Consider the following 57,671-nt stretch of genomic DNA (forward strand, 5'->3'; position numbering starts at 1 on the left):
AACCATTTAATACATGACCAAAGCTGAGGCATGAAAGATGAAGGGTATATATGATTAAAGGCATCTAAAGAGGATGATAAGTTATGGCAATTCTAGATATACTCACAATCCCAGATGAAAGACTGAGAAAAAAATGTGTTGATGTCACTGATTTTGATAAAGTCCAAACGCTGATTGATGACATGTTGGAGACAATGTATAACACCGATAATGGAATTGGTTTAGCGGCACCACAGGTTGGTCGTCAAGAAGCGGTTTTGATCATTGATCTTTCACCAAACCGTGATCAGCCAATGGTTTTGGTCAATCCTGAGATTGTTGAAAAAGAGCGTCGTGTAGTGAATCAGGAAGGTTGCCTGTCGATACCGGGATATTGTGCGGATGTAGAAAGGTTTGAAAAAGTGAAGGTAGAAGCACTGGATCGTCACGGTAAGCCGATTACGATAGAAAGCGACGATTTTCTGTCGATTGTGATGCAGCATGAAATCGATCACTTACATGGCATTATTTTTATCGATTACCTGTCACCCTTGAAAAGGCAAATGGCACTGAAAAAAGTGAAGAAATATCTAAGCAGTAGGAAAAATTAATAGAGAGAGAATAAAGAAATGTAATTATTTCTTAATGATATTATACCATTGCTCAATATTGAGATTTTATATATTGCTATGATTTAAATTATTAATGATAAACATGCATAAAAAAGCTTAAAATTCATTTACTGGATAAAATAATTAGCCAGTTGTGATCAATGTTTATACCCAATAGATTTCGAGTTACAGCTAACAAAGATGTAGTTTGAAAAATAGAAGGTGTATCTGATGGAATTTAAATGATTTGATGGTAATGATATAAGTAGGGGAACTATTGTGATCGAAAGAAGTAATATTGCGCACTATCAACAACCTAATTTTTCCATTGATCTGAACCTGATAGATACAACTGATGCCAAGACGGGGACTTATTTGATGATATTGGAGGCAGAGGGAATTAGAGATGCTCAGGTTCCCTCAGTCAAAGTTGGTAGTAAAATGGAATATGTTCATATTCTATCAACTGCCTGTAGTAATGAGTTCGCATGTGCCATTTATATCAGAAATAGGGGCAATAGCAGCTATCCACTCGTTGGTACTATCTATCTTAGCTATCATCCGTCATCCGGGCTTGTTGACATTACTACAGTGAAGATCTCTCCAGAATCTCAGTTAGACCTGGATATAGATAGGATGGATAACACTACGTTTGACTTTAAACTGAAAGCAAAATAAAGCACTCCGGGTTTTTGTATCAAAATTAGCAGGGTGGCCATTTGGTAGGCCACCGAATAATTGCATGACTTATCTGTTACTTATTGTGGGATAAAATGGTTTGGCTGTCTGCTGCAAAACTTCACTATCACGCGGCGCCACCAATTCTACATTGCCACGAATCAATTCAATATTTGCCTTTTGCGGGTTCATCGTCACTTTAGGAAAATGAGACTTACGGAATATTTATTGGTGCAAGAAGAAATGGCGGGCCAATATTGGTGCCGTAAAATTTTTCTTCAAATAAAAACCTCTGGGCAGTGTCATGATTGGCTGACCATATTCTCCTATCGCTTCTGTCAGTGCCCGGCTATTGGCGGCTTTGGGACGCAATTGCAGCACTTCACCATGACGGGCAGTGATGCTCTCGACTTTGCCTAATACAATGAGATCCATGAGTTCTTCCCAATCGCGTTGTAGAAATTCTTCCTCAATCGCATTTGGGCTCCAAAGCAGTGGAGAACCCACACGGCGTTCGGAAAGAGGAATGTTCCTTTCTCCTTCAACAGGTATCCACAGGACACGGGATAATTTCCGCCTGACGTGACAATTTTCCCATGTAACGCCACTGTTACCCGTTAAAGGGGCTACGCAGACAAAAGTTGTTTCCAATGGCGAACCGTTTCTATCTACAGGGATCGTTTTCAGTTCGATACCGATATGTTCAAAATCTTGTTCGGGCTTACTGCCTGCGTCTGCGCCTAAATAATACTCAAGCAACATGCCTACCCAGCCTTTGTCACGCTTTAAATTGGGAGGAATGGAAAGTTTAGCTCGTGCAGCGAGTTCACCCATAGATAAACCTGCCAGAGAGTGGGCGCGTTCGAATAATTGTTGCTCATTTTCGGGTGGTGCTGGCGGTGTAAAGTACATGTTATAGAATATATTTTTTTCTGGTTAAAAAGTGTTCACGTGGATTCTTGGAAGTCATTATTAAATTATCATTACCCTGCTTGTTTTTATAATAGCATGATATAAAAGATTTTTTAATTTATGTTCTCTGCATTAAAAATAAACTTGTTATGATTGTTCACCTATTCCCAGTGATAATAAACAGGATCTTACACCATGTTATCCACAGATTTATGGGATAAGTGATAGAAAGTGAGATCACTGGTTTGATTTACAGCTCTAATGAGCGATGTTTTCTACAAAAATAGGCGATTTTTGTTTAACTAAAAGGCATATCCTGTGGATAAATTCATCATTGATTGATCTTTGCTCAGTGTGAGTAAAGATGAAAATTTTGATGAGTAATATGCGTTGTAAAACGGGGTATAAAATGTATTAAGATAATGAAAAATAATGGGTATTTATTTGCTCTTATGGAGAGTGATAAAATACATAAGAAAAGTATACCCGTTTTACCCCTCACTTTTTCACATACATATCCACAGAAAAAGTGAATAAAATGGTTCTTGCCAGACAACGAATGTTTATAACTTTAGCTTTTTCTGTGAATTATCCTTCTGGAGGAGTAAACCACGCTGATTTAAAATCAAACCATCCAAAGGTATTCATTTTTACCCCTCTCATACTGCGTTGACCCTGTAATTCGAGCCAATGATGAAATAATGGGTGTAGCCAGTGTTGATCAATGATGTTTTTGCACCAATCTTCAACGGATAGATTGTTTTTTCTCCATAGAGATGCTTCCTTTGTTAAGTCACTGCCCAGACACTTTTTCAACAATGGCATTTCATAAAGAGTGGCAAACAGCGAAAATTCCAAGGGTTTGTAAAAGTTGGCCGTAGCCAGCCAGATATCGCTTTCGGTATCGCCATTGAACCACGTATCGTAATCGACAATTTTGATCTCCAATTCCACCCCATATTTAGCCAGAATGACTTGCAGAATTTGGCTTATCGTATGGTATTCGTGGTGCTGGTGATACAGCGTTACGGTAATTGTTGAGATATCTTCCGGTTTCGGACGTGGTGGCACCAGTTTGCTATGATGCCAGCGCAATAATAGCCCATAAGCGGGTGACCAGTGGCGCTGATAGAAAGGAGAACATGATGGGAGTGAGTAAACTACAGAGCCAGTCACGGACGTCTTCCCGTGCACACTTGGCGGAGCGGTGATCGTTAAGTAGGAAATAGCAGCCTTCTTCCATTCTACTATCTAGCGAATTATTACTGCTGCCATCGCTTTCCAGATGCAGGGTGGTACAAACTAACTTTTCTGTCAATTCTGGATGTATCCAGATGTTGACTTCATCAAGCAGAGCCCTGAAGCCAAAATAGTGATCAAATGCCTTGATTTTGAGTTTTTGCGCATCATTGGCAACAACTTGATAAGGCCCAGTACCTATGGGATGGCGGGCGAAATTTGGTAGGGTTTGCCATTCCTGCGGTAAGATCATGGCATGGGGGCTTCCCATCAGGAAATCAAACCGAGAATCGGCTTCGTGAAGAAAAATATCTACAACATGTGGAGTATTGGAAGTCACTTCGTTGATGTGGGAGAAAAGGGGAAACGTTTTTAGATGTTCCAATGAGCTGATGATATCGCTCATTTGCAGCTCCCGGCCATGATGAAAATAGATGGCGGGACGGAGGTAAAATCGCCAATGGTTATCGGCCATTTTTTGCCAGTGATGAGCGAGATCACCTTCGACTTCCTCTTTTTCCTCATTTATACGAAGCAGCCCATTGAATATTTGGCGGATAAGGTGGACTTCTGAGCGCCGAAGCGGCGTGTTAGGCAGCAAGTTGGGAAATGGGCGGTAATAAATAATACGTAAGGTGTTTTTTCCTTGGCTGAAATTGCGTTCAAGTTGTGACAGCACCATTTGGCGAATCGCATTTTTATCCCCCATCATATGAACGAGTTGCTCAATATTTTCCTGTTCGAATAATTTTTCTGCGCGTTGTTGCTGAAGTTCCAATCCACTGCGAATGAAGTGAAGCTGAGAGCGTTTTCCCCGTCCGGCTTCTGCATGCCATTGCAACCAGCCGGCTTGCTGCATGTTATTCAACAAAGAACGGATGTGACGACGTGAGCAATGCAGAATATCTGCCAGTGATTGCAAGGTGGTTTCAGTCTTTTTGCCTTGATAGTGTTGCCATAATCGAATGAATTGTTGTTGTAAGCGAGGGTTCGGCATAAAAGGGGAACTCCACTGATTTTTTCATCAATTTTTGTTTCCTTATATTAAGCCGATAATGAGTAGGAATTAAAGTAGTTCAGAAGAGAGAACTTTTCTCACTGACTCCCGATTTTTTTGAGTAATGGTATTTTTGCCAGCCAGTAAGTGATCTTACTGGCTTTTTTTGTTGGATAGATAAGAAGGAATTTGCCAACGTTAGCGAAGAAAAACGGGTTGACTCTCTAAACTGCTTCGGCGATATAACGTGCGATGATCTCGCCCATTTCATCGGTACTGGCCGCTTTGCCATTATCGGCTAAGTCTGCGGTGCGATAACCCTGTTCCAAAGCATGGTTGATAGCTTGTTCAATGGCGTCTGCGGCATCATTGCGTCCAAGACTATAACGCAGCAACAGAGCTGTAGACAAAATTTGGGCAATTGGATTGGCGATGTTTTTGCCAGCAATATCCGGGGCTGAACCGCCTGCGGGCTCATATAAGCCAAAACCTTTTTCATTCAGGCTGGCAGAAGGCAGCAATCCCATTGATCCTGTGATCATGGCGCATTCATCAGATAAGATATCGCCAAAAATATTGGAGCACAACAGGACATCAAACTGGGCCGGATCTTTGATCAATTGCATGGTGGCGTTATCGATATACATGTGATTGATTTCAACGTCAGGATAATCTTTGGCGATTTCGCCGACGACTTCACGCCATAATACGGAGCTTTGCAAAACATTCGCTTTATCAATCGAAGTTACTTTATGGCGGCGCTTGCGCGCGGATTCAAACGCAATGCGTGCGATCCTTTCTATCTCGAAACGGTGATAGATCTCCGTATCGAAAGCGCGTTCATACTTTCCTTCGCCTTCACGCCCTTTCGGCTGGCCAAAATAGATGCCGCCAGTCAGTTCACGGACGCATAAAATATCAAAGCCTTTTGCGGCAATATCATGGCGAAGTGGGCAAAAAGACGCTAAACCGGCGTATAAATGTGCCGGGCGTAAGTTACTGAACAGTTTGAAATGCTTGCGTAGTGGCAATAATGCACCGCGTTCTGGCTGTTCTGCGGGAGGTAAATGCTCCCATTTCGGGCCCCCTACGGAACCAAAAAGGATTGCATCGGCTTTTTCGCAACCGGCAATAGTCTCCTGAGGTAAAGGACAGCCATGACGATCAATGGCGATCCCTCCTGCATCGTATTCGCTAGTTGTGATGCGGATATTGAAGCGATGACGGATAGCCGCTAACACTTTGTAGGCTTGCTTCACAACCTCAGGGCCAATACCGTCACCGGGCAAAATAGCAATGTGATAGTGACCAGTTTCTTGCTTGCTTGAAAGAGCATGGTTTGAAATAGGTTGGCTTGAAGACATGATTATGCAGTTTCCTTTGTGTCGTTTTGGGGATTGATCTGGTTATGATCCTGAGTATTGCTCTGGGATATACGCTGCTTCTCTTTTTCTACTTGTTCTGCCTGCCAAATGTTATTCAGGACATGGATCATGGCTCTGGCGGAGGATTCAATAATGTCTGTTTCTAATCCCATTCCGTGGAAACGGCGACCAAAACACTCCACGATAATATCAACCTGACCGAGGGCATCTTTCCCATGTCCTTTACCGGATAATTGATAGGAGATTAACTCAAGTGGATAACCTGTAATTCGGCTGATGGCCTGATAGATAGCATCAACAGTACCGTTGCCCGTAGAGGCTTCAGATTTGATTTCATCCCCGCAGGCCAGACGCACGGTTGCAGTAGGGACTATGTTGGTGCCGGACTGGATGCTGAAATAATCCAGACGGTAATATTCATGTTCTTGCTGTTGCTGATTAATGAATACTAATGCTTCCAAGTCGTAATCAAACACTTGCCCTTTTTTGTCTGCTAATTTTAAAAACGCTTGATACAAAGCATCCAGATCGTAGTCATTCTCCTGATAACCCATTTCTGCCATGCGGTGTTTCACTGCGGCACGTCCTGAGCGTGAAGTCAGGTTGAGCTGAGTATCTTTCAGACCGATGGATTCGGGGGTCATGATTTCGTAAGTTTCGCGATTTTTCAGGATACCATCCTGATGAATACCGGATGAATGGGCAAACGCGTTACTGCCAACAATGGCTTTATGAGCTGGAATTGGCGTATTACAAATTTGGCTCACCAACTGACTGGTACGGTAAATTTCCGCATGGTTGATGTTGGTATGGACTCCCAACATTTGTTGGCGTGTTTTGATCGTCATGATCACTTCTTCCAGAGAACAGTTACCAGCGCGTTCTCCCAATCCGTTGATAGTACCTTCTATCTGCCGGGCTCCTGCCTGAACTGCCGTAATTGAGTTAGCTACAGACATCCCCAAATCATCATGGCAATGAACAGAAATAATCGCTTTATCAATGTTGGGTACACGATCAAATAAGGTACGGATAATGCCACCAAATTGATAAGGCGTCGTGTAACCAACGGTGTCGGGAATGTTGACTGTGGTTGCGCCCGCCTTGATTGCCTGTTCGACAATTCTGCACAAATTATCGATATCTGTACGGCCAGCATCTTCACAGGAAAACTCGATGTCATCGGTGTAGTTACGTGCTCGTTTGATGGAGCGAACGGCCATCTCGACAACATCATCAAAAGTTCTTTTTAATTTATGTTCGACATGCAAATTGGAGGTAGCCAATACCATGTGCAGACGGAAGGCTTCAGCGAATTTCAGGGCTTCGGCGGCGACATCAATGTCATTATCAACGCAGCGGGATAAGGCACAGATACGGCTGTTTTTGATTTCTCGGGCGATGGTTTGAACCGATTCAAAATCCCCCGGAGAAGAAACCGGAAAACCAGCCTCAATGATATCGACTCCCAGCCTTTCCAGTGCATAAGCAATTTGCAGTTTTTCTTTCACACTCAGGCTGGCTTGTAATGCCTGTTCTCCATCACGCAGTGTGGTATCGAAGATAATAACTTGCTGGCTCATATTTTGCTCCTGTCAAATAGGCGATGATATTTTATTTTTGAGCGCCGGCCGGTAAAAAAAAACCCGCGCCGTGCGCGGGTTTTCTTGTTTCTGTGGAGGTTAACTTAACTCTGTTATTCACCCACCAACATACCGACACCGCGCACATTAAAGGCGATGAGTAGTAGGCTTAGTAGGCGAATAGAGTGAATCATGTGAGCTAACCTTTATAAATTTGTTAATCAAGTTTTAATTGTCGGCGTATTTATAGATACGTTATCTGAAAAACAATGTCAAGAAGTAAAAGTGTAAATTTAAGGTGAATCATGCTCATTGTTGATTGTTAATTGAACTCACTTTAGACTTGGTGACTATTTTTTACATTTTTAGTGATGTTTTTATCTATTTTTCATATCTATATATGGAGTAAAATCCGGCTCTGATGGATGATAAATTTGGTATCTGTTGTTTTATACAGTCATTTTATGTGATTTTTTATGCGACTGTTTTAATTCGAACGTTTAACTACGACTGTTTTAATGCGGATATGCACTGATAGGTTCTAAGGGACAAGGATAAGATGGGTATTAACCACAGTGTTTCTAGGTTTTCTAGGTTAAGAAATCATAACTATATAGAATATTAATAAATTGTGTCTCGATATATTGGAAGAACTAATTTCTGATTAATGTTTTGGATCATTTTCCTGATAGATAATATTAATAGAGAGTTCTGTAATTAGTTGGAATACAGTAATTTTATTGTGAATTTTTTCTGCTCTTCATGTTGACATTATTGATTGCCCGATCGTTTGGGACGTAAATCGTTAGTGTCAGTCGAGTTACTTTTATTCATATATAAATAATTAATATTCATGCTTATAAAAATATTACGGCTACGTAGATAAGAATGCATTGGTTATGTGTGTTTGTTTTTTGTACAAGGATGAATCTCAATTTACTTTCCAAGAAATTGGGATAATTGATCTTATTAATTGGTAAGGCTGTTTACGGTGTCAAAATGTTGCATTTGGAAACCGCCAATACTCTATTATTTAATGAGATCACTGCTATAAGTTTAGTGGAGTGAAATAATGACTGAATACAACTCAGTAACTACAGGAAAAAAAGAATCATGCGATGTTCAATTGCGCAGTGTAGATCTCAATTTGCTTACTGTTTTTGATGCCGTAATGCAAATGCAGAATATTACACGTGCAGCTCAGGCATTGGGAATGTCGCAACCGGCTGTCAGTAATGCGGTAGCACGTTTGAAGACGATGTTTGATGATGAATTATTTGTTCGCTATGGCCGTGGTATTCAGCCAACGGCAAGAGCAAAGCAGCTCTTCGGGCCACTCAGACAGGCACTTCAAATTGTTCATAATGAATTGCCCGGGGTGGGATTTGATCCCGATAATAGCACTAGGGTATTTAACCTATCTATTTGTAGTCCACTTGATATTCGTTTAGCTGCTCAAATTGTTGGGCAAATAAAAAAACATTCTTCTAATATCGAAGTTGTCATTAAAACACAAATTAGTGATGATATTGAGAAGCAATTAAAATATCAGGAAATAGAATTTGTTATCAGTTATACCCAATTAGATAACTCTGATTTCCATAATTATCCTCTGTTTAATGATGAATTGGTTCTCGCGGTTTCTAAACATCATCCTAGAATTGGTAAGAAAATTACCCAGCAGCAGTTGCTGGAAGAAAGGCATGCCATTGTTGCATTGGATAATGCAGATTCATTCAGTAAGCCTTACTATGAAAGTAATGAATTATTGCGTTCTATTTCTTATCAGGGAACGGATTTAAATAGTGTTCTTAATATTGTATCTCAAACCTATTTAGTTGCTATTGTGCCAAAATGGATGGTTGAGCATTATTCTGAACAGTTAAACATTTGTTCAGTATCTCTGCCCAATGGTCGAGTTTCTCGCCCTTGCTATTTGATATGGCATGGTTCAACCGATCGGGATAAAGGTCATCAGTGGATGAAATCGCTACTGAGTCATCTTGGTGAACGAGAATAAAACAAAACGTACGAAATCTAGGGCCTATCCCGATAGTGATGACTGGGATAAGGCTCTTAGTCAGAATCTGTTTTATTAGACCTCATGTTGTCTGGCATCACTGTTATAGGAGCGACTTCTTGATGGTGATGATAGTCAATAGTAGATAATATCATCTTATGAAACAGATTTTTTATTGAACAAATTGTAGGCGTGTCTGTGAATTTTCACTGCATTAGCTCTTGCCACGATATTTATCTCTGTTTATCCATATTTATTCGATAAATCCTGCAAATATTCTCCTTTTCAGAGGGAGAAGATATTAAAAATACACTTTCCCCTTTTACGAGGAATAGGTAGACTGCGCGAAAATAGCTAACATCTGTAAGCTGAACAGTGGGCAGTACGCTTGCTGAATACGCTGAACTAAAATATTTATACAGGAATATATTGTGATAACAGACTCCCTGCATTCCTATCACTTGGTTAACCGATTACAGCAGCAAGCCAATGAATATCCGGAAAAAATTGCATTTCGGCAATGGTCGCCATCAAAACAGCTCGAAATGAGTTGGCGAGAGGTCGAATGCACAACTAAATCCGTGGCAAAAGCATTACTGTCATTGGGGGTAGAAGTGCAGGGAAAAGTTGGCATTTTTGCGCAGAATTGCATGGCGTGGTCATTGGCTGATCTAGCTATTCTTCAGCTACGGGCTGTGACAGTGCCGCTGTACGCGACCAGTACCTGTGATCAGGCAGCATTCATGCTCAATGATGCGGGGGCACGCGTGTTGTTCGTTGGTGAGCAGGAGCAATATGATATTGCAATAACACTGATTGAACAGTGCCCCGAACTTGTTCATCTTATTGTGCTGGATGAATCTGTAGACTTGAAAGGTTGTCCACAGGCATTGTATTTATCTACTTTTATTGCCAATGACCATGCACAATATCAATCAGAACTTGAAAGGCGCATTTCCGATCAGGATTTGAATGATCTCTTCACCTTAATTTATACCTCCGGTACAACGGGAGAACCAAAGGGAGTGATGTTGGATTATCGCAATATCGCTTCACAGCTTTACCTGCATGACCAAAGATTGACATTGACCAAACAGGATGTATCGCTCAGTTTTCTGCCGTTATCTCACATCTTCGAGCGTGCGTGGAGCTATTATGTCATGCACACTGGCGCCCTGAATGTCTATTTGACCGACACAAATCTTGTGCGTGAGGCGATGACTGATGTGTGCCCAACGGTCATGTGTTCTGTTCCCCGTTTTTATGAAAAAGTGCATAGCGCGATCTTAGAGAAAGTTTCTCAGGCTCCTGTTTGGCGCAGAATGATTTTTAATTGGGCATTAAAGCGGGGAGAAAACCGCTGGATGCGCCAGCAGCAGAATAAAAAAGGTTGCCCATTCACGCGTTGTAGCTACCAACTGGCCGACAAACTGGTGTTGAACAAGCTCCGTAATTTATTGGGTGGAAGAGTGCGTTTCCTGCCAGTGGCGGGAGCACGTCTTGACGATGCGATTACTCGTTTCTTCCTGTCCATCGGTCTGAATATCAAATATGGCTACGGTATGACAGAAACTTGCGCCACCGTATCCTGCTGGGAAGAGAAAAATTATCTTTTGGGCTCAATTGGTACGCCATTGCCCGGTGTTGAGGTTCGCATCAGTACCGAGAGTGAGATCCAAGTGCGTGGTTCTATCGTCATGAAAGGTTATTTCAACCGCCCAGAGGAAACTGTCCATGCATTTACTGAAGATGGCTGGCTGCGGACGGGCGATGCCGGAGGGTTGGATGATGACGGTAACCTGTTCATCACCGAGCGCCTGAAAGATTTGATGAAAACCTCAACAGGCAAATATATTGCTCCGCAAATGATTGAAGGGATGTTAGGTCAAGATCGTTTTATTGAATATATTGCGGTTATTGCTGATGCCCGCCAATTTGTTTCTGCGCTGATTGTTCCCAGTTATGAAGCCATTGAGGAATATGCGAAATCTATTAATCTTCATTATCAGGATAGAATTGAATTACTGAGCAGTCATCAAGTTATTGAACTGTTTGAGCAGCGTTTAAAGGACATGCAGAAAAATATTGTCAAATTCCATCAGGTCAAACGGTTTATTCTTTTGCCTGAAGCGTTTTCCATGGAAAAGGGAGAATTGACGCCGACATTGAAATTGCGCCGTAAGGTTATTTCACAGCGTTATCAGAGCGAAATTGAATCCATGTATCGGGATTGAAGGCAGATAAAAGATAGTCTCTCCATTAAAAAAATGTTTCCAGGATGTGAATTGATATTTGCTAAGGTTTGTATCTAACGTTATGTTAGTTAACTTAGCGTTATCAAATGATTCACTCTATATAAATAAGAAATGGAATAAATAAGGTTATTTTTGATAGTAGCCTTATGAAATTCCGACGATTAACTTGCAAACAAACAGAGCCTGGAGGCAAACTCGATGGAGATGTTGTCAGGAGCCGAAATGGTCGTCAGATCGTTAATCGATCAGGGCGTTGAACATGTGTTTGGTTATCCGGGCGGGGCTGTATTGGATATCTATGATGCCCTGCATACGGTTGGAGGAATCGAGCATATTCTGGTTCGCCATGAACAGGGTGCTGTTCATATGGCGGATGGATATGCCCGTTCCACGGGAAAAGTTGGGGTTGTTTTGGTGACATCCGGACCAGGGGCAACAAATGCCATCACGGGAATTGCAACGGCATACATGGATTCAATTCCCATGGTGGTTCTGTCTGGTCAGGTTGCCAGCTCCCTGATAGGCAATGATGCTTTTCAGGAATGTGATATGGTGGGGATCTCTCGCCCCATCGTGAAACACAGTTTTCTGGTGAAAAAAGCAGAAGATATCCCAAATACGATTAAAAAAGCTTTTTATTTGGCCGCGAGTGGCCGACCTGGGCCTGTCGTTATCGACTTTCCTAAAGATACCGTCAATCCTGCATTGAAATTTCCGTATGTGTACCCTGAAAAAATTAATATGCGTTCGTACAACCCTACCGTTCAGGGGCACAAAGGGCAGATTAAGCGTGTATTGAAAACCCTGCTGAATGCGAAAAAACCTGTGCTTTATGTCGGTGGCGGTGCCATCAATTCGGCATGTTCTGCAGAGTTGTTGACGCTGGTTGAACGTTTTCGTATTCCGGTCGTCAGCTCGCTGATGGGGTTGGGGGCATTTCCTGCGACTCATCAGCAAAGTTTGGGCATGCTGGGGATGCACGGCACTTTCGAAGCCAATAAAGCGATGCACAATTCCGATGTGATTTTTGCAGTGGGAGTGCGCTTTGACGATCGTACGACCAATAATCTGGAAAAATATTGTCCAGAAGCGACGATACTGCATATTGATATCGACCCTACTTCGATTTCGAAAACGGTGGCGGCGGATATCCCTATCGTTGGGGATGCCAAACAGGTACTTGGTCAGATGCTGGAATTGTTGGATTCTACAGAAGATACCCAAGATCCAGATGCCCTGAAAGATTGGTGGCTTTCCATCGAACAGTGGCGTAGCCGCAAATGTCTTGATTACGATCGCACTACAGCGAAGATTAAGCCACAGGCTGTGATTGAAACCCTTTACCATCTAACCGAGGGTAAGGCGTATCTTGCGTCAGATGTTGGTCAACATCAGATGTTTGCCGCTTTGCATTATCCATTTGATAAGCCAAGGCAGTGGATTAATTCCGGTGGCTTGGGAACCATGGGATTTGGCCTGCCCGCGGCGCTCGGTGTGAAGTTGGCAAAACCTGATGCCACGGTTGTATGCGTGACAGGGGATGGTAGCATCCAGATGAATATCCAAGAATTGTCCACTGCCTTGCAATATGGTTTGCCTGTTCTGGTACTGAACCTGAATAACCGTTTCTTGGGGATGGTAAAACAATGGCAGGACATGATATACGCGGGTCGTCATTCTCAATCCTATATGGAATCCCTACCTGATTTCGTCAAATTGGCTGAGGCTTATGGTCACATTGGTATTTCCATCCAAACTTACGAGGAGTTGGAGACGAAATTGGCCCATGCCCTGCATGAAGTCACTGAAAATCAACGTCTGGTTTTCGTGGATGTTACCGTTGATGAAACAGAACACGTTTATCCAATGCAGATCCGTGGAGGGGCAATGGATGAAATGTGGTTAAGCAAAACAGAGAGGACCTGATCATGCGCCGGATTTTGTCTGTATTACTTGAAAACGAATCGGGAGCATTATCCCGCGTGATTGGCTTGTTTTCTCAGCGGGGTTACAACATTGAAAGCCTGACGGTCGCTCCGACTGAAGATCCAACATTGTCACGCATGACCATTCAGACCAAAGGCGATGCCAAGGTGCTGGAGCAAATCGAGAAGCAATTGCATAAATTGGTAGATGTGCTGCGGGTCAATGAATTAACTGCGGGGCCTCATGTTGAGCGTGAAATTATGTTGGTGAAATTACAGGCCAGCGGATACGGTCGGGAAGAAATCAAGCGTAGCACGGATATTTTTCGCGGACAGATCGTTGATGTAACGTCAACGCTGTATACCGTCCAATTAGTCGGAACGAGCGAAAAGCTGGACGCTTTCCTTGATTCAGTAAGAGAGGTGGCTGAGATTGTGGAAGTTGCGCGCTCAGGCATTGTTGGTGTTTCTCGCGGAGATAAAATTATGCGATGAAAAATCGTAATCTGCGGGTTAAAATACAGATATTCATTGAGCCCTATTGTAAAGTAGGGCTTTTTCATCATCTTACTGAGGGGTTAATGTGAAACTGGATGAGATCGCCCGCTTAGCAGGTGTTTCACGTACTACGGCCAGTTATGTCATCAATGGTAAAGCCAAGCAATATCGTGTCAGTGATAAAACAGTAGAAAAAGTGATGGCCGTGGTCAGAGAACACAATTACCATCCTAATGCTGTTGCTGCCGGTCTTCGGGCGGGGCGCACCCGTTCAATTGGTTTAGTCATACCCGATTTGGAAAATACGAGTTACACTCGCATAGCCAATTATCTTGAACGTCAGGCGCGGCAGCGTGGATACCAGCTATTGATCGCATGTTCTGAAGATCAGCCTGATAATGAGATGCGTTGTGTTGAGCATCTTCTGCAACGTCAGGTTGATGCTATCATTGTTTCCACCGCCTTGCCTCCTGAACATCCTTTCTATCAGCGTTGGGCAAATCGTTCACTGCCCATCATTGCGCTTGACCGTGCGCTGGACAGTGAGCATTTTATCAGTGTTGTCGGGGATGACCTTGAAGATGCGAAAATGTTGGCACAGGAATTGGCGCAATTCCCCGCAGAATCTGTCCTTTATTTGGGGGCATTGCCTGAATTATCGGTTAGCTTCTTGCGTGAACAAGGCTTCCGTGAAGCGTGGGAGCATGATCCTCGGGAAGTGAATTATCTGTATGCGAATAGCTATGAGCGTGAAGCAGCGGCTGAAGTATTTACGTCATGGTTGGAATCAAACCCTGTTCCTCAAGCACTCTATACCACTTCGTTTGCGTTGCTTCAGGGAGTCATGGATACCATTCTCAAGCGTAGTGGCCGCTTACCGGGCCAATTGGTTATTGCCACATTTGGCGATCATGAGTTGCTCGACTTCCTCGAATGTCCGGTATTGTCTGTAGCACAACGTCATCGTGATGTCGCCGAATGTGCTCTTGAGCTGGTATTGGCCAGTTTGGATGAAAAGCAACGGCCAGCGCCTGGAATAACCCGAATGCGCCGTCATTTATGCCGTCGTGGCAAGCTGAGTCGAAAAGCCTAATTGAGTACCCTCATTGAAAATGAGGGTGCTGTTTGGCCCACCAAAATCATCGAAATACACTTGTTGCCATAATTTTGAGACTATTCTGACTAAAATTCTCTTAAACAGAGTTCTATGACCGTTAAAATCGATAATATGTTATTTAAATTAACAAGGTGAATAATTCTTCACTTAAACAATATTATTTATGTGTGTTACTTTTTTTGTAGCGATGTTTTTTCTATTTGATTGATATCTAATTATTTTTACTCTTTGGATAATCATTTGATTTCATTTAGTTATTATTTTTCATGCTATTGTAACTTAAATGCATTTTTATTATTGATAGGTTTATGATGATTAACAATTAGGCAATAATGAGATATAAGTTACATAAATTAATTTAAGTGGTAATTATTTGCTCTAAATTCAACTCCTAAGAAGGCTATCTACAGCTTTGTTAAATTATTCAAAATTATCATGGTGTTATCTATTATTAATATAGCCAGATCTGAAAAATCCTTCTTTTTCTCTTCCCAATCTTTCTGTAAATCTAGCTAAAGCGCACGGGCTCTGGCTTGACAAGGTTTTCATACCATCCGTAAACTCTTAATTGTGGTGATTTGTGGGATAATGTGGAGATTTGGGCCATCAAGGGGTAACCTGAGTATGTTTCGTGGAGCAACACTGGTTAATCTCGATAGTAAAGGGCGGCTCACTGTACCTGCCCGATATAGAGAAACGCTGAATGAGGAATCAACAGGTCAAATGGTTTGTACCATTGATCTCCATCAGCCGTGCCTGTTGCTTTATATATTACCCGAATGGGAAATCATCGAAGAAAAGTTATCTCGCTTATCCAGCATGAATCCAGCCGAACGTCGAGTTCAACGTTTGTTATTGGGACACGCCAGTGAATGTCAAATGGACAATGCAGGGCGTCTTTTATTAGCTAATACATTGCGTCAGCATGCAGGGCTAACAAAAGAGGTCATGCTGGTTGGGCAATTTAATAAATTTGAATTGTGGGATGAACAAGTTTGGTATCAGCAAGTACAGAATGATATTGCGACTGAACAGTCCACACAAGAACCTTTATCAGCACGGCTACAGGATTTATCACTATAAACATGGCAAATAGTCATTTTAAACATACCAGTGTATTACTGGATGAAGCTGTCAATGGACTGAATATTCAAGAAGATGGAATTTATATAGATGGGACATTTGGACGGGGGGGACACTCTCGCCTGATTTTGTCGAAATTAGGGCCTAATGGACGTTTGATCGCGATTGATCGCGATCCACAAGCCATTGAAGCGTCAAAGGCGATTACTGACAAGCGTTTTTCTATCATGCATGGGCCATTTTCGGAATTGGCAACTTACGTAGAAGACGCTGGTCTAGTTGGGAAGATTGATGGCGTACTGCTGGATTTAGGGGTTTCTTCCCCACAACTGGATGATCCTGAACGTGGTTTTTCATTTATGCGTGATGGGCCACTGGATATGCGGATGGACCCTACGCGTGGGCAGTCTGCCTCAGAATGGTTGATGAAAGCTGAAGCAGATGACATAGCATGGGTGCTGAAAACATTTGGTGAAGAACGTTTTGCCAAGCGTATCGCGAGAGCCATTGTGGCACGCAATCAGGAACAACCAATGACGCGGACCCGAGAGTTGGCAGAAGTCATTGCTCAGGCAAGCCCAATAAAGGAAAGGCATAAGCATCCGGCAACACGCAGTTTTCAGGCTATCAGGATTTACATTAACAGTGAACTGGAAGAGATCGAACGTGCATTAGATGGCGCACTGCGCGTTCTGGCACCACAGGGGCGATTATCTGTCATCAGTTTCCACTCATTGGAAGATCGCATAGTGAAACGCTTTATCCGACAACACAGTCAGGGGCCACAGGTTCCCGTCGGTTTGCCTCTCACGGAAGCGCAGTTAAAGGCGCTGGGAGGGCGAAGCCTGAAATCCATTGGCAAAATGCAACCTTCAGGGGACGAAGTGGCTACAAATCCAAGGGCGAGAAGCTCGGTTTTGCGATTTGCTGAAAAGGCGGGGGAATAATGGCTGGTGAACGTCATGGGTTAGTCGGGGTTATCGGCGGGGATTTAATCCGTAGTGCCAAGATCCCACTGATTTTGCTAGTAGCTGTTGTGGTTTCAGCTATCGGCGTTGTGACGGTCACACATCAGACTCGTTTATTGACTGCGGATAAAGAGCGTCAAGTGATTCAGCTTGATGCTCAGGATATTGAATGGCGTAACCTGCTCCTTGAAGAGAATGCTCTGGGTGATCACAGTCGGATTGAACGGATTGCGACTGAAAAATTGCAGATGCAACACGTTGATCCAGTTAAAGAAAATATTGTGATAACTCAATGAGTCCAGTTGACAACCAAAAGGTAGGCGATGAAAGCTGCACGCTCTTTAAAGTTGAAAAAGCAAGAAGATAAAGCAAGTTTTGTAAGCTGGCGTTTTGCCTTGCTGTGTGGGGGCATTGGGTTTGCTTTGATCGGGCTTTTGATTCGTGTTGCCTATTTGCAGATCATCAATCCTGACCGTTTGGTAAAAGAAGGTGATTCGCGTTCCCTGCGCGTCCAGGCCATCCCAACCGCCCGTGGCATGATAAACGATCGCAATGGGCGTCCGCTGGCGGTCAGTGTGCCCGTTGATGCTGTCTGGGCCGATCCCAAAGAAGTGTTTGAAAAAGGTGGCATCACAGATGATACCCGCTGGAGGGCTCTGGCTGATGCACTTTCTATTCCGCTTGAGCAATTGACCAGCAAAATCAGTGATTATCCTAATGGGCGCTTTGTTTACCTTGCCCGCCAAGTGAACACTTCCATCAGTGATTATGTCGAGAAGTTGAAGTTACCCGGTATCTATTTGCGTCAGGAGTCTCGCCGTTATTACCCGGCAGGGCAGGTGACGGCACACATTATTGGGGTAACCAACATTGATGGTAAGGGAATTGAGGGCGTTGAAAAAAGCTTTGACAGTTGGCTGACGGGAAGGCCGGGCAGCCGGACGGTGCGTAAAGATCGCACAGGGCGTGTCATTGAAGATATCTCATCCACAGATAGTCGGGCGGCCCACGATCTGACGCTCAGTATTGATGATCGCCTTCAGACTTTGGTGTATCGCGAACTGACTAAAGCCGTCTCACTGAACAAAGCTGAATCCGGGACGGCCGTATTGGTTGATGTCAATACGGGCGAAGTATTGGCGATGGCAAACAGCCCATCTTATAACCCGAATAATTTGGCGGGAACACCTAAAGATGCAATGCGTAACCGCGCCATCACCGATATTTTTGAGCCTGGTTCCACGGTGAAACCGCTGGTGGTGATGAGTGCGCTGAACAGTGGCATTGTCAAAGAAAATACGGTGTTGGATACCAGGCCGTATCGAGTCACGTATGGTTCGAGGGGGCATGAAATCAAAGACGTTGCTCCACGTCCAGAGTTGACTATTACCGGAATTTTGCAGAAGTCGAGTAACGTCGGTGTTTCCAAGCTGGCGTTAGCGATGCCCGCCTTAGAGCTGGTAGATGTTTATTCACGCTTTGGGATGGGAAAACCGACCAATCTGGGGCTGGTCGGAGAAAGTAGTGGCTTATTTCCAACAAATAAACAACGGTGGTCGGATCTTGATAGGGCCACCTTTTCTTTCGGCTACGGGCTGATGATAACACCATTACAGTTAGCGCGAGTCTATGCAACGATCGGCAGCTTGGGCGTTTATCGTCCATTGTCAATTACCAAGGTTGATCCCCCGGTACCAGGAAGTCGGGTATTTCCTGAGTCTGTCATGCGGACCGTGGTGCACATGATGGAGAGTGTCGCATTACCGGGAGGTGGTGGTGTACGGGCAGCGATAAAAGGTTATCGCATTGCAATTAAAACCGGTACGGCAAAAAAAGTTGGGCCGGATGGCAAGTACGTTAATAAGTATATTTCTTATACCGCAGGGATTGCACCTGCGAGTAATCCACGGTTTGCACTGGTTGTGATCGTCAATGATCCACAAGCAGGTAAATATTACGGCGGTGCGGTTTCGGCGCCCATCTTCGGAACTATCATGAGTGGTGTTCTACGTACGATGAACGTTGAACCAGATGCCTTGCCTGTGGGTGATAAAAACGAATTTGTGACTAATCAATAAAGAGGATAAAAGTGGCAGATCGTAATTTACGCGATTTACTGGCTCCTTGGGGTGTCGAGACACCGGAGCTTCCGCTACGCGAAATGACATTGGACAGCCGTAAGGCGGCTGCCGGAGATCTGTTTGTTGCGGTTCAAGGGCATCAAACAGATGGTCGGAAGTATATTCCTCAAGCCATCGCCCAAGGCGTCGCTGCGGTGATTGCAGAAGCGAAGGGAAAAGCGGATCACCGCACGATACAGAAGATGCACGGTGTTCCGGTTATCTATTTGGATGATTTAAATAATAAATTATCAAAACTGGCTGGCGAATTTTACCAACATCCCGGTAATAAGCTGAAATTAGTAGGTGTTACCGGAACCAACGGAAAAACGACGACAACACAATTGCTGGCGCAATGGAGCCAGGGGCTTGGTGAAACCAGCGCTGTGATGGGAACGGTAGGAAATGGGCTGCTGGGCATGGTGGTGCCAAGCGAAAATACTACGGGTTCTGCCGTTGATATCCAGCTTGATTTACAGCAACTTGTTAATCAAAACGCGACCTTTGCTGCGATGGAGGTCTCTTCACATGGGCTGATTCAGGGAAGAGTGGCTGCGTTACCGTTTCAAGCGGCCATTTTTACTAATTTAAGCCGTGATCACCTTGATTATCATGGTGATATGGAAAATTACGAAGATGCCAAATGGATGCTGTTCAGCAACCATGATGTGAAACAAAAAATCATCAATGCTGATGATGCAGTGGGGCAGAAATGGTTGTCTCGCTTGCCGGAAGCGGTCGCTGTCACGATGGAAAACCGCTTGCCGGAAAATTGGCAAGGGAGCTGGTTATCGGCCAATGAAGTTCATTATCACGACAAAGGTGCCTCTATTGCGTTTACTTCCAGTTGGGGAAATGGAATGTTCGACAGCCCTCTTATGGGCGCATTCAATGTCAGCAACTTGCTATTGGCGCTTGCGACTTTGTTGTCACTGGAATATCCCTTAGAAAAATTGCTGGCAACGGCTTCTTGTCTGGAACCTGTCTGTGGGCGTATGGAAGTCTTTTCCGCTGTGGGTCGCCCCACTGTTGTCGTAGATTATGCCCATACACCTGATGCTTTGGAAAAAGCGTTATCTGCGGCTCGCCTGCACTGTAAGGGGAAACTCTGGTGCGTATTTGGTTGTGGTGGTGATCGTGATAAAGGCAAGCGTCCATTGATGGGCGGCGTTGCAGAACAAGGCTCTGATCGCGTGGTTGTTACTGATGATAATCCTCGCAGTGAAGAACCTTATGCGATTGTGGCGGATATCCTGAAAGGGTTCATCGATCCGGGTTGTGCTATGGCGATTCATGGCCGCGTTGAAGCTGTTACCAGCGCCATTATGCAGGCAGCCGAAGAAGACGTTGTTCTTGTGGCAGGTAAAGGCCATGAAGATTATCAACTGGTCGGCAATCGTCGTTTGGATTACTCAGATCGCCTGACCGTTGCACGTTTGCTGGGAGTAATCGCATGATCCCACTGACACTTCAGCAACTGGCACAGTTAACAGATGGAACGTTATATCACGTGACTGAACATCGGGCTGCCACTCTCCAGATTAATACTGTGGAAACCGATAGCCGCAAAATCGTGCGCGGTAGTTTGTTTATTGCCTTAAAAGGGGAAAAATTTGACGCCCATGATTTCGCCTCTGATGTAGTTCAACAGGGGGCAGGTGTTTTATTGGTCAGTCGTCGCCTTGAGGTTGACTGTCCTCAGGTGGTGGTGGAAGACACCCGCCAGGCGATGGGAAAACTGGCAGGTTGGGTTCGTCAGCAAAGTAAAGCGCGAATCGTGGCCTTGACGGGTTCATCGGGCAAAACATCCGTAAAAGAGATGACAGCGGCGATTCTGCGTCAGTGCGGAAATACCCTTTATACTGCTGGCAACTTCAATAATGATATTGGTGTCCCATTGACCCTGTTCAGGCTCACTGATGAACACCAATTTGCCGTGATTGAACTGGGTGCCAACCACATCGGTGAAATTGCCTATACCACCGAAATGGCTCGCCCTGAAAGTGCGCTGGTCAATAATCTGTTTTCGGCTCATCTGGAAGGATTTGGTTCTTTAGCTGGGGTGGCCAAGGCAAAAGGTGAGATTTTTGAAGGTCTTTCTCCGACTGGAACTGCCATTATCAATCTGGATAGCAATGATTGGGATAATTGGCAGCATAGCATTAGCGATCAGCAGACAGTATGGCGCTTTTCCGTTTTGCCAACGGCTGACTCTGATTTTTACGCAACGGAGATTTCGGAACAGCCGTTGGCTACGCATTTTTGTCTCCATACCCCAATCGGAAATATCGAGCTGACACTGCCATTACCGGGGAAACACAATGTTGCCAATGCGCTGGCCGCTAGTGCTCTTGCAATCTCTGTCGGCGTATCGCTAGAGAATATTAGTGCCGGATTATCGGAACTCACGGCTGTTCCAGGACGTTTATTCCCCATTCACCTCACAGAGGGAAAATGGGTGTTGGACGACACTTATAACGCCAACACAGGTTCCATGATCGCCGCTGCAAATGTGCTGTCACAAATGTCCGGTTATCGAGTCATGGTTGTCGGTGATATGGGAGAACTGGGTGAGCAGGCGATTGAGTGCCATCGTGAGGTAGGTGAAGCCGTGGCATTCACAAACATAGATAAAGTACTCAGCGTCGGGACTCTCAGTTCCCATATCAGTGACGCGAGTGGTCGAGGGCAGCATTTCGCGAACAAGGCTGATTTAGTTGCAGCGCTGCTTTCTTTACTGGAACAACACAAAATGATTTCCATATTAATTAAAGGTTCACGCAGTACCGCAATGGAAGAGGTAGTGAACTCACTGAAGGAGAACTTCCAATGTTAGTTTGGCTCGCCGAATATCTGGTTAAATATCACACAGGCTTTAACGTCTTCTCCTATCTGACGTTCAGGGCCATTGTCGGCTTGCTGACTGCATTGTTTCTCGCGCTATGGATGGGGCCAAATTTAATTGCGTACCTGCAAAAATTACAGATTGGTCAGGTTGTACGTGACAATGGGCCAGAATCCCATTTCAGCAAACGTGGTACGCCGACAATGGGCGGGGTGTTGATCCTGTTTTCCATCACTATTTCTGTTCTGCTGTGGGCACGTCTAGATAACCCTTATGTCTGGTGTGTACTGGTGGTTCTGTTGGGTTACGGCATTGTTGGCTTCGTGGATGACTATCGCAAAGTGGTTCGCAAAGATACCAAGGGGTTGATTGCCCGCTGGAAGTATTTCTGGCAATCCGTTCTGGCTTTAGGCGTGGCGTTTGCTATGTACAGCATTGGCAAAGATACACCAGCGACACAATTGGTCATACCGTTCTTCAAAGAAGTCATGCCACAACTGGGATTGCTTTACATTCTGCTGGCCTATTTCGTGATTGTGGGAACCAGTAATGCGGTGAACCTGACCGATGGACTGGATGGTCTGGCTATCATGCCAACGGTACTGGTTGCGGCGGGCTTCGCCTTGGTGGCATGGGCAACGGGTAACGTGAATTTTGCTAGCTATCTGCATATCCCTTACCTGAGTCATGCGGGGGAATTGGTGATTGTCTGCACTGCGATTGTGGGGGCTGGGTTGGGCTTCTTATGGTTCAACACTTATCCAGCGCAAGTATTCATGGGTGATGTTGGCTCATTGGCACTGGGCGGCGCACTGGGCACCATTGCAGTCTTGCTGCGTCAAGAATTCCTGCTGGTCATCATGGGCGGGGTATTCGTGGTGGAAACACTCTCCGTCATTTTGCAGGTCGGATCATTCAAGCTGCGTGGACAGCGCATTTTCCGCATGGCACCGATTCACCATCACTATGAATTGAAAGGCTGGCCGGAGCCACGCGTTATCGTGCGCTTCTGGATTATTTCCCTGATGCTGGTGTTGATTGGTCTGGCAACGCTGAAGGTACGTTAATTATGGCTGAGCTACTTATGACTGAATACGGGGGTAAAAAAGTCGTCATTGTTGGGTTAGGGCTGACAGGCCTTTCCTGCGTTGACTTTTTTATCACACGTGGCGTGACCCCGCGTGTGATGGATACCCGTATAGTGCCACCGGGCAGTGATAAGCTGCCTGCTGATGTTAAGTGTCACACTGGCAGCTTAAATAAACAATGGCTGATGGATGCTGACCTGATTGTTGCCAGCCCAGGTATTGCGTTGGCAACGCCTGAATTGCAGGCAGCGGCTGATGCGGGTGTTGAAATTGTCGGAGATATTGAGCTGTTTTGCCGTGAAGCCACTGCCCCGATTGTTGCCATTACGGGTTCAAACGGTAAAAGCACCGTGACCACTCTAGTTGGAGAGATGGCAAAAGAAGCCGGATGGCAGGTTGGTGTGGGAGGCAACATTGGTGTTGCTGCTCTGGAATTACTGAAACAGCCTTGCCAGTTGTACGTACTGGAACTTTCTAGTTTCCAACTTGAAACGACTTACAGCCTGAAAGCAGCGGCAGCGACTGTGCTGAATGTGACCGAAGACCATATGGCTCGTTATCCTGAAGGATTGCCACAGTACCGTGCTGCAAAACTGCGTATTTATGATCAGGCAAAAGTCTGTGTGGTGAATGCTCAGGATGAACTGACTTTGCCGGTAGCAGGCAAGGATAGCCGTTGTATCAGCTTTGGTGTGGACAGTGGTGATTACCAACTTGATAGCGAACATCAACAATTGGTGGTCAACCAATATCCCGTACTGGCAACCCACGAAATGCAATTGGCTGGGCAACATAACTACACCAATGGGCTGGCAGCACTGGTACTGGCGGATGCGGTGGGTATACCGCGTGAAGCCAGTCTTCAGGCATTACGTACTTATGCAGGGTTGGATCACCGTTTTCAGGTGGTTCATATGAGGAATAGCGTTCGCTGGGTGAATGACTCTAAGGCAACCAATGTAGGTAGCACCCAAGCGGCACTCAGTGGATTAAGACTGGAAGGTACACTCTATCTTTTATTGGGTGGAGATGGAAAAGCGGCGGACTTTACCCCGCTGCAACCCTACATATCGGGGAATAATATTCGCCTTTACTGTTTTGGTCGTGATGGGAATCAGCTTGCGCAACTGCGTCCTGAAATCTCAATACTGACAGAAACGATGGAACAGGCGATGAGAGAAATTGCATCCAAGCTGGTTGTTGGCGATATGGTACTGCTGTCACCCGCTTGTGCGAGCTTTGATCAGTTCAATAGTTTTGAACATCGTGGTCATGAATTTGCCCGTTTGGCAGAGGAGTTAGGCTGATGACCATTCCAGGCCTCGGTAAATTTAAAAATTGGTTGGCGGGAAATGTGGAGGCAGATACCACAGATATCGTCATGTACGATCGTACCCTGGTCTGGATGATATTGGGGTTGGCTGTGATTGGCTTTGTCATGGTGACATCTGCCTCTATGCCAGTTGGTCAGCGTCTTGCTCAAGATCCGTTTATCTTTGCGCGGCGTGATGCGATTTACTTGTTACTGTGCTTTTTCTTGTCGCTGATCACGCTGCGCATTCCGATGGAATTTTGGCAGCGCTACAGCAACGTCATGTTGTTGGGCACGATTATGTTGTTGGTTTTGGTGCTGTTTGTAGGTAGCTCGGTCAATGGGGCATCACGTTGGGTAGCGATTGGCCCATTACGTATTCAGCCTGCCGAATTGTCGAAACTGTCACTTTTTTGTTACCTCTCCAGCTATCTGGTCAGAAAAGTTGAAGAAGTGAGAAATAACTTCTGGGGGTTCTGCAAGCCGATGGGTGTCATGATTGCACTGGCTATCCTGCTGCTGGCACAGCCCGATCTGGGAACCGTTATTGTGTTATTTGTGGCAACACTGACACTGCTGTTTCTGGCGGGAGCGAAATTATGGCAGTTTCTAGCCATCATTGGCTGCGGAATATTTGCCGTGTGCGTACTGATTGTTGCTGAACCTTATCGTATGCGCAGAGTGACCTCTTTTTTAGACCCGTGGGAGGATCCTTTCGGCAGCGGTTATCAATTAACCCAATCACTTATGGCATTTGGTCGAGGAAGTTTCTTTGGACAAGGGCTGGGAAATTCAGTCCAGAAACTGGAATATTTGCCCGAAGCCCATACTGACTTTATTTTCTCCATTCTAGCCGAAGAATTAGGTTATTTCGGTGTGGTTTTCGTGTTGGCAATGGTATTCTTCGTCGCTTTCCGCGCAATGATGATCGGCCGCCGGGCATTGCAGCTTGACCAACGGTTTTCAGGCTTTTTGGCTTGTGCAATCGGCGTATGGTTCAGCTTTCAGGCATTCATCAATGTCGGGGCTGCGGCAGGTATGCTGCCAACGAAAGGATTGACATTACCTCTGGTGAGTTACGGTGGTTCGAGTCTGATTGTGATGTCGACGGCCATCGTCATGTTATTGCGAATTGATTATGAAGTGCGTCTGACAAAAGCGCAGGCGTTCGTAAGGAGCCCTAAATGAGTGGCAAAAACCGGCGTTTAATGGTGATGGCAGGTGGTACGGGCGGTCATGTGTTCCCGGGGCTGGCGGTTGTCCATCATTTAAAAGAGCAGGGTTGGGATGTTCGCTGGTTGGGAACCGCTGATCGCATGGAAGCCGATCTGGTTCCGAAGCATGGCATTGACATCGAGTTTATTCAGATTTCAGGGCTGAGGGGCAAAGAAATAAAAGCGTTGCTTGCTGCTCCGATTAGAATTTTTAAAGCGATTCGGCAGGCAAAAGCCATCATGCGTCGTTATCAGCCGGATGTCGTGCTGGGGATGGGCGGATATGTCTCTGGGCCGGGTGGAATAGCGGCATGGTTGTGTGGTATCCCGGTTGTGCTGCATGAGCAAAATGGCATCGCGGGGCTGACTAATCGCTGGTTGGCCAAAATCGCAAAAACGGTTTTACAGGCATTCCCGGGAGCATTTCCTAAAGCACCGGTTGTCGGCAACCCAGTGCGGGAAGATGTATTGGCATTACCCGTACCTGTGCAGCGTTTGGCTGGGCGTGAAGGCCCTGTTCGGGTGCTGGTTGTTGGAGGCAGCCAGGGCGCAAGAATTCTGAACCAAACCATGCCAGAAGTGGCTGCCCGTCTGGGCGATAAAACCACATTCTGGCATCAGGCTGGAAAGGGCGCTCAAGAAGAAACACAGAAAAAATATGAAAATTCAGCCAAATCTGAATACAAAGTGACTGAATTTATTGATGATATGGCACAGGCTTATGCGTGGGCAGATATTGTAGTGTGTCGTTCTGGCGCATTGACAGTCAGCGAAGTTTCTGCCGCGGGATTACCTGCGATTTTTGTTCCATTCCAGCATAAAGATCGCCAGCAGTATTGGAATGCCTTGCCATTGGAAAAAGCGGGGGCAGCAAAAATACTCGAACAGCCCGAATTTACGGCTGATGCTGTGGCAGATCTATTAGTTCAGTGGCAACGCCCACAATTGCTGGAAATGGCAGAAAAGGCACGCTCAGTAGCCATCATTAATGCAACCGAGCGTGTGGCAGCAGCATTGATCGATGCTGTTGAAAATCATTCAGGCCGTTCTTGTTCTAAATAGAAAGTAGAACGGTGACGTAAACATAACGAGTGAAGATTAAAACGTGAATACACAACAGTTGGCGAAATTAAGAGCTTCAGTGCCTGAAATGAGAAAAGTCAGGCATATCCACTTTGTCGGCATTGGTGGTGCTGGCATGGGTGGTATCGCCGAGGTGTTGGCTAATGAAGGTTATCAGATAAGTGGTTCTGATCTGGCACCCAACCCGGTCACACAACAACTGATTGCTCTGGGTGCAACCATTTATTTTAATCACCGTCCGGAAAATGTACGGGGCGCCAGTGTGGTGGTTGCATCCACCGCCATCTCTGCGGACAACCCAGAGATTATGGCTGCTCGTGAAGCACGCATTCCGGTGATTCGTCGTGCTGAAATGCTGGCAGAGCTTATGCGTTACCGGCACGGTATTGCCATTGCGGGAACGCATGGTAAAACCACGACGACAGCAATGATTGCAGGTATTTATGCACAGGCGGGTCTTGATCCTACATTCGTTAATGGTGGATTGGTGAAGGCAGCAGGTACACATGCCCGTTTAGGCAGCAGCCGTTACCTGATTGCGGAAGCAGATGAAAGTGATGCGTCATTCTTGCACTTACAGCCCATGATGGCGGTTGTCACCAATATTGAAGCCGACCACATGGAGACCTATCAGGGCGATTTCGAAAATCTGAAACAAACATTCGTTAACTTCCTGCATAACCTGCCGTTCTATGGGCGTGCAGTGATGTGCATTGACGATCCTGTTGTGAAAGAACTGATCCCCCGTATCGGGCGTTATATCACGACCTATGGTTTCAGTGAGGAAGCGGATGTTCGCATTACCCATTATGAGCAGAAAGGGGCTCAGGGTTTTTTCACCATCAGTCGGCATGATTTGCCAGACCTGCATGTGGTGTTAAACGCCCCTGGACGCCACAACGCGCTGAATGCGACGGCTGCCGTGGCTGTAGCGACAGAGGAAGGCATCAATGATGCCGCTATTCTATCGTCACTGGCAGAGTTTCAGGGAACTGGGCGCCGCTTTGATTTTCTGGGAGACTTTTCCCTCAAGCATATTAATGGCAAAGAAGGCCGGGTGATGTTGGTAGATGATTATGGTCATCATCCAACTGAAGTTGACGCCACGATTAAAGCCGCACGGGCAGGCTGGACGGATAAACGTATTGTGATGGTATTCCAGCCGCATCGTTATACGAGAACCCGTGATTTATATGATGATTTTGCCAATGTTCTGGGTCAGGTAGATGTTCTATTGATGCTGGATGTGTATGCCGCAGGTGAAACCCCGATTCCGGGTGCGGATAGCCGTTCTTTATGCCGCACTATCCGTAGTCGTGGAAAATTGGATCCGATTTTTGTGTCAGAGCCTGAGCAAATCTCAGCCATGCTGTCACAGGTTATAGAAAGCAACGACTTAGTCTTGGTACAGGGTGCCGGTAATATCGGCAAAATAGCGCGTAATCTGGCTGAAACAAAATTACAGCCATCTTTTAGTGAGGGAGAGCATCATGGTTGATAAGGTCGCTGTTCTGTTAGGTGGAACGTCCGCTGAGCGTGAGGTTTCATTGCAATCAGGACAAGCTATTGTGTCTGGGCTGAAAGAAGCGGGCATTAATGCCTATTCAGTCGATACAAAAGACTTTGATGTGACTAAACTCAAAGAAGAAGGATTCAGCAAAGTCTTTATCGCGTTGCATGGCCGTGGCGGTGAAGATGGTACGCTACAAGGTTTACTGGAGTTTTTGCAACTCCCTTATACCGGCAGTGGCGTAATGGCATCAGCCTTGTCAATGGACAAATTGCGTACAAAACAGCTATGGCAGGGAGCAAAACTACCTGTTTCTCCTTATGTCGTAATTAATTCTCAAAAATTTGAACAAGTTAATGATTTGCAGCTCAAAGAATATGTTCGAGAATTAGGGCTACCATTAATGGTTAAACCGAATTTGGAAGGTTCCAGTGTCGGGATGACCAAAGTGAATGACTATCCCGAGCTGTATGGCGCATTGGAACTGGCATTCCAGTACGATACTGATGTGTTGGTTGAGAAATGGATGTTTGGCCCTGAATATACCGTGGGATTTCTGGGTGATGAGGCTCTTCCTTCTATCCGCATTCAGGCTCCGGATGTGTTTTATGATTACGATGCGAAATATATTTCCAATGAAACGCAATACTTCTGTCCAAGTGGCTTGAGTGTGGAAAAAGAGCAGGAGTTGGTAGCGATTGCATCAAAGGCGTATAAAGCGCTTGGATGTCGTGGTTGGGGGCGAGTCGATATCATGGACGATGGCAGCGGTAACTTTTACCTGTTGGAGGTGAATACCTCTCCAGGCATGACTAACCATAGTCTGGTACCCATTGCTGCGCGTCAGGCTGGGCTTAGTTTTTCTCAACTCGTAGCGAGAATTTTGGAATTGGCTGATTGATATGTCACAGGCAGCCCGGAATCTTCGGGAGCGGGAGAGCGAGGTTCAGGGATCTCGTCCTAGTAATGGTTATTATCTGGCAGGGATGATCTTCTTCCTGATGGTGGTTGGCACCATCATATGGGGGGGCTGGATGACACTGGACTGGATGAAAGACTCGAATAGGTTACCGCTCTCAAAGCTGGTGTTGACTGGTGAACGTCATTACACCACGAATGATGATGTCAGGCAGGCTATTTTGTCTTTGGGAGCCCCCGGGACGTTCATGACTCAGGATGTCAACGTCATTCAGGAAAAGATTGAACAACTACCATGGATTCGGCAAGTCACTGTGCGTAAACAATGGCCTGATGAACTGAAAATACATCTGGTAGAATACGTGCCTTATGTGCGCTGGAATGATACTCAAATGTTGGATGCAGAAGGCCGAGTATTCAGTTTGCCGATAGAGCGCAGTGCAAACGGGCAATATCCGATGCTGTATGGGCCCGAAGGCAAAGAGAAAGACGTATTGAAAGAATATCGCATAATGGCGGCTTTGCTTGAAGGACACCAAACCAAATTGAAAGCGGTGATCATGACGGCGCGTAACTCCTGGCAATTGATATTGGATAACGATATCCGGTTGGAGCTAGGAAATCGAGATCAACCAGGGCGAATGAAACGCTTCATTGAACTTTATCCTGTGTTGCTGAAAAACACGGAGAAGCGCGTGGCTTATGTTGACTTACGTTATGACAGCGGTGCTGCGGTAGGTTGGGCTCCTTTATTAACTGATACGCCGGTTTCAATGAACGGGCAAGAAAACAAACAGTGACTGGTAATAATACAGAGACAGGCAGAATAACGATGATCAAATCAACGGACAGAAAATTGGTAGTTGGCCTTGAAATCGGGACAGCAAAGGTATCTGCCCTGGTTGGTGAAATTCTGCCCGATGGTATGGTTAATATTATCGGAGTAGGAAGTTGTCCATCTCGTGGCATGGATAAAGGCGGTGTCAACGACCTTGAATCGGTCGTTAAATGCGTACAGCGTGCTATTGATCAGGCTGAACTTATGGCGGATTGTCAGATCTCTTCAGTCTATCTAGCGCTTTCCGGCAAGCATATCAGTTGTCAGAACGAAATTGGCATGGTACCGATTTCGGAAGAAGAAGTGACACAGGATGATGTGGACAGCGTTGTCCATACGGCTAAATCGGTTCGTGTTCGTGATGAGCACCGTATTTTGCATGTGATCCCGCAGGAATACGCAATTGACTATCAGGAAGGGATCAAAAATCCAGTAGGACTCTCTGGTGTGCGTATGCAGGCGAAAGTCCACTTGATTACCTGCCATAACGACATGGCGAAAAATATTGTAAAAGCTGTTGAACGTTGTGGACTGAAAGTTGACCAACTTATTTTTGCCGGGTTGGCAGCAAGTTATGCTGTGCTGACGGAAGATGAACGTGAATTGGGGGTCTGCGTCGTTGATATTGGCGGCGGGACGATGGATATCGCTGTATATACTGGCGGCGCATTGCGACATACCAAGGTTATCCCTTATGCAGGAAATGTGGTTACCAGTGATATCGCCTATGCGTTTGGTACTCCCCCGAGTGATGCTGAAACCATCAAGGTTCGTCACGGCTGTGCATTGGGTTTGATAGTCAGCAAAGATGAAAATGTAGAAGTCCCAAGCGTGGGAGGACGACCTCCCCGTAGTTTGCAGCGTCAGACACTGGCTGAGGTGATCGAACCTCGTTATACCGAACTGCTGAATTTAGTGAATGATGAAATTTTGCGATTGCAGGAGCAGTTGCGTCAGCAGGGAGTAAAACACCACCTGGCGGCAGGGATTGTCCTGACAGGGGGAGGAGCCCAGATTGATGGTCTGGCCGATTGTGCCCAGCGGGTGTTCCATACCCAAGTTCGCATAGGTCGTCCCCTGAACATCACTGGACTGACAGATTATGTGCAGGAGCCTTGTTATTCAACAGCAGTCGGGCTTCTGCACTATGGCAAAGAATCCCACCTTGGTGGAAATTCTGATGCCGATAAAAGAACGTCAGTGAGCGGCTGGTTTAAGAAAATCAGCAACTGGCTGAGAAAAGAATTTTGATTTTTTATACAGAGGCTACGACAATGTCGCCGGCCTTGATATAAAGGCACAAAACGGAGAGAAATTATGTTTGAACCACTGGAATTAACCAATGACGCGGTGATTAAAGTCATCGGCGTCGGCGGCGGCGGCGGTAATGCTGTAGAGCACATGGTGCGTGAGCGTATTGAAGGCGTAGACTTCTTTGCGGTTAACACTGATGCTCAGGCTCTGCGTAAGACGGCTGTTGGTCAGACTATCCAGATTGGCAACGGCATTACAAAAGGATTGGGTGCTGGTGCAAACCCTGAAGTTGGCCGTACTGCTGCGGAAGAAGATCGTGAGTCACTGCGTACGGCACTGGAAGGTGCTGACATGGTATTCATCGCCGCAGGTATGGGGGGGGGGACGGGAACCGGTGCCGCCCCTGTTGTGGCTGAAATTGCTAAAGAACTTGGCATTTTGACTGTTGCTGTTGTCACTAAGCCATTTAATTTCGAAGGCAAAAAGCGTATGGCCTTCGCGGAACAAGGGATCACTGAACTGTCCAAGCACGTGGACTCATTGATCACCATTCCAAATGACAAATTATTGAAAGTCCTGGGTCGCGGTATTTCCCTGCTGGATGCGTTCGGTGCAGCCAATGACGTCCTGAAGGGGGCGGTACAGGGGATTGCTGAACTAATCACTCGCCCAGGGCTGATGAACGTTGACTTCGCTGACGTTCGTACCGTGATGTCTGAGATGGGTTACGCCATGATGGGCTCTGGTATCGCACAGGGTGAAGATCGTGCGGAAGAAGCAGCAGAAATGGCTATCTCCAGCCCATTGTTGGAAGATATTGATCTCTCTGGTGCGCGCGGCGTTCTGGTTAACATTACAGCGGGCTTTGACCTGCGTCTGGATGAATTTGAAACGGTTGGTAACACAATCCGTGCATTTGCCTCTGATAATGCGACGGTGGTTATCGGTACGTCATTGGATCCAGACATGAACGATGAGTTGCGTGTTACCGTTGTGGCAACAGGCATTGGGATGGATAAACGTCCAGAAATTACGCTGGTGACCAGTAACAAAGCACCTCAGGCAAACACGATAGATCGCCGTTATCAGCAAATGCCAGGCGGACTCTCTTCATTGCCTGATGAGAACAAAACAGCAGCAAAAGTCGTTAATGACCAAAATGCGCATACGAGCAAAGAGCCTGATTATCTCGACATTCCTGCGTTTTTGCGTAAGCAGGCTGATTAATAGCTAAAAAATTGGTTTCTCCGCTTTTTGTGCTAAACTATCCTGCCAGTCATGATTTATAGTGATTGGCGGGATAAGTAACATTGCGAGATATAAACGATGATCAAACAAAGGACATTAAAACGTATTGTTCAAGCGACCGGCGTCGGTTTGCACACCGGTAAGAAAGTCACGCTGACAATGCGTCCAGCGCCGGCTAATACCGGGGTCATCTATCGTCGTACTGACTTGAATCCTCCGGTAGATTTTCCAGCAGATGCCAAATCTGTGCGTGATACTATGCTCTGTACTTGTCTGGTGAATGAGCATAATGTGCGGATTTCAACCGTTGAGCATTTGAATGCGGCGTTGGCAGGTCTGGGGATCGATAACATTGTTATTGACGTCGATGCACCAGAAATTCCGATTATGGACGGTAGCGCCAGCCCGTTCGTTTTCCTGTTATTGGATGCGGGTATTGAAGAGCTGAATGTCGCGAAAAAATTCGTGCGCATGAAAGAGTGCATTCGTGTGGAAGATGGTGATAAATGGGCTGAATTGACACCATATCACGGTTTCAGTTTGGATTTTACTATCGACTTTAACCATCCAGCGATTGATTCCGGTTCACAGCGTTATAGTCTGGACTTCTCAGCCGATTCATTTGTTCGCCAGATTAGTCGTGCGCGTACTTTCGGGTTTATGCGTGATATTGAGTATTTGCAATCTAAAGGTCTGTGCCTCGGCGGCAGCTTCGATTGTGCGATTGTGGTAGATGATTACCGAGTACTCAATGAAGATGGTCTGCGTTTCGAAGATGAGTTCGTTCGCCATAAAATGCTGGACGCTATCGGCGATCTGTTTATGTGTGGCTACAACATCATTGGCGCCTTTACCGCGTTCAAATCAGGCCATGCACTGAACAATAAGCTGCTGCAAGCTGTCTTGGCGCATGAAAGCGCTTGGGAATTTGTCACATTTGAAGATGAAGCTGAAATGCCACTGGCTTTCCGTGCTCCATCACTGGTGTTGGCATGATAGCTAACGTGTGTATTGCTAAAGAGTGTTGAGAACATTCCTATGATGCACCAGTGGGTTATGTTATCTATTACGTTCCTTTCGCTGATGTTTTTCATTCAGCGCTAGCGCTTCTTCTTGGCTGTACTGGTACCCTCTCCGGCCAGTGCAGCCAATCGTTCCAATTTCCTTTTCAATTTTTCAGGGCTACGTTCAGCCAGCATCATTAACGTTTCTGCACTTTCATGAGTCAGCTGGCGCTTTGGTAAATCCTGATTATCATTATTGGATGCCTTTATGGGTGATTTTGAGATGCCCTGTGCATTATTATCACACTTAACCATTAATGATGGATTAATCCTGATGTCGATTGATGATAAAGATGGTAGAATTTCGCTTCTCAGGGTAGAAAGCAAAACGGGGATTTCATAACGAAGTCGGGTCATCCAGCCGGCATTTCCTGCTTCCAGTACCAGAATTTGTTTGCGATAATTGGCAACTCTGCACCATGGGTGCAACTGAGCAGGAAGTAAACTGAGAACGGCACGATTGAGTTTCAATAATGCGATGGCATGTTTTTGAATCATCTGAAGTGGGCTTTTCCCGACAGTCGCAGCGTCTTCAAACAGCGTATCCAGTGATTGTGGGCGGTTATCTCGCATAATATAAAGCAGTTCCAGTATTTATTAATGAAGGGTTAATGAGTATTTTAAATCTTTGGCGACAATTTGGTAGGCGTTATTTTTGGTCTCACCTTTTACTGGGCATGGTTGCCACAGGAATTGGTGTTCCGACTGTTTTCGCCGGAGTAGCAGAAAGTCTCCCCCATACGAATACTTCTTCTGCCCAAGGAAACCAAAATCAAGCGTTTTCCTCGTTTGAGCACTTATTTCAATTACACTTGTTTCAATTAAAAAGTGCCCAGCGTCAGCCTTCGAATTATTTAAATTACTGGCAGCAACATGCTGTTCGTAACGTCATCCGTCAACTTTCTTTTGCTTTTTCGATTACGGAACCTGTCAGGTACGAAGTAGCAAAAGAAAGTACCCGGATTTCCTCTCCATCCATGCAACAACTTATGTTGGATACGTTGCATGCCATGTTGACACAAACATCAACGCCATTTGATGAAGCTAGTTCAGATGTTGCGATGGTGCTGGCTATTCTTCCTGATACCCACACTCCAGCACTCTGGGTAGCTAAAATTCAGGGAATTAGGGCTGGGCCAATGTCCAATCATTTATCTTTACTTTAATGCTTCTGGCTTATTTAATCTGATTGAATAAGCCAGTTTTTAAGAAATGATTGGTTGGCTATAACAATAGCCCTATCTGAGATGTACTAATTATGCTGATTAAATTACTGACTAAAATTTTTGGTAGCCGTAATGACCGTACCTTGCGTCGTTTGCGTAAAGGGGTTGAGGTGATCAACCGCATGGAGCCGGATTTTGAAAAACTCTCTGATGAAGAACTGAAAGCGAAAACGGAGCAGTTCCGTGCTCGCTTGAAAGAAGGGGAATCACTGGAAAAAATTCTGCCAGAAGCCTTTGCTACTGTGCGTGAAGCCAGTAAGCGTGTATTTGGCATGCGTCACTTTGATGTGCAGTTGTTGGGCGGAATGGTATTGAATGAACGCTGCATAGCGGAGATGCGTACCGGTGAAGGTAAAACGCTGACAGCAACATTGCCTGCTTATCTTAACGCCTTAACTGGGCGAGGTGTCCATGTTGTTACCGTGAACGACTATCTGGCACAGCGTGATGCCGAGAATAACCGACCCCTGTTTGAGTTTCTTGGCCTGAGTGTGGGGATTAACTTACCGGGTATGCCAGCTCCGGCAAAACGTGAAGCCTATGCCGCAGACATTACTTACGGAACCAACAATGAGTATGGTTTCGACTATCTGCGTGACAACATGGCGTTTAGTCCAGAAGAGCGAGTTCAACGCAAACTGCATTATGCGCTGGTGGACGAAGTGGACTCCATTCTGATCGATGAAGCTCGTACGCCATTGATCATTTCAGGGCCTGCGGAAGATAGCTCTGAGCTTTATATCAAAGTGGACAAACTGATCCCGAAACTGATCCGTCAAGAAAAAGAGGACTCAGATACTTTCCAAGGTGAAGGTCATTTCTCTGTTGATGAAAAAACACGTCAAGTCAACTTGACCGAGCGTGGTCTGGTGTTGGTTGAAGAATTGCTGGTGGATGCCAAGATGATGGATGAAGGCGAATCTCTGTATTCACCGACCAACATCATGCTGATGCACCATGTGACGGCAGCTCTGCGTGCCCATGTCCTGTTTACCCGCGATGTAGACTATATCGTTAAAGATGGCGAAGTCATCATTGTTGACGAACATACTGGGCGTACCATGCAGGGGCGTCGCTGGTCTGATGGTCTGCATCAGGCAGTGGAAGCTAAAGAAGGTGTTGAAATTCAGAATGAAAACCAGACACTGGCTTCAATCACGTTCCAGAACTATTTCCGCATATATGAAAAATTGGCTGGGATGACGGGAACCGCCGACACCGAAGCCTTTGAATTCAGCTCCATTTATAAACTGGATACCATCGTCGTTCCAACCAACCGTCCAATGATCCGCCAAGATTTATCGGATCTGGTTTATATGACAGAAGCGGAAAAAATTGAGGCGATCATTGAAGATATCAGAGAGCGTACAAGCAATGGTCAGCCAGTGCTGGTGGGGACAATTTCGATTGAGAAATCAGAACTCGTTTCTAATGCATTAACTCAAGCGGGTATTGCACATAACGTCTTGAACGCGAAATTCCATGCAATGGAAGCAGACATCATCGCTCAGGCTGGTCAGGCCAGCACGGTGACTATTGCGACCAACATGGCGGGACGTGGTACAGATATTGTGTTGGGCGGAAGCTGGCAGACAGAAATTGCCAAACTGAACGAGCCAACTGAAGAACAAATCGAGAAAATTAAAACTGCATGGCAAGAGCGCCATGATGCGGTATTAGCAGCTGGCGGCTTACATATTGTCGGTACAGAGCGCCATGAATCACGCCGTATTGATAACCAGTTACGTGGCCGTGCAGGGCGTCAGGGGGATGCGGGTTCTTCGCGCTTCTATCTCTCAATGGAAGACTCTTTGATGCGTATTTTTGCTTCAGATCGCGTCACCGGCATGATGCGTAAACTTGGTATGCAACCGGGTGAAGCGATTGAGCATCCATGGGTTACCAAAGCGATTGCCAATGCCCAGCGTAAAGTTGAAAGCCGTAACTTTGATATCCGTAAGCAATTGCTGGAATATGATGATGTTGCCAATGATCAGCGCCGTGCAATTTATGCCCAGCGTAACGACTTGCTTGATGTGCGTGATGTCAGCGAAACCATTGCCAGCATTCGTGAAGATGTCTTCAAGGTAACGATTGATGCCTATATCCCGCCACAATCACTGGAAGAAATGTGGGATGTTGAAGGCTTGCAGGAGCGCTTAGCCAACGATTTCGATCTGGATATGCCGATCAAGGAATGGCTGGACAAGGAACCGGAATTGCACGAAGAAACACTGCGTGAACGTATTCTTGAGAAGGCGATTGAGGTTTATAAACAGAAAGAAGAAATCGTCAGTGCAGAAATGATGCGTAACTTTGAAAAAGGCATCATGTTGCAAACTTTGGATACGCTGTGGAAAGAACATTTGGCAGCGATGGATTACCTGCGTCAAGGTATTCATCTGCGTGGTTATGCACAAAAAGATCCAAAACAAGAATACAAGCGTGAATCTTTTGCCATGTTTGCAAATATGCTGGAATCACTGAAATATGAAGTGATTAGCACCTTGAGCAAAGTTCAAGTCAGAATGCCAGAAGAAGTCGAAGCGCTTGAGCAGCAACGTCGTGAGGACGCAGAACGTTTGGCAAGACAGCAGCATCTTAGCCACGAAGTGGAACAGGGGGCGTTGATGTCAGAAGCGGAAGCACAGCTGGCAAATGGGGAGCGTAAAGTTGGACGTAACGATCCTTGCCCGTGTGGTTCTGGCAAGAAATATAAGCATTGCCACGGCCGCTTATAATTAAGCTAAGTCAATAGCGCCAGTGGTGAACTGCCACTGGCTGGTTTAGCAAAAGTCCTTAAATCTGATTCTGCCAAGAATGTTCTTCAAGGAACGTTGCTTAAGAAATAGATTTGAAGGCCAATTCCTGCATATTGCCTACACCTTCAATGAATTGGTCATCAGATAGCCGACAGGCTTCAGAGCTTTTTCTCGCGAATACGTAATTGTGCCAATCGAATACGGTAGCGATCTTCAGTCCGGCCTGGTGACTATAACTGAAAGTTATGCAGTGCGGATTGGTTTTTATCAAGAAATGAAAAATGTTGATCCATTAGGCGATATGAAGGCGTTACCCGCCAGAACACGTTCATTGGCACTCATGATTTTGGTCAGTCCTAGCATATCGGCGGTATTGCCGGCAAAAGATGCCAAGTCTTGTGATAAATATCCTACATCACAGAAATGCTTCACACTACCTTCTGTGGGAGATGTTTGTTGTGCCAGTATCGATGCCAGCCAAGGTTTACCAATACCCGAAAATAAGGGAGTTACTTCACCAGAAAACTGATAGGCGATTTTTTTGCCTCGATCAATGATTGAACGTCATATTGCATAAACGATGCTTCCTTAATCTTTAAAATAGTGGTTTTAATCTATTTATAGGTTAATTTCTTACACTGTTTGCCGTCTGTTTTTACATGATATGTTTTTGTATAGAGAGGTATTTGATAAAAAGCGATTAAATATTGAATGAAATACAAGTTTGCGATTTAAGCTAATTTTAATGTAGTCTGCAATAGATAATCACCTAGGTTAAATAATAAACTGCAAGAAAAACAATTATGGAAAAAAAACATCTGCGTATTGCGGCAGGCATCATTAAAAATAGCAATGATCAAATTTTTATCACTCAGCGTAGTGCTGATTCACATATGGGCGGTTTTTGGGAATTTCCCGGAGGGAAACTTGAACAGGGAGAGACGCCTGAACAGGCATTGATTAGAGAATTAAAGGAAGAAGTTGGGATCACGGTAACTCATTGTGAATTGGTGGATACCATCACACATGAGTTTCCTGACAGAAATATCACACTCTACTTTTTTCTAGCCGATGAATGGGAAAATGAACCATTTGGTAAAGAAGGACAGCCTTTCCGCTGGGTTTTGCAATCAGAATTAATTGCTGATGAATTCCCGCCTGCAAATCGTAGTATTGTCGCTTTTTTGACTAAAAATGGCTCTCATTAAGAAACTGGTATCACTCTTTTAAGTTGATCCATTTTTAGATAATCACATCGCAGCAGTACCAAATAAAATCGGTGCTGCCGCGATGTAATCTAAGTGATATTACTGATCCGGTTCTTCGCTCCAGCTATCATTTTCTGAGCTGTCGCTCTGACTCAATATTTTCTTTTCTTCGCTGGCCCATTCGCCCAAGTCGATTAATTGGCAACGTTTGCTGCAAAATGGGCGATATGGGCTAATTTCGCCCCATATTACTGTGTTGCCACATGTCGGGCATTCGACAGTTAATACTTCAGACATCTTATTTTCCTTTCCCCCTGTTAATTTGAAGGCCATGTTAACAGCAGGCTAATTCAAATGACAAATGGGCAGGTACAACACCATTCTCATTATCCATTGGTAAAAAACGAATGGCGAAACGTGTCTTGTAGCCAGAGACTTGTGGATAAACCAATGCATTCATCGCGACATCTAATTTTAATCTCAGTAGATCTGCCTCATCAGCATTTCCCTGATAGAATCCATTGTGACTGGTTTTAGGGGTGAATACTGCGGAGTGGCGAATGAGCTCCAGAATGCTTTCTAATGCTTGTTGTAATGGACGAAGGCTGTCTAACCAGGTTTTGACGGATTCATCCCTGATAGACTGTGGCAAATGTAGCCACAAATGCAATGTCGGCAAATCAAAGCTACAACATCCTCCAGGGATACTAAGCCGTTGACGCACCATACTGATAATGCGGTCTTCTTTGATATATTGGCTGAGTCGGGGAGCTTGATTCAAGGCAGTACTGCGCTCTTTAAGCTGCTCTGCCAAACTATGGATCATGGCAGTATCGGCATTGGGAGCACCGAGCCACAGTTTTAATTTTGCCTGCTGGCGATCCAGCTCTTTCAATAATTCAGAACGGACTTCACCCCGTTCTAGGATCTCAATTAATTCGGCAATTGTACGAAAAAACGCGAGGCTACTTGCCTGAGAATCCAAATGGCGTTGTTTTTCCAACTGTTGTAGTGAAGACTCAATCCTCAACCATGAACGCATTTTTTCATTGAGTGGATGTTCAAAAATAATAGTAGAGGTTGCATCACTCATTACGGTTTTCCTGTCTGGCTGATTTTGCTTGTTTTAAATACTGTTGATGTAATTCGACCACTTGGGAGGTAATATCTTGTTCGCTGTGGTGGTTAAAGATGACATCATCTGCCTTTTCCAGTCTGGCCTGACGGCTGGCCTGTGCAGCCAGAATATTTTCGACTTGCTCACGACTTACGCCATCGCGAGCCATTGTTCGATCAATCTGTACTTCTGGCGGGACATCAACAACCAAAATACGGTCTGCCAAATACATTAAACTATTTTCAATTAACAAAGGAACCACCCAAATGACATAGGGAGCGGTAACTTGGTTTAATTGTCGTTGGGTTTCTGTTTGTATCAGTGGATGCAAAAGTGCATTGATCCACTGTTTTTCTTCCGGTGCAGCAAAAATTTTCTGGCGCAGCCGTGCGCGGTTAAGACTGCCATCAGACAATAATATATCAGGGCTGAAGTGCTCTGCGATTGCCTGCAATGCGGGGGTGTCTGGAGTAACAACTTCTCTGGCAATAATGTCGGCATCAACAATCGGGACACCAAGGGATGAAAATACATTAGAAATAGTCGTTTTACCGCTACCAATTCCACCTGTGAGTGCAACAATATAAGTCATTCCATCCCTTAAAATATTTCTGATAGCATAATTAAATTGTAACTCAAGGGAGACTGATGGGCTATAAACAAACGCGTATAATTCCTGCTTTTGCGGCTTCAAGAAAAGATAACGAAACATGTAAATATCTTGTTACGTCAATATTGCACCTAATTGAAAAATAGGCAGATACATAGCCAACAATAATAGACCAACAATCAGTGCCATTATCAGCATCAATAGAGGTTCAAGTAATTGAACTAGACTATCAGCAAGGTTGATGGATTTTTCTTGATACCATTTTGCAAGATTAAATAAAAATAATTCTAACTCTCCTGATTCTTCACCTATCGTAACAAATTGTTGACATAGCGAAGGGAAATACGCTGCTTTTTTTAATGCATCACTCATTGGAACGCCTTGTTGGATCTGCCTATGCAGACTTTTTACGCCTGCGATAAACACAGGGTGGTGAGTAGCATTTAGAGCGCATTCAAGCCCTGTAGTTAGTGTTAATCCTGCTTTTTGTGTCATAAACAGGATGTGGAATATTTGATTGGTCTGTTGATAAATCGTGAGTTGCTTAAAAAGAGGGAGTTTCAGCAGGAGCATTTTTTCCTTTTTTTTCAATATTGGAAAGCGATGACGTAGCCATAGATAACCCATTAGCGACATCAATATTATTATTAGTAGTAGTACACCATGTTGAATTAAGAAATCAGAACCTGATAAAACCCATTGTGTTAACAGAGGCAAGGAAGCATTAAACGAAGAATAGACTTGTCGAAATTCCGGTAGGACAAAAACCAACATCAGAATAATAACCAAGAAGGTCACAAAGGCGACAATCAAGGGATAGCGATAAGCCTTCTGCATTTTCTTCCGCAACGTATTCTGCTGTTCCAGCCGATTAATGATCAATTGGCAGCAGTTTTCGAGTTGGCCCGTTTGTTCTCCTACTGCGATAAGTTGGCAGAATAAAGGGGAAAACAACTTCGGATAGTGTTCCAGCGTTGTGGAGAATGATTCACCCTGACTAATTTTCTGAATTATATCCGTTAATACACATCGCCAGAGATCATATTTGCACTCTTGCAATAAGATAGCTAGCCCCCTGAGTAGGGGGATGCCCGATGACAATAACGTGCTTAATTGATGAATGAAATGTAGACGATAAGCAATTTCTTTTTCGCTGTAATAAATAATTTTTTTACATTTAATGACATAGGGTTGCAACTCGAGATAGCTTAAGTGTTGGAATACACTTTTTTTGTTGTGGGCAATACTTTCTCCCTTTATGACCTTGCCTTTGCCGTTAATCGCTTGCCATTGATAAATAAATTCTATTTTCATTCTGTTTCATGGCCTGTAATCTGATAAATCTCTTCAAGAGTAGTGATCCCTTTTTCCACTAATGCCAGCCCTGCCGAAAAAAGTGTTGAATCCTGCTGTGTGGCAAGTAAGCGTGAGAGATTGGATTTTGAATGTTCAGACAGAGCTTGCTGGAGTTCTGGTTTGATTTCGAGGAATTCATAGATGGCTGTTCTGCCATAATAACCAGAAAAACAGTGGTCACAACCAACCGCATTCCATTTTTTTATGGTAGATGTGGGAGAGGTTTCTGTCTTATTGATAATATTAGGGACAATGGTGGGGCTACTGTCTTGTTGGCGACAATGGGGGCAGAGTTTACGAACCAGCCGCTGGGCAATAATCAATTTCACGCATGAGGCTGTAGTATAGCCAGCGATTCCCAGATTTTGCAGACGGGATAAGGTATCGATGGTGGAATTAGTATGCAGTGTCGATAAAACCAAGTGGCCCGTTTGCGCTGCTTTCATCGATATTTCGGCGGTTTCATTGTCACGAATCTCACCAACCATAATGATATCGGGATCTTGCCGTAATAGTGCCCTGAGCACTTTGGCAAAATCAAGGCCAATCTTATTATTCACAGGCGTTTGGTTGATGCCATTCAACGGAATTTCAACAGGATCTTCGACACTACAGATATTCTTTTTAGCTTGGTTTAAATATTGTAGGCAGCTATAGAGTGTGACGGTTTTTCCGCTGCCGGTTGGGCCTGTTACCAAAATCATTCCTTGTGGTAAATGGATCTTCTGTTTTAAAAGTTGTAACTGTGATTCAGGTAAGCCAAGTTGTTCCAAGGATAATTGGTGTATGGTATTTAAAATGCGCAGGACTATCTTTTCCCCATGTAATGTCGGTAGTGTTGATATGCGTATCGCATAGCTGTTTTTGCTGTCGCTCCAATCAAATTGCCCGTCCTGCGGTTGGCGTTTTTCAGCAATATTGAGCTTCGCCATGATTTTTAAGCGAGCAGGAATACTTGTATTCATTTGAGGTGGTGGGGTTTGCATGGCATGTAATATCCCATCAACTCTAATACGGATTTGATAGCTATGTTGAGAAGGTTCAAAGTGAATATCTGAGGCTCTTTTTTGTATTGAGGTTAATATTGTCTGATTAATTAATTGAATAACTGGTGTGTCTATATCCTCGTCACGGATATTGTTAGCTTGTATTGTATGATGACCGGGATAGGTGGTATCCAGACTATCTATACGGTAAGGTTCCAAGTCATCATTTTCTGCACAGTGATTTTCTGCTGATATCAACGGTTTTTCCTGTGTCAGCATTGATTCTATTTTTGCTTGTGGCCAAATATCTACATTAACGATTAAGCCAGAAATAAAACGCAATGCAGCGATGAAGTCCTCATTAGGTGATTTACTACAGGCAATAGTAATAGTATGGAGTTCTTTTTTTATAATAATGGCCTGGTGTCGCTGGCACAGCTCGTTTATTTCTCTTTCCATTAAGAGATGTTCCTTATTTATCATTCGTTATATTCCTTTGATATGAATTAATTTAATAATTTTGTTTTTTTATGGCTATTTAAAAATAGATTTTTAAAATTTTAAAGTTTCCTGACATTTTAGTTTAAGTGATTCATTTTTAGACTCACAAATGGTTTTCCATTGAGTTATACCTGTTTTTGTATCCTGAGTGGGTTTTAAAATAGCATTGAGTCCGTTGAGATTTTGTTGGCCTGCGATGGTTATTTCGCCATCTTTTACTGTGATAGTGCTGATATAACGGCTATTGTGACCTGATGGAATGGAGGCTTGACCTGAATGGCAATCTCTATAATTTTCCGTTTCAAAACGACAAAGCTCTACACCAGATTTATAAGGCACAATAGCTTGCAGCATATCGGTTAATGCTGCTTTTTGGATATATCCCTGATAACTGGGAATGGCAATCGCGCCAAGAATAGATACGATTGCCATAACAACCATCACTTCTATTAATGTAAATCCACTCTGATTCATTTTTTCTCCGTTATGCGTATTTGACTATATTATTATGTCTGATTGCCGATAGATGCCGATGCGAATAAGCATGAAGAAAAAGGAGGAAAACAAAATAGCTTTAATAATTTTTATGGAATGGGTTCGAAGAAATAATCATGTGTTACATTTTTTGCAAAAAACTTTTCGAACCTGTCTACAAATAAAAAACCGTCAGAGATATTGGTCGATTGGAAGTGCTAGCATGCTAACCTGTTACACTTTAAACGGCAGAGTTCCGTTTGCGGACGCTATATGATTTGGAATAGCAAAGCTGGAATAGTGATATTGAGATTATTCAGGGGGGAGTAAAAGAATGAAGCTGCATGAAGGATGGATTGATGTTGCAAGAAAGGTCATTTCTCCACATTGTGATTTGCGCCCAGGAGGTGAGATTCCATCATTACTGGTCATTCATAACATCAGTTTACCTCCCAGCAAGTTTGGTGGCCCTTATATTGATCAATTATTTATGGGAAGGCTGGATCCAAATGATGATCCTTTTTTTGATGAGATCAAACATTTACGTGTCTCTGCTCACTGCCTAATCCGACGTGACGGAGAGATTGTGCAATATGTTCCTTTCGATAAAAGAGCTTGGCATGCAGGTATTTCCTGTTACTGTGACCGTGAGAAATGCAACGATTTTTCGATAGGTATTGAGTTGGAAGGTACAGATTATGAGGAATTTACTGAAATTCAGTACACTAAGCTGGCGGAAATTACCGATCTGCTTATCAGTCAATATCCTGATATTCGTAGCAATATTACGGGGCACAGTGATATTGCACCGGGTAGAAAGACCGACCCAGGGCCTTATTTTTATTGGGAACATTATCGGCAACTATTGAAGGAGTGAGTGGGATGACTCTCTTTATTCTGTTGTTAATACTGGCATGGGAGCGCATCTTTAAGATGGGAGACCATTGGCAGTTAGAACGCTATTTATCTCCTCTTTTTGTCAGAATAAAATCATATTCCTTATGGGGCAGTTTGGGCATGACCTTGCTGGCTGCCTTATTGACTTGGAAGCTTATTGATATTTCGAGTTCTGTTGCTTTTGGTATCCCAGCAATTTTGCTTAGTATTATTATCAGTCTGTTATGTATTGGTGCAGGGGAATTGCGTCATGACTACCGAGGGTATCTTCAGGCCGTGCGTCATGATGATTCTGAACAGCAAAATAGTTATTTTTCCCGTTTGACGATGATACAGGGAACATTGTCTGATGCAGCACATAATACAACAAAGGATGAACGGCTGCGTGAAATACAGAATGCATTAATCTGGATAAATTTTCGTTATTATCTCGCGCCGATTTTTTGGTTGGTTGTATTGGGAAAATTTGGCCTTGCCATTTTGATGGGATATGGCTGCCTCAGAGCTTATCAGGGATGGCTGGCACAGCACGCAACGGCGGTGCAGCGAGCACAATCGGGGGTTGATGGCGTACTGCATTGGTTGGACTGGATTCCCACACGTCTGGCGGGTATTGCTTATGCTTTGCTGGGACATGGTGAGAAAGCTTTGCCAGCCTGGATCGCATCGCTCAGTGATTTTCGGACGTCGCAATATAAGGTGGTCAGCCAATTAGCTCAATTTGCGTTAAGTAAAGAGCCTCATCTCAATCCAGTGAAAACGCCTGTGGCTGCCGTCACATTGGCTAAGAAGGCTACGTTTACTATTGTGATTATTGTTGCATTGTTAACTATTTATGGGGCATTAGTTTAACAACAGGGACGAGTTTAGCGGCTCTGTATACCTTTCATCGTTCAAGTTGTAGCTTTGTTGGCTGCGCCACTCACTACGTCGCTGCAACTTGAAATATATAGATAAAACATAGGTAATTGAAATGATAACTTAAGGAATATTCCAATTATTCAGATATAAACATTCAGAATAATTAGTATTGATGCTGATGTAGGATGATTTGAAGAACCATTCCATTCATAAAGACTAAGAATGACGCTGGAGGGTGTTTTTTATTAATAGATGTTTGGGCTTCCTGATAGTTTTGGGGTGTCTATTTGGGTTTGACTATGTTGGTTAATTTATGGACTGCGTTCGATGAGTGTTTTTGTTAACTTATTTGAATTTCAATTCACATTAAGTAAATTTTTATAGGATTTTTTTGTTGCCATAACGATTCAGCTTGCCTACTTATTACGTTTAAAAACGTTAAATCTCCTCAAGTTTCCCCGCCTTAAAATCCCTTTTGGTTATAATTTTCTAATAAAATTTAAAATAATTTGTTAAAATTTGCAGGATTTTATGATTTAGCTCAAGGTCTTTATAGACAGCTAGTGAATACTTTGTTACTTTAAGACCCTGTATTCTAAATTGGTAATACCAATTGACTTCAGTCCCGTTATCTAGGGTTTAGTGACTAAGATTTAGTGGCTAAGGCTTAGTTAAGTTGGGCACAGTCCGAAGCAACATTTACTCATTGAATGGCTTACAGCATATATGTCTTATAGCAAGATTCGCCAACCAAAGTTATCAGATGTGATTGAGAAGCGTCTTGAACAGCTCATTCTCGAAGGCTCGCTACGCCCGGGGGAAAAGCTGTTGCCTGAGCGTGAACTGGCGAAGCAGTTCGAAGTATCACGCCCTTCGTTGCGCGAAGCTATTCAAAAATTGGAAGCCAAAGGCTTTCTTTTCCGTCGTCAAGGGGGAGGAACTTTCGTACAGAACAATCTGTGGCAAAGTTTCAGCGACCCACTTGTCCAACTTATTGCAGAGAATCAAGAATCCCAGTTCGATCTCCTTGAAGCGCGGCATGCGTTAGAGGGCATTGCGGCTTACTATGCCGCCCTTAGGGGAACCGATGAAGATTTCAAACGCATTGAGCAAAGCCATCTTGCCATTCAAGAAGCCCAGCAGAGTGGGGATGTGAATGCGGAATCTGATGCTGTACTGCAATATCAGCTTGTTGTCACGGAAGCAGCCCATAATGTGGTATTGCTGCATTTATTGCGCTGTATGATCCCGATGTTAGAACAAAATATCAGGCGCAATTTCGAATTCATCTATACCCGCAAGGAAATGTTGGCAGCCGTTAGTGACCATAGGGCTGAGATTTTTCGCTCTATTATGGCGAGAGAACCGGAAAAAGCCCGCGAGGCTTCTCACCGCCATTTGGCCTTTATTGAAGAAGTTTTATTGGATCTGACTCGTGAACATACTCGTCGTGAGCGTTCATTGAGGTGGCTCCAGCAACATCAGGAATAAGAGCCTGTCCCTTGGGGCGTCGTTGACAAATCAAATTCCCTAATGGGTGGTTCTAAACTTGACTGTACAGATCCTGACTGCTGCGTTTGTACAGTTCGTTAACTCTTTATCTAAGAGTTTTAGCAGCAACATATAGCAGGGCCTATCTTCCGGTCATAACAGGCAGTTCGTCAAAGGTTATGACCAGAAGATAGGCTCCAACAACCATTAGAAATAGATAACAGATAAGGAATACACCATGTCAGATATTTTGAAAAATGACGTGGATCCGATCGAAACTCGCGATTGGTTACAGGCGATCGAATCGGTCATCCGTGAAGAAGGTGTTGAACGTGCTCAGTTCCTGATTGATCAGGTTTTGAATGAAGCTCGTAAAGGTGGCGTTAGCGTTGCCGCAGGTGCTGCAAGCCGTGATTACATCAACACTATTCCTGTTGAGGATGAGCCTGCTTACCCTGGCAATCTGGATTTAGAGCGCCGTATCCGCTCTGCTATTCGTTGGAATGCAGTGATGACCGTTCTGCGTGCATCCAAAAAAGATCTGGAACTGGGGGGGCACATGGCTTCATTCCAGTCTTCCGCTACTGTTTATGACGTTTGTTTTAACCACTTCTTCCGCGCTCGTAACGAAAATGACGGCGGTGACTTGGTTTACTTCCAGGGCCACATTTCTCCGGGCGTTTACGCACGTGCCTTCCTTGAAGGTCGTCTGACTGAAGAGCAGATGAACAATTTCCGTCAGGAAATCGGTGGTAATGGCCTGTCTTCTTACCCGCATCCAAAATTGATGCCTGACTTCTGGCAGTTCCCAACTGTTTCAATGGGGCTGGGGCCAATTTCCGCTATTTATCAGGCTAAATTCCTGAAATATCTGGAACATCGTGGTCTGAAAGACACCTCTAAACAAACCGTTTACGCTTTCTTGGGCGACGGTGAAATGGATGAGCCAGAATCCAAAGGTGCGATCACCATCGCAACCCGTGAAAAACTGGATAACCTCGTATTCATCATCAACTGTAACTTGCAGCGTCTGGATGGCCCAGTAACCGGTAACGGTAAAATCGTTAACGAACTGGAAGGCATTTTCGACGGCGCTGGCTGGCAGGTACTGAAAGTCCTGTGGGGTGAGCGTTGGGACGAACTGCTGCGTAAAGATACCAGCGGTAAACTGGTTCAATTGATGAACGAAACGCTGGACGGCGACTATCAGACGTTTAAGTCTAAAGATGGCGCTTATGTTCGTGAATACTTCTTCGGTCGTTACCCAGAAACTGCTGCATTGGTCAAAGATATGACTGATGACGAAATCTGGGCCCTGAACCGTGGTGGTCATGATCCTAAGAAAGTCTACGCTGCACTGAAAAAAGCACAGGGCACCACCGGTAAACCAACTGTAATCTTGGCTCAGACCATCAAAGGTTACGGCATGGGTGATACCGCTGAAGGTAAAAATATTGCCCATCAGGTCAAGAAGATGAACATGGAAGGCGTTCGCCACTTCCGCGATCGTTTCAATGTGCCTGTATCTGATGAGCAAATTGAAAAACTGCCATACGTGACTTTCGACAAAGACTCTGAAGAATCCAAATATCTGCATGAGCATCGTAATGCGCTGGGTGGTTACCTGCCAAGCCGTCGTGTTAACTTCGACGACAAACTCGAAATGCCTGCGCTGGAAGACTTCAGCTCTCTGCTGGAAGAACAATCCAAAGAAATTTCTACCACTATCGCTTTCGTTCGTGCACTGAACATCATGCTGAAGAACAAGTCGATCAAAGATCGTCTGGTTCCAATCATTGCTGATGAAGCACGTACTTTCGGTATGGAAGGTCTGTTCCGTCAAATCGGTATCTACAGCCCGAATGGTCAGCAGTATACCCCGCAAGACCGTGAGCAGGTTGCATACTATAAAGAAGACTCAAAAGGTCAGATCCTGCAGGAAGGTATCAACGAACTGGGGGCTGCTTCATCTTGGCTGGCTGCTGCAACTTCTTACAGCACCAACAATCTGCCAATGATCCCGTTCTATATCTATTACTCCATGTTCGGATTCCAGCGTATCGGTGATCTGTGCTGGGCGGCGGGTGACCAACAGGCTCGCGGCTTCCTGGTGGGCGGTACTTCCGGTCGTACGACTCTGAACGGTGAAGGCTTGCAGCACGAAGATGGCCATAGCCATATTCAGTCCCTGACTATTCCTAACTGTATCTCTTATGATCCCGCATTCGCTTATGAAGTGGCTGTTATCATGCATGATGGTTTGGAGCGTATGTATGGTGAAAAACAAGAGAATATCTACTACTACATCACCACGCTGAACGAAAACTACCATATGCCAGCAATGCCTGCGGGCGCTGAAGAAGGTATCCGTAAAGGTATCTACAAGCTGGAAAGTCTGGAAGGCAAGAAAGGTCAGGTTCAGTTGCTGGGCTCTGGTTCTATCCTGCGTCATGTTCGTGAAGCAGCGAAGATCCTGTCTGAAGAATACGGCATCGGTTCTGATGTATTCAGCGTAACTTCCTTCACTGAACTGGCTCGTGATGGTCAGGATTGTGAGCGTTGGAACATGCTGCACCCATCAGAAGCACCACGTGTTCCTTACATTGCTCAGATCATGAGCGAAGCACCAGCAGTCGCTTCTACTGACTATATGAAACTGTTCGCAGAGCAAGTACGTAGCTTTGTTCCTGCAAGCGACTATCGTGTACTGGGTACTGACGGTTTCGGTCGTTCTGACAGCCGTGAAAATCTGCGTCACCACTTTGAAGTTGATGCGTCTTACGTGGTTGTTGCGGCTCTGGGTGAACTGGCTAAACGTGGCGAAGTTGATGTGAAATTAGTTGAAGAAGCTATCAATAAATACAACATCAACCCAGAAAAAGTTAACCCACGTCTGGCATAAGAGGTAAAGATTAATGTCTATTGAAATTAACGTACCTGATATTGGTGCAGATGAAGTTGAAGTTACCGAGATTATGGTAAAAGTGGGTGACACTGTAGAAGCAGAACAGTCACTGATCACGGTTGAAGGTGATAAGGCTTCTATGGAAGTCCCATCTCCACAGGCGGGTGTAGTTAAAGAAATCAAAATTGCGGTTGGCGATAAAGTTGAAACTGGCAAACTGATCATGATTTTTGAATCTGCAAACGGTGCAGTAGCTGTACCTGCGCAGCAGGAAGCAGCAGCTCCGGCGGCGGCACCAGCAGCGGCTGAAAGCAAAGAAGTTAATGTACCGGATATCGGTAGTGACGAAGTTGAAGTTACTGAAATCATGGTAAAAGTCGGTGACACAATCACTGAAGAACAGTCACTGATCACCGTTGAAGGTGACAAGGCGTCCATGGAAGTTCCTGCCCCATTCGCGGGTACTGTGAAAGAGATTCAAATTGCCACTGGCGATAAAGTCAAAACTGGTTCTCTGATCATGGTATTTGAAGTTGCAGGTTCTGGTGCAGCACCAGCGGCAGCTCCGGCGGTGGCTTCAGCAGCCGCGCCTGCGGCATCTGCGGCGAAAGAAGTCAATGTCCCGGATATTGGTGGTGACGAAGTTGAAGTTACTGAAATCATGGTAAAAGTCGGTGACATAATCACTGAAGAGCAGTCTCTGATCACGGTTGAAGGTGACAAGGCGTCCATGGAAGTCCCTGCCCCATTCGCGGGTACTGTGAAAGAGATCAAAATTGCCACTGGCGATAAAGTCAAAACTGGCTCTCTGATCATGGTATTTGAAGTTGCGGGTGCAGCGCCGGCAGTGGCTCCAGCTCCTGCGGCTGAATCTGCGAAAGCAGCGCCAGCTCCAGCCGCAAGTAAGCCAGCAGAAGGCAAAAACGAATTCGCAGAAAATGACGCTTACGTTCATGCAACCCCAGTGATTCGTCGTCTGGCGCGTGAATTTGGCGTAAATCTGGCTAAAGTAAAAGGTACTGGCCGTAAAGGTCGCATCCTGCGTGAAGACGTCCAGACTTACGTGAAAGATGCGATTAAACGTGCGGAAGCAGCACCTGCTGCTGCGGGCGGTGGCCTGCCAGGTATGCTGCCTTGGCCGAAAGTTGATTTCAGCAAGTTTGGTGAAATCGAAGAAGTTGAAATGAGCCGTATCCAGAAAATCTCCGGTGCTAACCTGAGCCGTAACTGGGTCATGATCCCTCATGTTAACCTGTTTGATGAAGCGGATATCACTGAAGTTGAAGAGTTCCGTAAACAGCAGAACAAAGAAGTTGAGAAGAAACAGCTGGGCGTGAAGATCACTCCGCTGGTATTCGTCATGAAAGCAGCCGCGAAAGCACTGGAAGCAATGCCTCGCTTTAACAGCTCTATTTCTGAAGATGGCCAAAAGCTGATCCTGAAAAAATATGTCAACATCGGTATCGCGGTTGACACTCCTAATGGCCTGGTTGTTCCTGTATTTAAGGATGTCAATAAGAAAGGCATCATGGAACTGTCCAGAGAACTGGCTGAAGTGTCCAAGAAAGCGCGTGCTGGTAAGCTGACTGCTTCCGACATGCAGGGTGGTTGCTTCACCATTTCTAGCCTGGGCGGTATCGGTACTACCGGTTTTGCACCAATTGTGAATGCTCCAGAAGTGGCTATCATGGGTCTGTCTCGTTCTTCCATGAAACCAGTCTGGAATGGCAAAGAATTCGTTCCTCGTCTGATTCTGCCTATGTCTCTGTCCTTCGACCACCGTGTGATCGATGGAGCAGATGGTGCACGCTTCATCACTTATATTAATCAATTGATGAGTGACATCCGCCGTTTGGTGATGTAATGCAAAGGCCGGTAAATATACCGGCCTAATGATTACTACCGTGACAGATATTTTTTCCTTGCATCTGGCAGGTTGAGATTTCTGTCACGTTAACGCGCTTTTCAGGTTATTTACAATTCTGTAAACTGCTCGCGGTGTGTACGTCCCGGTGGAATATGTTTTTTTTCGTCTGACCCGCCGGACAAACAATTAAGAGGTCATGATGAGTACTGAAATTAAAGCCCAGGTAGTGGTGCTTGGAGCAGGCCCTGCAGGGTATTCTGCTGCTTTCCGTTGTGCAGACTTAGGTTTAGATACTGTTCTGGTTGAGCGCTACTCTACTTTGGGTGGTGTTTGTCTTAATGTTGGTTGTATCCCATCTAAGGCGCTGCTTCATGTTGCAAAAGTCATTGAAGAAGCAAAAGCACTGGCACAACACGGTATCGTGTTTGGTGAGCCACAAACTGATATTGATAAAATCCGTCTCTGGAAAGAAAAAGTTATTTCCCAGCTGACAGGTGGTTTGGGCGGCATGGCTAAGGGCCGTAAAGTTAACGTTGTTAACGGTATTGGTAAATTTACAGGTGCTAATACTCTGGTAGTCGAAGGCGAGAACGGCGCAACAACGATTAATTTTGATAATGCCATTATCGCAGCGGGTTCACGCCCAATTCAACTGCCTTTTATTCCACATGGTGATCCGCGCGTATGGGATTCTACCGATGCACTGGAGCTGAAAACTGTTCCAGGACGCCTGCTGGTAATGGGCGGCGGTATTATCGGTCTGGAAATGGGGACTGTTTACCACGCTCTGGGTTCTCAGATTGATGTGGTAGAAATGTTCGATCAGGTAATTCCTGCTGCGGACAAAGACATTGTTAAAGTGTTCACTAAGCGTATCAGCAAGAAGTTCAACCTGATGCTGGAAACTAAAGTGACCGCGGTAGAAGCTAAAGAAGATGGCATCTACGTGACAATGGAAGGTAAAAAAGCACCTGCTGAACCCCAGTGTTATGACGCGGTTCTGGTTGCTATCGGCCGTGTACCCAATGGTAAATCGCTTGATGCTGGTAAGGCGGGCGTTGAAGTTGATGAGCGTGGCTTTATCCATGTTGATAAGCAAATGCGCACTAACGTGCCTCACATCTTCGCTATCGGTGACATCGTTGGTCAGCCAATGCTGGCACACAAAGGTGTTCACGAAGGTCATGTTGCGGCTGAAGTTATCTCTGGCAAGAAACATTACTTCGATCCAAAAGTTATTCCATCCATTGCTTACACTGAACCAGAAGTGGCATGGGTTGGTCTGACTGAGAAAGAAGCGAAAGAAAAAGGTATCAGCTACGAAACCGCGACCTTCCCATGGGCGGCGTCAGGCCGTGCAATCGCTTCTGACTGTTCAGATGGTATGACCAAACTGATTTTCGATAAAGAAACCAACCGTGTTATTGGTGGTGCTGTTGTTGGTACTAACGGCGGCGAACTGCTGGGTGAAATCGGTCTGGCTATCGAAATGGGCTGTGATGCAGAAGATATCGCTCTGACTATCCACGCTCACCCAACACTGTATGAATCAATCGGTATGGCTGCGGAAATTTACGAAGGCAGCATTACTGATTTGCCAAATCCTAAGGCAAAGAAAAAGAAATAATTCTTTAGATTTATACCCAGTGGATTTCAAGTTGCAGGGTATAGCAGTGGTGAATAAACGGCTCCCATAATGGAAGCCGTTTTTATTTCCCATTCGTTTTTTCAATCATGTAATCACCTACACAGTTAAATTTATGGCGTATATTTTCTAAGGCGATAAATATTGCCGATAGCTGACCACTCATTTCTCTCTGATGGATTTAATACCATTGATGTTGTTTCAAAGTCGGGGAAACCATAAGGCTCAAATCCCAAACTTTTATAAAAAGAGACAGCGTATGGTTTAGCACTCACTTGCAATTCCCCACCATTACCCAGATTACAAGAAAGTTCTACCGCTTTTTCAACAAATAAACTGCCGCCACCTTGGCTGCCAGGATGGGTGAGCATAAAACCTATTTTATCTACTCCTTCATTATAAAAAGAGGTGCTTCCTGTGACAAAAGTCATCACTCCTATGGGAGTCCCTTGCACTAAGCAGATAAAGTAACGATGAAATTTTATTGTATTTATTTGATGAATGTCTTGATAGATCTCCTCTATTTCATGAGATACAGCGATGAAGGTATTATGCCTTTCTATATCTGGATGAGAAGGGGGATTTAATGTTGAATACCAATCGCATGTGTTGCCCTTAATTCGAGCGAGTGCGATAAACATTTCATCTTTACTGACTTCTTTTATCACTGTTTGGAATAATCGGTGATATCTTTCTTTGGGTGATTCTCTTATGTGAATCTTTGAAAATAAGTTATTAAATATTGCTCTAGGTGATTTCATAATATGGCTTCGTATAATGTTTTTAATTACAGTAAATTACATCGCCAATTAAAATTAAATAGATAACTACCTCTTCTAAGTCGATACCCATTGGAGGATGATATCCATCTATTACTATTGGCTGGCGTCAATCTCATAGTTGTTATATCAAAATTTCTATTACCTTCTGCTATAAAACCAAAATGTTCATATATAGGTTTTGAGTAGGGTTCTGCATTTAGCATTAATATTCCTGAATGATTTAAGGAGGCAGATAGATTAACCGCATGTTCAATAAGTAAACCCCCATATCCTTGACCAGCAGGATACGTTAGCATATATCCTATTCTGTCAGCAGGATCAGCGGAAAGAGTCGGTGAGGCAGGAATGAATATCATAATACCAACGGCTTTTCCTTGAACTGAGCAGACAAAATGACGATGTACATTTATTCCTCCAATATCCGGATTTGAATAAATATTTTTTATCGAAGAATCTGTTTTTATAAATGTGTTATGTCGATTTGCCTCTGATGAATCTGAATATGATTCTGTTTTTCCTTGAGATTCCGATACGTTTAGATTTTTAAGAGCCATCAGCATTTCAGTTTTTGAGATTTCTCTAATAATGGCCTGATATTCGGGATAATGCTGTTCTCTAACATTGGTGCTTGCATTAGGCTCTGCATTTATGCCATTTAATTCTTGATTTGTAATCATGGTATAGCCTTCATCTTTCAATTTGTTGCTTTGTTGCTTTGTTGGTTTTGTTCACTTATTCCTGTACCAGTGTTACTTATGTATACTAGGATTGCTTTATTTTCCGCCGTGTTCTAACTTAAAATCTATTAAATATATCAACACTGGCTATTAAATTGATAATGTCCATTGTTATTTATCCATTTGTCATTTTCTTTAGGTACTAACAGCATTTGCACAGAATTTATTTTTTTGAAGCCAAAATTTTGATAAATTTCTTCAGTTTAATTCATTGGAATTATCTTTAGATTACCAGAGTATCCTATTTCAAACGATTTATTGACTGCATGCTCAATAAGCCGATATCCCGTATTTCTTATTCCGGGGTGGATGGTTAATATGTTGATAGATGGGACATGGGGAGGATATTTTGCAGAGGTGTATAATAGTAAGAAGCCCACTGCAACTTCATTAATATAGTAAGTGAACGTAAAGTGGGAAGAATTATTTGAACAGGTTGAATTAAGTATATCTTTTAAGGTTTTTTCCAATTGGTATAACATCTCCAATGAATTGGTGCAGCGATTATTCCATTTTCTTATTTCCATGTCTGTACCTGCACAGGAGTATGTCCAGTCATCTTTAATCATGACTTTTCTTAATTTCATTAATAAATAAAGTGTGTCAATAATATTAGTTTCTCTAATTATTGGATTGTAATTCATATCGGTTTATTCTCTGGGTATAACAAATGAAATTATAACTTAGATGGAAGTTAATCATGTCATCTGTATCTGACAAGTCTCGGAAGATAAAAGTTAAGGCATTTTCGGGTCTCAATAGCAAAAAACAGCATATTTATCTATAAATACTCTTTTTTATGACATTTATCTAGAATTTTATCACCGTGTAATGTTGATTTTATGTGAATGAATTAACATGCTATTCAAATTTTGGTATGCTAAGTGTCCGAGGTTGAGCATAATTCTGATGTTATGCGAGCAAAATCCTCTGACCTGGCACCCTTGATGATTGTTTTCAATGATCGTTACCGGGTGCAGACAGCCGGGTATATAAAATGACAATGAGAGCGAGGAGAAAGTCGTGCTAGAAGAATACCGCAAGCACGTAGCCGAGCGTGCAGCTCAAGGCATCGTCCCTAAGCCATTAGACGCAGCACAAGTAGCAGCGCTGGTAGAATTACTGAAGAACCCACCTGAAGGTGAAGAAGATTTCCTGTTAGATCTACTGACCAATCGTATTCCTCCTGGTGTAGATGAAGCCGCTTATGTTAAAGCGGGTTTCCTTTCTGCCATTACTAAGGGGGAAACTGTATCTCTCTTGGTCACACAGGAAAAAGCCATTGAATTATTGGGAACCATGCAGGGCGGGTATAACATCCACGCTTTAATTGATGCTCTTGATGATGAAAAATTGGCACCGATTGCGGCGAAAGCGCTTTCTCATACTTTGCTGATGTTTGATAGCTTCTATGACGTAGAAGAAAAAGCAAAAGCGGGTAATGCCCATGCTAAACAGATCATTCAGGCATGGGCTGATGCAGAATGGTTCCTTGAACGCCCTGAGTTGGCGGAAAAAATTACTGTTACTGTCTTTAAGGTTACGGGTGAAACCAATACCGATGATCTCTCTCCTGCACCTGATGCGTGGTCACGTCCTGATATTCCTCTGCATGCTTTGGCAATGCTCAAGAATGCCCGTGAAGGCATTGAACCAGATCAAGCTGGTGCCGTAGGCCCGATTAAGCAAATCGAAGCATTGAGTAAGAAAGGCTATCCATTGGCCTATGTCGGTGATGTTGTCGGTACGGGGTCTTCCCGTAAATCAGCAACTAACTCTGTATTGTGGTTTATGGGGGAAGATATTCCATTTGTGCCAAATAAACGCGGTGCAGGTGTAGTATTGGGTGGAAAAATTGCCCCAATCTTCTTCAATACCATGGAAGATGCGGGGGCGTTACCAATCGAAGCGGAAGTTTCCAAACTCAATATGGGTGATTTGGTTGATATCTATCCATATAAAGGTGAAATCCGCCATCACGAAACGAATGAGTTATTGTCTACTTTTGAACTGAAAACCGATGTACTGGCCGATGAAGTACGTGCAGGTGGTCGTATCCCATTGATTATCGGCCGTGGTTTGACTGGAAAAGCACGTGAATCACTGGGTTTGCCGCACAGTGATGTATTCCGACAGGCAAAAGCGATTGCGAAAAGCGATCGTGGCTTCTCACTGGCACAGAAAATGGTTGGCCGTGCTTGCGGCGCAGTCGGTATTCGTCCGGGAGAATATTGTGAGCCGAAGATGACTTCTGTGGGGTCTCAGGATACTACTGGGCCAATGACGCGGGATGAATTGAAAGATTTGGCGTGTCTGGGCTTCTCTGCGGATCTGGTCATGCAGTCATTCTGTCATACAGCGGCTTATCCAAAACCTGTTGATGTGACCACACATCATACTCTGCCTGATTTCATCATGAACCGTGGTGGGGTATCGCTGCGTCCAGGGGATGGCATCATCCACTCATGGTTGAACCGCATGTTGCTGCCAGATACGGTAGGT

The 57,671-nt window shown here is 44.6% G+C and carries 46 protein-coding genes and 2 pseudogenes (1 of these 48 running past the window's edge); 34 read left to right on the forward strand and 14 right to left on the reverse strand.

Translation table 11 applies throughout. The features are described from left to right. Window positions 1–83 precede the first annotated feature (83 nt). Together def and H8A87_RS14915 are read left to right on the forward strand one after the other, a co-directional pair. On the forward strand, window positions 84–590 hold the full coding sequence (gene def, locus H8A87_RS14910) for a peptide deformylase (protein ID WP_198690732.1): 507 nt from the start codon (window positions 84–86) through the stop codon (window positions 588–590). Between the two features lie 279 nt (window positions 591–869). Continuing rightward, on the forward strand, window positions 870–1,268 hold the full coding sequence (locus tag H8A87_RS14915; RefSeq protein ID WP_198690733.1) for a hypothetical protein: 399 nt from the start codon (window positions 870–872) through the stop codon (window positions 1,266–1,268). A gap of 225 nt (window positions 1,269–1,493) precedes the next feature. On the opposite strand, the gene mutH is transcribed toward H8A87_RS14915, so the two are convergent. The 4 genes and pseudogenes from mutH to leuA form a co-directional block, all read right to left on the reverse strand. Further along, on the reverse strand, window positions 1,494–2,180 hold the full coding sequence (gene mutH, locus H8A87_RS14920; protein WP_198690734.1) for a DNA mismatch repair endonuclease MutH: 687 nt from the start codon (window positions 2,178–2,180) through the stop codon (window positions 1,494–1,496). Between the two features lie 588 nt (window positions 2,181–2,768). Further along, window positions 2,769–4,416, reverse strand: a pseudogene (gene sgrR, locus H8A87_RS14925) (HTH-type transcriptional regulator SgrR). Window positions 4,417–4,640: 224 nt separating this feature from the next. After that, window positions 4,641–5,780, reverse strand: a complete 1,140-nt coding sequence (leuB, locus tag H8A87_RS14930) for a 3-isopropylmalate dehydrogenase (RefSeq protein ID WP_198690735.1) — start codon at window positions 5,778–5,780, stop codon at window positions 4,641–4,643. A 2-nt stretch (window positions 5,781–5,782) separates the two neighbouring features. After that, entirely contained in the window at window positions 5,783–7,384 is a 1,602-nt protein-coding gene (leuA, locus tag H8A87_RS14935) for a 2-isopropylmalate synthase (RefSeq protein ID WP_198690736.1), read from the reverse strand. A gap of 1,072 nt (window positions 7,385–8,456) precedes the next feature. On the opposite strand from leuA, the gene leuO reads away from it, so the two are divergent. The 21 genes and pseudogenes from leuO to lpxC all read left to right on the forward strand — a co-directional run bounded on the left by leuO (window position 8,457) and on the right by lpxC (window position 33,676). Further along, window positions 8,457–9,404, forward strand: a complete 948-nt coding sequence (gene leuO, locus H8A87_RS14945) for a transcriptional regulator LeuO (protein ID WP_198690737.1) — start codon at window positions 8,457–8,459, stop codon at window positions 9,402–9,404. Between the two features lie 434 nt (window positions 9,405–9,838). After that, window positions 9,839–11,638, forward strand: a complete 1,800-nt coding sequence (locus H8A87_RS14950) for an AMP-dependent synthetase/ligase (RefSeq protein WP_408646932.1) — start codon at window positions 9,839–9,841, stop codon at window positions 11,636–11,638. A 219-nt stretch (window positions 11,639–11,857) separates the two neighbouring features. Continuing rightward, complete coding sequence (gene ilvI, locus H8A87_RS14955) at window positions 11,858–13,585, forward strand: acetolactate synthase 3 large subunit (RefSeq protein ID WP_198690739.1); 1,728 nt, start codon at window positions 11,858–11,860, stop codon at window positions 13,583–13,585. A 2-nt stretch (window positions 13,586–13,587) separates the two neighbouring features. Continuing rightward, window positions 13,588–14,079, forward strand: a complete 492-nt coding sequence (gene ilvN, locus H8A87_RS14960) for an acetolactate synthase small subunit (RefSeq protein ID WP_198690740.1) — start codon at window positions 13,588–13,590, stop codon at window positions 14,077–14,079. Between the two features lie 88 nt (window positions 14,080–14,167). After that, window positions 14,168–15,175, forward strand: a complete 1,008-nt coding sequence (gene cra / locus H8A87_RS14965; protein ID WP_198690741.1) for a catabolite repressor/activator — start codon at window positions 14,168–14,170, stop codon at window positions 15,173–15,175. Window positions 15,176–15,823: 648 nt separating this feature from the next. Then, a complete protein-coding gene (mraZ, locus tag H8A87_RS14970; RefSeq protein WP_198690742.1) occupies window positions 15,824–16,282 on the forward strand; it encodes a division/cell wall cluster transcriptional repressor MraZ in 459 nt (152 codons plus the stop codon). A gap of 2 nt (window positions 16,283–16,284) precedes the next feature. Continuing rightward, the gene (gene rsmH, locus H8A87_RS14975; RefSeq protein ID WP_198690743.1) at window positions 16,285–17,229 is read left to right on the forward strand and encodes a 16S rRNA (cytosine(1402)-N(4))-methyltransferase RsmH; all 945 of its coding nucleotides are present in this window, start codon (window positions 16,285–16,287) and stop codon (window positions 17,227–17,229) included. Beyond that, window positions 17,226–17,546 carry a cell division protein FtsL gene (ftsL, locus tag H8A87_RS14980; RefSeq protein ID WP_198690873.1) on the forward strand — a complete coding sequence of 107 codons (321 nt, stop codon included), beginning with the start codon at window positions 17,226–17,228 and terminating at the stop codon, window positions 17,544–17,546. Before rsmH ends, ftsL begins: the two co-directional genes overlap by 4 nt. A 27-nt stretch (window positions 17,547–17,573) precedes the next feature. Then, window positions 17,574–19,353: pseudogene (locus H8A87_RS14985) on the forward strand (peptidoglycan glycosyltransferase FtsI). Continuing rightward, window positions 19,340–20,827, forward strand: a complete 1,488-nt coding sequence (gene murE, locus H8A87_RS14990; protein ID WP_198690745.1) for a UDP-N-acetylmuramoyl-L-alanyl-D-glutamate--2,6-diaminopimelate ligase — start codon at window positions 19,340–19,342, stop codon at window positions 20,825–20,827. The pseudogene H8A87_RS14985 and the gene murE overlap by 14 nt, the downstream one beginning before the upstream one ends. Continuing rightward, the gene (gene murF, locus H8A87_RS14995; protein WP_198690746.1) at window positions 20,824–22,206 is read left to right on the forward strand and encodes a UDP-N-acetylmuramoyl-tripeptide--D-alanyl-D-alanine ligase; all 1,383 of its coding nucleotides are present in this window, start codon (window positions 20,824–20,826) and stop codon (window positions 22,204–22,206) included. The genes murE and murF overlap by 4 nt, the downstream gene beginning before the upstream one ends. Further along, window positions 22,200–23,282, forward strand: a complete 1,083-nt coding sequence (mraY, locus tag H8A87_RS15000) for a phospho-N-acetylmuramoyl-pentapeptide-transferase (RefSeq protein WP_198690747.1) — start codon at window positions 22,200–22,202, stop codon at window positions 23,280–23,282. The genes murF and mraY overlap by 7 nt, the downstream gene beginning before the upstream one ends. 17 nt (window positions 23,283–23,299) lie before the next feature. Next, the gene (gene murD, locus H8A87_RS15005) at window positions 23,300–24,610 is read left to right on the forward strand and encodes a UDP-N-acetylmuramoyl-L-alanine--D-glutamate ligase (protein WP_198690874.1); all 1,311 of its coding nucleotides are present in this window, start codon (window positions 23,300–23,302) and stop codon (window positions 24,608–24,610) included. Then, window positions 24,610–25,803 carry a cell division protein FtsW gene (ftsW, locus tag H8A87_RS15010; protein WP_198690748.1) on the forward strand — a complete coding sequence of 398 codons (1,194 nt, stop codon included), beginning with the start codon at window positions 24,610–24,612 and terminating at the stop codon, window positions 25,801–25,803. The genes murD and ftsW overlap by 1 nt, the downstream gene beginning before the upstream one ends. Beyond that, a complete protein-coding gene (gene murG, locus H8A87_RS15015; RefSeq protein ID WP_198690749.1) occupies window positions 25,800–26,891 on the forward strand; it encodes an undecaprenyldiphospho-muramoylpentapeptide beta-N-acetylglucosaminyltransferase in 1,092 nt (363 codons plus the stop codon). Before ftsW ends, murG begins: the two co-directional genes overlap by 4 nt. Window positions 26,892–26,934: 43 nt before the next feature. After that, on the forward strand, window positions 26,935–28,410 hold the full coding sequence (gene murC, locus H8A87_RS15020) for a UDP-N-acetylmuramate--L-alanine ligase (RefSeq protein WP_198690750.1): 1,476 nt from the start codon (window positions 26,935–26,937) through the stop codon (window positions 28,408–28,410). Beyond that, window positions 28,403–29,323, forward strand: coding sequence for a D-alanine--D-alanine ligase (locus tag H8A87_RS15025; protein WP_198690751.1), 921 nt, complete (start codon window positions 28,403–28,405; stop codon window positions 29,321–29,323). Before murC ends, H8A87_RS15025 begins: the two co-directional genes overlap by 8 nt. Before the next feature lies 1 nt (window position 29,324). Next, window positions 29,325–30,140 carry a cell division protein FtsQ gene (gene ftsQ / locus H8A87_RS15030; protein ID WP_198690752.1) on the forward strand — a complete coding sequence of 272 codons (816 nt, stop codon included), beginning with the start codon at window positions 29,325–29,327 and terminating at the stop codon, window positions 30,138–30,140. Window positions 30,141–30,172: 32 nt separating this feature from the next. Next, window positions 30,173–31,429 carry a cell division protein FtsA gene (gene ftsA / locus H8A87_RS15035; protein ID WP_198690753.1) on the forward strand — a complete coding sequence of 419 codons (1,257 nt, stop codon included), beginning with the start codon at window positions 30,173–30,175 and terminating at the stop codon, window positions 31,427–31,429. Window positions 31,430–31,495: 66 nt separating this feature from the next. Next, window positions 31,496–32,659 carry a cell division protein FtsZ gene (gene ftsZ / locus H8A87_RS15040; protein WP_198690754.1) on the forward strand — a complete coding sequence of 388 codons (1,164 nt, stop codon included), beginning with the start codon at window positions 31,496–31,498 and terminating at the stop codon, window positions 32,657–32,659. 99 nt (window positions 32,660–32,758) lie between these two features. Next, window positions 32,759–33,676, forward strand: coding sequence for a UDP-3-O-acyl-N-acetylglucosamine deacetylase (gene lpxC, locus H8A87_RS15045; RefSeq protein WP_198690755.1), 918 nt, complete (start codon window positions 32,759–32,761; stop codon window positions 33,674–33,676). A 104-nt stretch (window positions 33,677–33,780) separates the two neighbouring features. Here lpxC and H8A87_RS15050 read toward each other — a convergent pair whose 3' ends face one another. Next, window positions 33,781–34,317: a DUF721 domain-containing protein gene (locus tag H8A87_RS15050; RefSeq protein WP_198690756.1), complete on the reverse strand. Its 537-nt coding sequence runs from the start codon at window positions 34,315–34,317 to the stop codon at window positions 33,781–33,783. Between the two features lie 38 nt (window positions 34,318–34,355). Here H8A87_RS15050 and secM point away from each other — a divergent pair, with 38 nt between their 5' ends. The 4 genes from secM (at window position 34,356) to mutT (ending at window position 38,940) form a co-directional block, all read left to right on the forward strand. Then, a complete protein-coding gene (gene secM, locus H8A87_RS15055) occupies window positions 34,356–34,910 on the forward strand; it encodes a secA translation cis-regulator SecM (RefSeq protein ID WP_198690757.1) in 555 nt (184 codons plus the stop codon). Window positions 34,911–35,002: 92 nt separating this feature from the next. Further along, window positions 35,003–37,711, forward strand: a complete 2,709-nt coding sequence (gene secA, locus H8A87_RS15060) for a preprotein translocase subunit SecA (RefSeq protein ID WP_198690758.1) — start codon at window positions 35,003–35,005, stop codon at window positions 37,709–37,711. 208 nt (window positions 37,712–37,919) lie between these two features. After that, entirely contained in the window at window positions 37,920–38,261 is a 342-nt protein-coding gene (locus tag H8A87_RS15065; RefSeq protein ID WP_198690759.1) for a hypothetical protein, read from the forward strand. A 274-nt stretch (window positions 38,262–38,535) separates the two neighbouring features. After that, window positions 38,536–38,940 (forward strand): 8-oxo-dGTP diphosphatase MutT, encoded by a 405-nt coding sequence (mutT, locus tag H8A87_RS15070; RefSeq protein ID WP_198690760.1) that lies wholly within the window; start codon window positions 38,536–38,538, stop codon window positions 38,938–38,940. A gap of 99 nt (window positions 38,941–39,039) precedes the next feature. Here the strand turns inward: mutT and yacG are convergent, their stop codons facing one another. The 6 genes from yacG to ppdD all read right to left on the reverse strand — a co-directional run bounded on the left by yacG (window position 39,040) and on the right by ppdD (window position 43,984). Continuing rightward, window positions 39,040–39,237, reverse strand: a complete 198-nt coding sequence (yacG, locus tag H8A87_RS15075) for a DNA gyrase inhibitor YacG (RefSeq protein WP_198690761.1) — start codon at window positions 39,235–39,237, stop codon at window positions 39,040–39,042. 37 nt (window positions 39,238–39,274) lie between these two features. Beyond that, window positions 39,275–40,033, reverse strand: a complete 759-nt coding sequence (gene zapD, locus H8A87_RS15080; RefSeq protein ID WP_198690762.1) for a cell division protein ZapD — start codon at window positions 40,031–40,033, stop codon at window positions 39,275–39,277. Continuing rightward, entirely contained in the window at window positions 40,026–40,649 is a 624-nt protein-coding gene (gene coaE / locus H8A87_RS15085; RefSeq protein ID WP_198690763.1) for a dephospho-CoA kinase, read from the reverse strand. The genes zapD and coaE overlap by 8 nt, the downstream gene beginning before the upstream one ends. 132 nt (window positions 40,650–40,781) lie before the next feature. Then, a complete protein-coding gene (hofC, locus tag H8A87_RS15090; RefSeq protein WP_198690764.1) occupies window positions 40,782–41,981 on the reverse strand; it encodes a protein transport protein HofC in 1,200 nt (399 codons plus the stop codon). After that, window positions 41,978–43,492, reverse strand: coding sequence for a type II secretion system protein GspE (gene gspE / locus H8A87_RS15095; RefSeq protein ID WP_198690765.1), 1,515 nt, complete (start codon window positions 43,490–43,492; stop codon window positions 41,978–41,980). The genes hofC and gspE overlap by 4 nt, the downstream gene beginning before the upstream one ends. A gap of 69 nt (window positions 43,493–43,561) precedes the next feature. Then, complete coding sequence (ppdD, locus tag H8A87_RS15100; protein WP_198690766.1) at window positions 43,562–43,984, reverse strand: prepilin peptidase-dependent pilin; 423 nt, start codon at window positions 43,982–43,984, stop codon at window positions 43,562–43,564. Between the two features lie 334 nt (window positions 43,985–44,318). Here ppdD and ampD point away from each other — a divergent pair, with 334 nt between their 5' ends. From ampD to lpdA, 6 genes are all read left to right on the forward strand, one after another. Beyond that, entirely contained in the window at window positions 44,319–44,861 is a 543-nt protein-coding gene (gene ampD, locus H8A87_RS15105; RefSeq protein WP_198690767.1) for a 1,6-anhydro-N-acetylmuramyl-L-alanine amidase AmpD, read from the forward strand. Window positions 44,862–44,866: 5 nt separating this feature from the next. Then, complete coding sequence (gene ampE / locus H8A87_RS15110; RefSeq protein ID WP_198690768.1) at window positions 44,867–45,733, forward strand: beta-lactamase regulator AmpE; 867 nt, start codon at window positions 44,867–44,869, stop codon at window positions 45,731–45,733. A 735-nt stretch (window positions 45,734–46,468) separates the two neighbouring features. Further along, window positions 46,469–47,233 (forward strand): pyruvate dehydrogenase complex transcriptional repressor PdhR, encoded by a 765-nt coding sequence (pdhR, locus tag H8A87_RS15115; protein WP_198690769.1) that lies wholly within the window; start codon window positions 46,469–46,471, stop codon window positions 47,231–47,233. Between the two features lie 238 nt (window positions 47,234–47,471). Then, window positions 47,472–50,135 (forward strand): pyruvate dehydrogenase (acetyl-transferring), homodimeric type, encoded by a 2,664-nt coding sequence (gene aceE, locus H8A87_RS15120; protein WP_198690770.1) that lies wholly within the window; start codon window positions 47,472–47,474, stop codon window positions 50,133–50,135. A 13-nt stretch (window positions 50,136–50,148) separates the two neighbouring features. After that, window positions 50,149–52,002, forward strand: a complete 1,854-nt coding sequence (gene aceF, locus H8A87_RS15125) for a pyruvate dehydrogenase complex dihydrolipoyllysine-residue acetyltransferase (protein WP_198690771.1) — start codon at window positions 50,149–50,151, stop codon at window positions 52,000–52,002. A 202-nt stretch (window positions 52,003–52,204) separates the two neighbouring features. Continuing rightward, window positions 52,205–53,632 carry a dihydrolipoyl dehydrogenase gene (gene lpdA / locus H8A87_RS15130; RefSeq protein ID WP_198690875.1) on the forward strand — a complete coding sequence of 476 codons (1,428 nt, stop codon included), beginning with the start codon at window positions 52,205–52,207 and terminating at the stop codon, window positions 53,630–53,632. Between the two features lie 131 nt (window positions 53,633–53,763). Here lpdA and H8A87_RS15135 read toward each other — a convergent pair whose 3' ends face one another. The 3 genes from H8A87_RS15135 to H8A87_RS15145 form a co-directional block, all read right to left on the reverse strand. Next, window positions 53,764–54,411 carry a GNAT family N-acetyltransferase gene (locus H8A87_RS15135; protein WP_198690772.1) on the reverse strand — a complete coding sequence of 216 codons (648 nt, stop codon included), beginning with the start codon at window positions 54,409–54,411 and terminating at the stop codon, window positions 53,764–53,766. 26 nt (window positions 54,412–54,437) lie between these two features. Then, entirely contained in the window at window positions 54,438–55,130 is a 693-nt protein-coding gene (locus H8A87_RS15140; protein WP_198690773.1) for a GNAT family N-acetyltransferase, read from the reverse strand. A 242-nt stretch (window positions 55,131–55,372) separates the two neighbouring features. Next, complete coding sequence (locus H8A87_RS15145; protein WP_198690774.1) at window positions 55,373–55,813, reverse strand: hypothetical protein; 441 nt, start codon at window positions 55,811–55,813, stop codon at window positions 55,373–55,375. A 379-nt stretch (window positions 55,814–56,192) separates the two neighbouring features. Between H8A87_RS15145 and acnB the strand changes: the two genes are divergently transcribed. Further along, window positions 56,193–57,671 carry the 5' portion of a bifunctional aconitate hydratase 2/2-methylisocitrate dehydratase gene (acnB, locus tag H8A87_RS15150; RefSeq protein ID WP_198690775.1) on the forward strand. The gene runs 1,119 nt beyond the window's last position, so the window shows 1,479 of its 2,598 coding nt (coding positions 1–1,479); the start codon lies at window positions 56,193–56,195; the stop codon falls past the right edge of the window.

This window comes from Xenorhabdus lircayensis, from assembly GCF_016306625.1.
In the GTDB taxonomy this organism is placed as follows: domain Bacteria; phylum Pseudomonadota; class Gammaproteobacteria; order Enterobacterales; family Enterobacteriaceae; genus Xenorhabdus; species Xenorhabdus lircayensis.

Bases quoted from the DNA above. Each gene is read 5' to 3' on its own strand.
- ftsA (WP_198690753.1), top strand. From the start codon at position 30,173: ATGATCAAATCAACGGACAGAAAATTGGTAGTTGGCCTTGAAATCGGG.
- leuO (WP_198690737.1), top strand. From the start codon at position 8,457: ATGACTGAATACAACTCAGTAACTACAGGAAAAAAAGAATCATGCGAT.
- zapD (WP_198690762.1), bottom strand. From the start codon at position 40,033: ATGAGTGATGCAACCTCTACTATTATTTTTGAACATCCACTCAATGAA.
- mutH (WP_198690734.1), bottom strand. From the start codon at position 2,180: ATGTACTTTACACCGCCAGCACCACCCGAAAATGAGCAACAATTATTC.
- mraY (WP_198690747.1), top strand. From the start codon at position 22,200: ATGTTAGTTTGGCTCGCCGAATATCTGGTTAAATATCACACAGGCTTT.
- murG (WP_198690749.1), top strand. From the start codon at position 25,800: ATGAGTGGCAAAAACCGGCGTTTAATGGTGATGGCAGGTGGTACGGGC.
- ilvN (WP_198690740.1), top strand. From the start codon at position 13,588: ATGCGCCGGATTTTGTCTGTATTACTTGAAAACGAATCGGGAGCATTA.
- mraZ (WP_198690742.1), top strand. From the start codon at position 15,824: ATGTTTCGTGGAGCAACACTGGTTAATCTCGATAGTAAAGGGCGGCTC.
- murF (WP_198690746.1), top strand. From the start codon at position 20,824: ATGATCCCACTGACACTTCAGCAACTGGCACAGTTAACAGATGGAACG.
- H8A87_RS15050 (WP_198690756.1), bottom strand. From the start codon at position 34,317: ATGCGAGATAACCGCCCACAATCACTGGATACGCTGTTTGAAGACGCT.
- H8A87_RS15135 (WP_198690772.1), bottom strand. From the start codon at position 54,411: ATGAAATCACCTAGAGCAATATTTAATAACTTATTTTCAAAGATTCAC.
- ftsW (WP_198690748.1), top strand. From the start codon at position 24,610: ATGACCATTCCAGGCCTCGGTAAATTTAAAAATTGGTTGGCGGGAAAT.
- murD (WP_198690874.1), top strand. From the start codon at position 23,300: ATGACTGAATACGGGGGTAAAAAAGTCGTCATTGTTGGGTTAGGGCTG.
- aceE (WP_198690770.1), top strand. From the start codon at position 47,472: ATGTCAGATATTTTGAAAAATGACGTGGATCCGATCGAAACTCGCGAT.
- hofC (WP_198690764.1), bottom strand. From the start codon at position 41,981: ATGAAAATAGAATTTATTTATCAATGGCAAGCGATTAACGGCAAAGGC.
- rsmH (WP_198690743.1), top strand. From the start codon at position 16,285: ATGGCAAATAGTCATTTTAAACATACCAGTGTATTACTGGATGAAGCT.
- aceF (WP_198690771.1), top strand. From the start codon at position 50,149: ATGTCTATTGAAATTAACGTACCTGATATTGGTGCAGATGAAGTTGAA.
- H8A87_RS15025 (WP_198690751.1), top strand. From the start codon at position 28,403: ATGGTTGATAAGGTCGCTGTTCTGTTAGGTGGAACGTCCGCTGAGCGT.
- ampD (WP_198690767.1), top strand. From the start codon at position 44,319: ATGAAGCTGCATGAAGGATGGATTGATGTTGCAAGAAAGGTCATTTCT.
- H8A87_RS15145 (WP_198690774.1), bottom strand. From the start codon at position 55,813: ATGAATTACAATCCAATAATTAGAGAAACTAATATTATTGACACACTT.
- secM (WP_198690757.1), top strand. From the start codon at position 34,356: ATGAGTATTTTAAATCTTTGGCGACAATTTGGTAGGCGTTATTTTTGG.
- pdhR (WP_198690769.1), top strand. From the start codon at position 46,469: ATGTCTTATAGCAAGATTCGCCAACCAAAGTTATCAGATGTGATTGAG.
- mutT (WP_198690760.1), top strand. From the start codon at position 38,536: ATGGAAAAAAAACATCTGCGTATTGCGGCAGGCATCATTAAAAATAGC.
- def (WP_198690732.1), top strand. From the start codon at position 84: ATGGCAATTCTAGATATACTCACAATCCCAGATGAAAGACTGAGAAAA.
- gspE (WP_198690765.1), bottom strand. From the start codon at position 43,492: ATGATAAATAAGGAACATCTCTTAATGGAAAGAGAAATAAACGAGCTG.
- ppdD (WP_198690766.1), bottom strand. From the start codon at position 43,984: ATGAATCAGAGTGGATTTACATTAATAGAAGTGATGGTTGTTATGGCA.
- yacG (WP_198690761.1), bottom strand. From the start codon at position 39,237: ATGTCTGAAGTATTAACTGTCGAATGCCCGACATGTGGCAACACAGTA.
- lpdA (WP_198690875.1), top strand. From the start codon at position 52,205: ATGAGTACTGAAATTAAAGCCCAGGTAGTGGTGCTTGGAGCAGGCCCT.
- secA (WP_198690758.1), top strand. From the start codon at position 35,003: ATGCTGATTAAATTACTGACTAAAATTTTTGGTAGCCGTAATGACCGT.
- lpxC (WP_198690755.1), top strand. From the start codon at position 32,759: ATGATCAAACAAAGGACATTAAAACGTATTGTTCAAGCGACCGGCGTC.
- ampE (WP_198690768.1), top strand. From the start codon at position 44,867: ATGACTCTCTTTATTCTGTTGTTAATACTGGCATGGGAGCGCATCTTT.
- ftsZ (WP_198690754.1), top strand. From the start codon at position 31,496: ATGTTTGAACCACTGGAATTAACCAATGACGCGGTGATTAAAGTCATC.
- leuA (WP_198690736.1), bottom strand. From the start codon at position 7,384: ATGAGCCAGCAAGTTATTATCTTCGATACCACACTGCGTGATGGAGAA.
- coaE (WP_198690763.1), bottom strand. From the start codon at position 40,649: ATGACTTATATTGTTGCACTCACAGGTGGAATTGGTAGCGGTAAAACG.
- leuB (WP_198690735.1), bottom strand. From the start codon at position 5,780: ATGTCTTCAAGCCAACCTATTTCAAACCATGCTCTTTCAAGCAAGCAA.
- ftsQ (WP_198690752.1), top strand. From the start codon at position 29,325: ATGTCACAGGCAGCCCGGAATCTTCGGGAGCGGGAGAGCGAGGTTCAG.
- ilvI (WP_198690739.1), top strand. From the start codon at position 11,858: ATGGAGATGTTGTCAGGAGCCGAAATGGTCGTCAGATCGTTAATCGAT.